Genomic DNA, 57,671 nt, shown 5'->3' on the forward strand with positions numbered 1-57,671 from the left:
GGAGAAGCGGTTCGCCAACCGGGCCGGGATGGTCGAGTCGGCCGACGGGTTCGAGTGGTTCGAGCTGTTGCGGCCGGTGGAGGGCAGCGACCGCTACCTCGTCTACACGCGGTGGCGGAGCGAGGAGGACTTCCGGCGCTGGCAGGAGAGCCGGGCGTTCCAGTCGGGGCACGCGCAGGCCGCCGCCGAGGCCGGCGCACAGGGCCACGGCCACGGGCAGGGTCATGGCCACGGGCAGGGTCATGGCCACGGGCAGGGCCCGGCCGCGACCGACTCCGAGCTGTGGTCGTTCGAGGTCGTGGAGAGCACCGGGCCCAAGCAGGACTGAGGAGGCGGCGCCTCGACCGGGCCGCACCGGACGCCGCACCGCCCGCCGGACCGGGCGCCGGTCGTACGGCAACCGGGCGCCGGTCGTACGGCAACCGGGCGGGGATCGTCCGCACCAAGATGGGATCGAGGCGGCCCCGGTCAGACGTCGAGCGGGTTCGCGGCGATCCGGCCGGCGATGCCGCCGGCGACGGAGTCGGCGGCGGCGCAGCCCGGCTTGCGCCGCGCCTGCTCCTCGAAGGCGGCGAGGAACTCCGCGCCGAAGCCGAGCCGGGGAAAGCGGGCGAGCACGGCGGCCCGGTCGTGCGCGGAGAACTCCTCGGGCCGCTGCCCCGACACGTCCCACAACGTGGCCACCTGCAGCAGGTGCGACTCGGGGTCCTCGGTCGCGGCGACCGGGTCGCGCATGTGGACCACGATGATCTTCTCGGCCCGCGCGCATCTGTCCGGCGACCACCCGGCCGCCGTGCAGAAGACCCAGGCGAGGCGTCCTCCCGCGTCCTCGAACGGCACCTCGTGGCTGTCGAAGGTCTCGGTCAGCCCGATGTCGTGGAGCAGGGAGGACACGTAGTACAGCTCGTCGTCGAAGCCGATGCCGTGCGCCCCGGCGTACCCGGCGCCCCACAGGTACGACCTGATCGAGTGGTTGAGCAGCGCGGGTGAGCAGAACCGGGTGGCGACGGCCAGCGCGGCCGCCGCGGCGGGGGTCTGCGGGAACGTCTCGGGAAACGGAGCCGGCATGGCCCCAGGCTGGCAGAGCGGGCCTGCCTGGCGCGAGCGGCCGTACGGCCACTTCCCGCACGATTCGGGCCACGGGCGGCTCCGATGGCCGGGGCAAATAGCATTCCGGCCATGACGTTCCACCGGGTGGCGGTCGTGCTGTTCGACCGGACCCCGATGTTCGAGTCCGCCGTGCCGATCTCGGTCTTCGGGGAGGACCGGCCCGGCCTGCCGCCCTTCGACGTACGGGTGGTCGGCGGGGACGGCGGCTCCGAGGTGCGGACGAACGCCGGGGTCCGCCTGGCGACGCCGCACGGGCTGGACGCGGTGGCGGGATCCGACCTGGTGATCGTGCCGACCTACCGCCGTCCGCCGGACGAGCCGCCGCCCGTTCCCGCCCTGGACGCGCTGCGGGCCGCCCACGAGCGCGGCGCGATCGTCGCGGGGCTGTGCCTGGGCACGTTCGTGCTGGCCGCCGCGGGGCTGCTGGGGAACCGGGCCGCGAGCACCCACTGGGCGTACGCCGGGCTGCTCGCCCGCCTCCACCCGGACGTGTCGGTGCGCGCGGACGACCTCTACGTGGACGAGGGCAGGATCCTCACCAGCGCGGGCAGCGCGGGCGGCATCGACCTGTGCCTGCACCTGGTGCGCAGGGAGTTCGGCGCGGACGCGGCGACCGCGATCGCCCGCCGGATGGTCGTCGCGCCTCATCGGTCGGGCGGCCAGGCCCAGTTCGTGGAACATCCCGTGCCGGGCCCCGCGGCGGGCGACCCGCTGGGCGCGGCGCTGGGCGCGACACTGGACTGGGCGGTGCGCCACCTCGACCGGCCGCTCGGCGCGGACGCGCTGGCGGCCCGCGCGCTCATGAGCCGCCGCACGTTCGACCGGCGGTTCCGTGAGGCGACCGGTACCTCCCCGGCCCGCTGGCTGCTGCACCAGAGGGTGCTGCACGCACAGCGGCTGCTGGAGACGAGCGACCTGCCGGTCGAGCAGGTCGCCCGGCGCTGCGGCTTCGCCTCCGCCGTCGCGCTGCGCCCGCACTTCCGGCGGCTGGTCGGCGTCTCCCCCGCCGCCTACCGCCAGTCGTTCGGCTGGAATCCCTCGGTGGATGGCTGAGGCCGCTCTCACACCCATACGGCCGGCCACGCCACCCTCGGATCCATGAACCGAGCGCTGATCGTCGTCGACGTCCAGAACGAGTACTTCACCGGCGCCCTGCCCATCGCCCATCCGCCCCGGGAGGAGAGCCTGGCGGCGATCCTGCGGGCGATGGACGCCGCGGAGCGGCACGGCATCCCGGTGATCGTGGTGCGGCACACCGCCCCCGCCGCCTCACCGCTGTTCGCGGAGGGCTCGCACGGCTGGGAACTGCGCGAGGAGGTCGCGGCCCGGCCGTACGCGCACCTGGTGGACAAGACCAAGGCGTCGGCCTTCCACGGGACCGGCCTGGCCGGGAGACTCGACGGGATCGACACGGTCGCGATCGCGGGCTACATGACCCAGAACTGCGACGAGTCGACCGCCAGGGACGCCTTCCACCTCGGCTTCGCGGTCGAGTTCCTGTCCGACGCCACCGGGACCGTGCCGCTGGCGAACGTCGCCGGCGCCCTGTCCGCCCGGCGGGTGCACGAGAACGTCCTGGTCGTCATGCAGTCGAACTTCGCCGCGGTGACCACCACCGGCGCGTGGATCGACGCCGTGGCGGCCGGAGTCCCGCTCGCCCGTCCGAGCATCTGGGAGAGCACCGCGCCCGCCCGCGCCTGACGGAACCGGCAGGGCCATTTGTGAGCAGTTGTGCAGTTGTGACCGAAGCAGCTTGACCAGATCGCCAGAATTCGGACAGCATGAGCCGCCCCAATTCGATCTCGGAAGGAACCGGCGTGCTCCGCCGCCTCTCAGCCCTCTCCCTGGCAGCGGTCCTCCCGCTGACCGTGCTCGCCGTGGCCACGCCCGCCCAGGCGCGGGCCCCGCACCGTACGCCGGAGTGCCAGGGGGACTGGCTGCCCGCGACCCCCACCTCCGGCGACGTCATGAGCGGCAAGCTGTCCTTCCTCGGCCTGCCCGCCGTCACGGTGGGCAAGAACGTCGACTGGCGCATGGACCCGTACAAGAACAGGTCCTGGCAGATGGTGTTCCAGTCGCTGCGGTGGATGGGCCGGCTCGTGGCCGACTACGAGTCGACCGGCGAGAAGGACTACCTCGGCCGGGCCGAGGAGATCGCCAGGGACTGGGTCGCCGACAACCCGTACGGCGGGCGTACGACCAGCCCGTACGCCTGGGCCGAGCACCCGATCGCGCTGCGCGCCCCGGCCCTGGTGTGCCTGAGCAGGTATGTGAAGGCCGGCTGGCTGAAGAACAGCCTGGCCCTGCACGCCAAGCTGCTGTCCGACCCCAAGCACTACGAGCTCGGCCACAACCACGGGCTCGACCAGGACATCGGCCTGCTGCGCATCGGCTGCCGCTACGGGAACCCGAAGTGGAAGAACCTCGCCGTGCGCCGCATGGTCAAGTCGATGAAGCTCGACATCGACGGGCAGGGCGCGCTGCGCGAGCAGGCGCCGCGCTACGCCATCTACGTGCACGACCGGCTCAGGGTGGCGGTCGACACGATCAAGGATTGCGAGATGAAGGTCCCGGCGGCGCTGGCCACCCGCTGGGAGAGCCTGCCGCGGCACATCAGCGCCGCCACCCAGCCCAACGGCTACATGGTGCCGATCGGCGACGGGCCCGCCGACGTCCAGCCGGCCGCCTTCGACCACGCCAAGTCGACCGTGCAGGTCTTCGACGCCGGGTACGTCTTCGGCCGCACGGCCTGGGACGACCCCAAGTCGGCCTACTACTCGATCCGCTTCGGGCCCGCGTTGAAGTTCCACGGCCACGAGGACCACATGGGCGTCACCTACTACGCCCAGGGCCGCTCGATCCTCACCGAGGCGGGCTTCCACTCGTACGAGAACACGCCGTACCGGCGGTGGACGCTGAGCCCGGAGGCTCACAACGTGCCGGTGATCGTGGGCAGGAAGTTCCGCGGGCACACTCCCACCGCACTGGTGGGCAAGTCCGTGCGCAAGGACCGGCAGACGTTCACCTTCACCGACAAGGCGTACGGCGTGCAACGCAAGCGGTCGGTGCTGGTCAACCACCGCGAGGACGTGCTGGCGGTGCTCGACAGCGGCGGCGGGAAGCTCCGCAACCTGTGGCACCTCGCCCCCGGGCTGAAGGTCGTGTCCAACTCGGGCGGGCGGATCGTGGTGGCCGACGGCGGGTGGAAGGCGTCGATCGTCCAGTTCGCGATGCCGTCCTGCGAGGCCGTCGGCGGCCAGCGAGTGGTGAGCGGGCAGACCTCGCCCTACCAGGGCTGGGTCTCGCCGGGCTACATGCGCAAGGAGCCGGCTCCGGCGATCGTCTCGCCCGTGGCGGGGTCGTTGCTGACCGTGGTGGTTCCGGGAACCGACCGGCCGGAGGTCACCTGCTCAGGACGCACGCTGACCGTTCACACCCCGGCCGGATCGGTCACGCTGCGCGCGAGCTCCTCCGGCACGCTGTCGTAGGTCACGACCTGGCCTCCTCCCCCGACAGGAGACCGGCGGGCGGCTATCCGTACACCGACGGCGACGAGGAGCCGCCCGCCAGCTGCTTGGCCTGCTCGGGCACGTGGCCGAGCTTGTCGACCTCATGCGCGAGCCCCTCCAGGACCGCGCGCAACTGCACCTGCGTGACGTCCGCGAACGTCCGCAGGTAGGCGATCCTGCGCTCCAGCTCCTCGGCCTCGGCGCTCTGCAGCCCGTTGCCCGAGGCACGGTAGGCGCCGACCGCCTGGTTGGCGGCCTCCTCCGCCTGCCGCTGCGCCTCCATCAGGAGTTCCTCGTACTGCTGGCGGGCCTGGCTCACGATGCGCCGCGCGTAGTCCTCCGCCTCAGCGATCTGCGCGTCGGCGGTCTGCTGGGCTCGGGACAGGATGTTGATGGCGTCGACGTTCAGGGTCTGGGACGCGGCGGCCTGTTCCGGGTTCATGCCGTGTTCCTTGTACCACTGCTTCATGCGGTCGATGTAGGCCCGCAGGTCCGCCTTCTCCTTGTCGCTGGTCGCCATGTCCTCCGCGACGCGGTAGAGGAACGTGCGCACCTCGTCCTCGCTGTAGCCGCGGCGCCCGAGCGAGGTGCGCGTGAACTCCTGCTTGCGTACCCGATCCGGGGTGAGGGGCTGACGCTCGCCCGCCGGGCTTCCCCAAGGCATCTCCGCCGTCATGACTCCCGACCTTTGTCGCTCGTGAACTCGTCGAAGTGGATCTGCTCGGTTGGCACGCCGGCGTCAAGCAGCCGTCCGACGGTCGCCTGCGCCATCTCCTCCGAGCCGCAGACGTAGACGTGCTGGCCACGCCATCCCTGCAGCGCGACGTCCACCGCGTAGCCGCGGTTGCCCCGGTAGAAGGGGTCGTGGGAGACGACCGGCACGACGTTCAGCCAGGGGTGCTCGGCGGCCATCTTGGCCATGGCCTCGTAGTCGTACAGTTCCCTGGAGTTCCGGGCGCCGACGACGAGGTCCACCCTGCGCGTCGGGCCCTCGTAGGCGATCTGCTCCACCAGCGCCTTCATCGGCGCGAGGCCGGTGCCGCCCGCGATCATGAGCAGGTCGCCCTGGACGTCCGGGGTGAGCGTCAGCCGTTCCCCCACCGCGGCGCCCACGCGCAGCATCTCGCCCCGCCGCGCGCCCATGACGAGCGCGGAGCTGAGCACGCCGCCGTCGACCATGCGGACGTGCAGGTCGATGGTGTTGTCCTGGCGCGGCGCGTTGGCGAACGAGTAGAACCGCCAGATGCGCGGGCGCACGGCGTAGGAGATCGACGCCGACTGGCCCGGCCGGAAGGGGTACTGGTAGTTCAGCCGGGCACGGATGACGGCGATGCCGAGGGTGCGCATCTCGTGGCCGACGATCTCCGCCTCCCACCAGGGCGGGGAGACCTTCGACGCGTCGTTGGCGGCGTCGACCATCACCTGGGCGACCAGGTTGTACGCCTGCGTCCAGTCGTGCGCGAGCGCGGGGGTCCACCGGTCCCCCATGAAGTGCTCGAGCGTGGCGAGCAGCGCCTGACCGACGGCGGGGTAGTGCGTCGCGGTCACCGCGAACTTGCGGTGGTCGCGGCCGAGTTGCTGCAGGACCGGGACGACCTCCTCGATCCGGTCGACGTTGCTGATGACACTCCCCAGCGCGGCCACGAGCTTGTCGCGCTGGCGCGCCATCGACACCGGGAACATGTCACGCACGTCCGGGTTCATCAGGAAGAGAACCGAGTAGAAGTACAGCGGCACCTGGTCACCCGAACGGGAGACGAGGTGCCAGCTGTCCTTGAGAGCCTGCGTATCCACTCAGTCGGCCGTTCCCGCGGGCTCGGCGACGATGGACGACTTCACCTTGCCGAGGACGAGGCCGACGTCGCGCAGGATGTCCTCGCCGACGCCGCTGTCCTGCAGGACCGCGAAGAGGTGCTCGCCCACCTTGTCGTAGTGCTCGGACGTGATGCCCATGCCGGCGTGGGCCTCGCCCAGGTCACGACCCTCGTACGGCTCCGGGCCGCCGAGGACCGAGCACAGCAGGACGACCATGTGCCGCTTCAGCCTGGGCATGTCGACGTCGACGAAGTACGGCTTGAGATCGTCGTCGCCGAGCACGCGGACGTAGAAGCGGTCGACGACATCGCGCACGACCGGTGCGCCGCCGATTTGGTCGTAATAGGACGAGGTGTTCACAGACCCTCCCATATCGGGTGCACCAGCGAGGGGGATGACTGCCGCCGGAGAATTTTCATACTCGGGGCAGTCACGCGGCTGGTCATGGTGACAGACGTGGCTCAGCTCCCACGACCCCCGGCCGCCTCCGATGGACAGATCAGAAGACGGGCGCGGGCACCGCGGGCCTACAGAGGTTGCGTGCGCAGATGCTTCTTGCCGTCACCCTCCGTTGAGCCAGAGCATTGGCGCTGAGGCTGGAACCGCGGCCGGCGTCGCCGATCGTGGCGATGACCGCCTCAGGGCTTTGCCTATCTAAGCACCAACTAGACTAAATGTCACTAAAACCACAGCATTCACCTGCGGAACGTGAGCACCGCTCACGCCATCGGACGGGAGGCCCGATCGCAGGTCAGGCGCTGTGCCCGGCCCGCAGCAGGCCGTACGTCACCGCCTGCTCCAGCGCCTGCCAGGACGCCTCGATGACGTTCTCGCCCACCCCGACGGTGGCCCACTCTCCGGTCGCGTCGCTGGAGGTGATCAGCACCCGGGTCACCGCGTCCGTGCCGTGGGTGCCCTCCAGGATGCGGACCTTGAAGTCGATCAGCTCGACCCCGGCGAGCTCGGGGTAGAGCTTCTCCAGCGCCAGCCGCACCGCCCGGTCGAGCGCGTTGACCGGGCCGTTCCCCTCGCCGGTCGCGATGATCCGCTCACCCTTCGCGTGGAGCTTGACGGTCGCCTCGCTGATCACGTCGCCACCGGGACGGCGCTCGACGATCACCCGCCACGACTCGACCGTGAAGTAGCGCCGGAGCTCGCCGTCGACCGTGTCGCGCAGCAGCAGCTCGAACGACGCGTCGGCCGCCTCGAACGTGTGCCCCTTGGCCTCCAGATCCTTGACCCGCTCGACCAGCCGCCTGGACTGCTCCCCGCTGAGCTCGTAGCCCAGCTCGCGGCCCTTCAGCTCGACCGAGGCGCGGCCCGCCATGTCGGAGACCAGCATCCGCATGTCGTTGCCGACCTCGGCGGGGTCGATGTGCTGGTAGAGGTTCGGGTCCACCTTGATCGCCGACGCGTGCAGGCCCGCCTTGTGGGCGAAGGCCGACGTGCCGACGTACGGCTGGTGCGAGTTCGGCGTGACGTTGGTGACCTCGGTGATCGCGTGGGCGATACGGGTCATGTCGCGCAGCGACTGCGGCGGCACGAGGTCGAAGCCCCGCTTGAGCTGGAGGTTCGCCACCACGGTGAACAGGTTGGCGTTGCCGGAGCGCTCGCCGTACCCGTTGGCGCAACCCTGCACGTGCGTGGCGCCGGCCTTGACCGCGGCCAGCGTGTTGGCGACCGCGCAGCCGGTGTCGTCGTGGCAGTGGATGCCGATGCGGGCTCCGGTGCCGGACGCCTCGTGCACCACGTCGGCCAGCTCGTCGGGCAGCATGCCCCCGTTGGTGTCGCACAGCGCGACCACCGACGCCCCCGCCTCCGCGGCCGTGCGCAGCACCTCCAGCGCGTACGCGGGGTTGGAGCGGTAGCCGTCGAAGAAGTGCTCGGCGTCGAGGAAGACGCGCTGGCCCTCCGCCGTCAGGTGGGAGACCGTGTCGCGGATCATCGCGAGGTTCTCCTCCAGCGTCGTGCGGAGGGCCAGTTCCACGTGGCGGTCGTGGCTCTTGGCCACGAGCGTCACGATCGGCGCGCCGGATTCGCGCAGCGCGGCCACCAGCGGGTCGTCGGCGGCCTTCACGCCCGCCCGGCGGGTCGCGCCGAACGCGGCGAGCTGCGCGTGCTTCAGGTCGAGCTCGGTCTGAGCCCGCCGGAAGAACTCGGTGTCCTTGGGGTTGGCTCCCGGCCAGCCGCCCTCGATGAAGCCGACGCCGAGGCCGTCCAGGTGACGTGCGATGGCCAGCTTGTCGGCGACGGTGAGGTTCAACCCCTCCTGCTGCGCGCCGTCGCGGAGCGTCGTGTCGTACACGTGGAAACGATCGTCGGCCATCTCTGTGTCTCCTTCGCGGGGTTGTGTCTCGCCGCGCGCTCATCGGCCTGTGGATCGGCTTGAGGCCCAAACAAAAAGACCCCTCACGGACGTGAGAGGTCTGCGCGCCGGCGATGTCCTTCAGCCGGCGCGCCTGCCGATAATGAGCAGACCGTAGTACATGGTGCTGAGCAGTTTGCCACAGCCGGTCACCCTCTGGCACATCGATCTCATAGTACGAGATGTCCGGGAGTGTTCGCGCAGGTCAGGGCGGCCACGACCACATGCGACGACCAGGAGGGACGCCACCGGACCGGCCGTCCCGGCGTACGCGGGGGCGCACCCGCCCGGCTGTGCGGCGACGGATCACGCCTGGGCGTGGCCGAATAAACCCCATATGCCAACAAATTTGGCCACCCAAAGAACGCGCAATTGTTTCCACCGGTGATGGCCTCATTCCGCAGCACGCGCCCGGCCGGGGGAAACAACGGGAAGCAACCAACCATCACCCGATTCAGAAGGCAGGTGCTGCGGGGAAAATGTGTCAGTGTCACGAGAAGGCCAGACTCACCGGCACGGCAACCGTGCGCAGGTTGACGGCCACCGCCATCGTGGTCCTGGCGGCCACCGCCGCGATGGCCGCCCAACCGGCCGCGGCCGCCAATGGCGGCGGCGGAGCGAGCAACAACGGAAACGGAAGGCGCAACGTCAGCTACAGCGCGGGCAGCGCACCCATCTACCAGAGAGGTGTCCAGAACGTCGCCGTCAACGCGAGCGGCAAGACCAACGCGCAGTTGGCGGCGTGCAAGAGGCTCTCTCAGCGGGTCTGCAACGTCAACCAGCGCATCTCGGCGCCGTCTTCTGGTTGGTGACCCCGACCGCAAACGGCCACACGACCAGATCACGTGGCCGTTTGCAGGGAGATCGCCGGAATTATTCGTCGCTCCCGGCAACGACGCCGTAATAACCTGCCATACGGATGCGAGACACACGATCAGCGCCCCTTCGGCGAGTACGCTCGCAAAGCGGTTCGTATTCGCGAACCTCTTCGCCAGGACTCGTTTTCATACAGCGGCTCTCACACAGCGGCTTTCATACAGCAGGGGGCGACGAATGACTTGTCGGCGCGGCGGCGGGGCGTTCAAAGGCAGACTCGCCGGTTTCCTTCTCCTCGGCACTTCGGCTGCGACCGCCTTGGTCACCGGCGTCGGCGCACTCGGGGCCGCCGCCGACAACGGGCACGGGCGCGGCGACCGCGCGGAGCGGAACGTGGTGGCCCCCACCGGCAAGGACCCGCGCGACCGCCCCGACACCAAGCTGTCCGTGGAGGGGTCCACGCGCAACCGCGGCTACCAGCACACGAGCGCCAACACCGCCGGCGGCTCCTCGAACGTGCAGAACGCGCTGTGCCGGCGCTCCCGGGTCTGCAACATCACCCAGCACGTGACCGTCACCGGTCCGCGCGAGACCGAGCGGCCCGCGCTCAGGCCGACCCCGGTGCCCACGGTCACCGTCACCGTGACGGCGACGCCCAGCGCACCGGCGCCCGCCGCACCGGCACCCGTCGCGACCGCGGCGCCGTCGTGCCCCGCCCGGTCCCTGATCCGGGTCGACGCCAGGGTCAGCGTGAGCGCCGGTCTGATCGGGGGACTGGTGTCGCTGTCCACCCTCGGGAAGAGCACGGCCTGCCCGGGCCTGTCCGGCTGAACCAGGCCCGCGAGTACGGCTCCGGAAGACCACACCGCCCCCCACGGTGCGCCCACGGCCTTACGGCGGGGCGCACCGCGACAAGGAGCAGCGGGACGGTGAGCGCCCTGCGGCGCCGCGACCGTCAGCAGATCTTGTGGATCCAGTGGTGGGCGTCGGGGCGGCTGCCGTACTGGATGCCCACGAGTTCCTCGCGGATTTTCATCGTGACCGGCCCGGGGGTGCCGTCGCCGACGGTCCAGCTCCGGTCGACGCCCTTGACCGAGCCGACGGGGGTGACCACGGCGGCGGTGCCGCAGGCGAAGACCTCGGTGAGGTCGCCGGACTCGCAGCCCGCCTGCCAATCCTCGATGGAGACCTTGCCCTCCTCCACCGTGTATCCCAGCTCTCCGGCCAGGCTGAGGATCGAGTCGCGGGTGATGCCGGGCAGCAGCGTCCCGGTGAGCGCCGGGGTGACGAGGCGGTCGCCGAAGACGAAGAACAGGTTCATCCCGCCCATCTCCTCGACCCACCGGTGCTCGAACGCGTCGAGCCAGACCACCTGGTCGCAGCCCTCCTCGACGGCCTGCCGCTGGGCCACGAACGCCGCCGCGTAGTTGCCGCCGCACTTGGCGAACCCCGTGCCGCCGGGCGCGGCGCGGGTGTACTCGGTGGACAGCCAGACCGAGACCGGCTTGAGGCCGCCGGTGAAGTACGACGCGGCGGGCGAGGCGATCACCATGTACTTGTAGCTCCGCGAGGGGTGGTTCACCCCGAGGGCGGGCTGTGTGGCGATCATGAAGGGCCGCAGGTAGAGGCTGTGGCCGTCGGTGGTCGGCACCCAGTCGCGGTCGGTCTGCACGAGGAGCTCGAGCGACTCGACGAACGCCTCCTCGGGGATCTCCGGCATCGCCATCCGCAGCGCCGACTGGTTGAACCGCGCCGCGTTCGCGTACGGCCGGAAGGCGACGATCGAGCCGTTCGACTGCCGGTACGCCTTGAGCCCCTCGAACAGCTCCTGCGCGTAGTGGAACACCGACGTGGCGGGGTCGAGGACGAGCGGACCGTACGGCTGGAGCTTCGCGTCGTGCCAGCCCTCCCCCTCGGTCCAGTCAATGGAGATCATGTGGTCGGTGAAGACCTGACCGAAGCCGGGGCTCGCCAGCACCTGCTCACGCTCGGCCGCACTGCGGGCCTGCGGATTGAGCTGCACGTCGAACCTGAGGTGGGTGGTCATGGCGAGGTCCTTCTCTCTTCGTCGTCGTAGTAATTGTGCGACGAGACGGCTAAGGGAAAACTAGGGCATTCGGCAGGTATGAAAAAGCGCATGGCGGCCCATACCGGGCCGCCATGCGCGTGAGGTCGGGATGAGCGGCCGGGATCAGCCGGCTACTCGGGCGGCGATGTCGTCGCCGATCTCGCGGGTGGAGCGCGCGGTCCACGCGCTCTGGCGCTCGATCAGGTCGTCGGCCACGGCCTGCTCGACGCGGGCCGACGCCTCGGCGTGGCCGAGGTGGTCGAGGAGCATGGCGACCGACAGGATCGTGGCGGTCGGGTCGGCCTTGCCCTGGCCCGCGATGTCCGGCGCGCTGCCGTGGACGGGCTCGAACATGGACGGCGCCGTGCGGGCCGGGTTGACGTTGCCGCTGGCCGCCAGGCCGATGCCGCCGGCGACCGCCGCGCCGATGTCGGTCAGGATGTCGCCGAACAGGTTGTCGGTGACGATCACGTCGAACCGCTGCGGCTGGGTGATGAAGAACATGGAGGCGGCGTCGACGTGGCAGTAGTCGGTCTCGACCTCGGGGAACTCCAGGCTGAGCCGGTCGACGGTGCGCGCCCACAGGTCGCCGGCGAACGTCAGCACGTTGGTCTTGTGGACCAGCGTCAGCTTGCGGCGCGGCCGGCTCAGGGCCTTCTCGAAGGCGTAGCGCGCGACGCGCTCGACGCCGTACGCCGTGTTGAACGACTCCTGGGTGGCGATCTCATGCGGCGTGCCGCGGCGCATCACGCCGCCGGCGCCGGCGTACGGGCCCTCGGTGCCCTCACGGACGACGATCATGTCGATGTCCTCGGGGCGGGCCTCCCCGAGCGGAGTCGTCACGCCGGGGAAGAGCTTGACCGGACGGAGGTTCACGTAGTGGTCGAGCTCGAAGCGCAGGCGCAGCAGCAGCTCGCGCTCCAGGATGCCGGGCGGCACGCTCGGGTCGCCGACGGCGCCCAGCAGGATCGCGTCGTAGCCGCGCAGCTCGTCGAGGACCTCGTCGGGAAGCGTCTGCCCTGTCGCGTGGTAACGCCTGGCCCCGAGATCGTACTCGGTGGTCTCGGACTTGACGCCCGCGGCGTTGAGGACCTTGAGGCCTTCGGCGACGACCTCGGTGCCGATACCGTCACCGGGGATCACTGCCAGGCGGATGTTGCTCGACTCCATGCGTGTACCTTACCGGTTGTCTCGGAGATCGAAACACGATCTCACCATTCGGTCCATGCCCGGGCAAATGCGCCCGTCAGGCGGGTCCCGCCGCGACGGCACGCTCGAAAACGAGGTCGCGCGCCGTCGACAGCCCGACCGCCAGCGCCCCGAGGATCACGGCGTCCGCCCCGAGCGCCGACACCTCGATCCGCGGTGGCGTGAGGGCCACCAGCGTCCGCAGCCGCTCCGCCACCGGACCGGCGAGCAGGTCGCCGGCCTGCGCGCCGATGCCGCCGCCGAGCACGACCAGCTCGGGATCGAGCACGGCGATCACCCCGGCGAGGGCGCGCGCGACGTGGTCGGCCTCGGCCGCCACCACCGCGCGCGCGACCGTGTCACCGCCGCGCGCGGCGTCGAAGACCTCCTTGGCCGTGACCGCCGTCATGCCGAGACGTGCCGCCGCCGCGACGACGCCGTCGGCGGAGGCCACCGACTCGAACATGCCACGCCGGCGGTCGAGACCGGGGACGTCCTCGCCCACCGGCAGGTACGAGATCTCGCCGGCCGCTCCCCGGGCGCCCCGGTAGAGACCGCCGTCGATGACCACGCCCATGCCGACGCCCGTCCCGATGGACACGAGGACGAAGTGGGAGATCCCCTTGCCCAGGCCGTAGGCGCCCTCTCCCACCGCCGCGAGGTCGACGTCGTTCTCCACCGTGTACGGCGAGCCCGTGACGCCGGCCAGCCCGTCCACCGCGCCGGGGCGTTCCCAGCCCGGCAGGTTCGGCGCGAGCCGCAGCGCCCCGCTCTCCTTGTCGTGGATCCCGGGGGTGCCGAAAACGGTGACGGTGACGTCACCGGGCTCCAGGCCGGCCTCCGCGACGAGCTCGGCCGCCATCCGCACCAGTTGCTCGCGCGCACTCTCGTAGGAGTGCGCCCGCGACGGCTCCTGCCTACGCGCCACAACGTCGCCCACGAGGTCGGCGAGCGCGAGCCGCACGGTGGTGCGGCCGAGGTCGGCGGCGAGCACCCAGCCCGCCTCCGGCCTGATCTCGTAGAGCAGCGCGGCACGGCCGGCGCCGCCGGTGCGCAGCCCGACCGGACGGACGAGCCTGGCACGCTCCAGGTCGGCCAGCGCCATCGAGATCGTCGGCTTGGACAGTCCCGTCACCTGGGCGAGCTCGGGGCGCGAGGCCTTACCGAGGCGGAAGATCTCGGTGAACACCGCCCGCTGGTTGATCAGCCGGAGCAGGCTGGTCGTGTTCGCGGCCCCACCGCCGATGCTCACCACGCCATCAAGATTGGCACATCACATCCGCCGGTCCCGCCGGGGTCAGCGCTGCGGAGCGCCCCCGTTGTCACGGCGGTCGAGCGCGATCTGCAGGGCCTCGGCCGCCTCGTTCTCAGCGTCTTCGGAACGACCCCATGGATACATGTCGTACATGGCGATTCTCTCTCTTGACGGAGGAATGCTGAGAGCGGACCCGCTCGCGCGGATCCGGGAACGTCGGCCGCCGGTGGAACGCGGGTCACGCGTCACGAGCGAGCCGAAGGCCGGCGGCGCGGCGCTCCGCGACGGGCCGGCCTGCCCTGATCAGGCCCCGTCGCGGCAGGTAGAAGTGCGGGGCGCCTCGTCATCGCAAGACTACCCCACAATCTCGTAGGACGACCTAGTATCTCACTTCGTGAGACGCCGTCCGTCGGCCGGGACAACACGAACGGCCCGGCGCGCGATGCGCCGGGCCGTCCGGTGAGCGGGTTCCCGGTGTCAGTCCTCCAGGTCGACCGTGCGGCCGCTGTCGGCGCCGATCTCCCCCGCGATCTGCTCGACGACGTCGGACGGGATCGCCGTGTCGACGGTCAGCGCGATGAGCGCCTTGCCGCCCTTCACGTCCCGGGAGACCTGCATGGAGGCGATGTTCACGCTGTGCTCGCCGAGCAGGCGGCCCACGATGCCGACGATGCCGGGGCGGTCGGCGTAGGTGAAGAAGGCCAGGTGCTCGGTCGGCTCGATCTCCATCGCGAAGCCGTTGACCTCGACGATCTTGGTGATCTGCCGGGGACCGGACAGGGTGCCGGAGACCGAGACCGTACGGCCGTCGGCGAGCACGCCGCGCACCGTGACGACGTTGCGCCAGTCGGGGCTCTCCGCGCTGGTGACCAGCTCGACCACGACGCCGCGGTCCTTGGCCAGCAGCGGCGCGTTGACGTAGGTCACCGCGTCCTCCACGACGTCGGTGAAGACGCCCTTGAGCGCGGCCAGCTCCAGGACCCGCACGTCCTGCGCCGAGATCTCGCCGCGGACCTCGACGACCAGGCGGGTGGCCACCTCGCCCGCGAGCGCGGTGAAGATGCGGCCCAGCTTCTCGGTGAGCGGCAGGCCCGGCTTGACGTCCTCGGCGACCGCGCCGCCCTGGACGTTCACCGCGTCGGGCACGAACTCGCCGGCGAGCGCCAGCTTGACGCTGCGGGCGACCTGGGTGCCGGCCTTCTCCTGGGCCTCATGGGTGGAGGCGCCGAGGTGCGGCGTCGCCACGACCTGGTCGAACTCGAACAGCGGGCTGTCGGTGCAGGGCTCCTTGGCGAAGACGTCGATGCCGGCGCCGGCGACGCGGCCCTCCTTGAGGGCGGAGTAGAGGGCGTTCTCGTCGATGATCCCGCCGCGGGCGACGTTGATCAGCCGCACGGTCGGCTTGACCATGTGGAGCTCGCGGTCGCCGATGAGACCGACGGTCTCCTTCGACTTCGGCAGGTGGACCGTGATGAAGTCGGCCTGCTGGAGCACCTCCTCCAGCGACGCCAGGCGCACGCCCATGGCCGCCGCGCGGGCCGGCTGCAGGTAGGGGTCGTACGCGATGAGCTCGACGCCGAACGGCTGCAGGCGCTGCGCGACGAGCTGGCCGATCTTGCCGAGGCCGAGGATGCCGACGACCTTCTCGTCGAGCTCGACGCCGGTGTACTTCGAGCGCTTCCACTCGCCGCCCTTCAGCGCGGAGTGCGCCTGGGCGACGTTGCGGGCGCTGGCGAGGATCAGCGCGACCGTGTGCTCGGCGGCGCTGGTGATGTTGGACGTCGGGGCGTTGACGACCATGACGCCGGCCTTGGTGGCGGCCTCGACGTCGACGTTGTCCAGACCCACGCCGGCGCGGGCGACGACGCGCAGCTTGGGCGCTGCGGCGATGGCCTCCGCGTCGACCTGGGTGGCGCTGCGCACGATCAGAGCGTCCACGTCGGCGAGGGCGGGCAGCAGCTGCGACCGGTCGGCGCCGTCGGTGTGCCGGACCTCGAAATCCGCGCCGAGCACGGCGAGACCCGCTTCTGAGAGCTCTTCTGCGACAAGTACGACGGGCTTGTTCACTGGGTTGAGTCCTTCGTGAAGTGCGACAGCGCGGACGACGTGAGTCTATCCGGGCCTTGTGAAAGCTCTCACGAGCGCCCGGCATACGAGATATCCAAGGTCACGGCGGTGTTGCGGCGACGCGACGACCCGGTCTCAGATCGCGCAGCGCCTCGTCGGCCTCCTCCTCGGCCCCGTACGGCCGGCGCGGCCGGCGCCCTGGGGATTCGGAGAACAACGCGGAGAGACTGCCGGGACGCGGGGGGTGCGTGAGGCTCGCTCACGTGCGGGCACAGTCGGTCGATGTACCCCGGCGACCGTGATCCCATACGGACTGTCGCCATCTTGGTATTGATCGCACCTAATCTTCGGGATTAGCCTGATTCGCCATGGTCCAGTCCCTATCGTTCAGGCTATGAGCATCGGGAACCCCTCCCTGGGCGACGTTCTCGCGCGGCATGGCAGCCCCCGGCAACTCCTGGCGGCCCTCGCGGAGTGGGGCATCCTGGTGGCGGTCCGTCCCGACCGCTCCGTGGTGCTCGGCACGACGCAGAACGGCGAGCGTGTTCTGCTGGGCTACACGGGACCGGCGACCTACGCCCGGCACCGTGGCAGCCACTCGTTGTCGGCGTGCGACGCCGACACCGTCCTCGACATCCAGCGCGTCACGGGCGTGCGCGAGATCGTGATCGACGCGGCCGGTCCCGCGGCCGCCGCCGTGCCGATCGACGACCTGCGGCGCTATCTGGAGGAGACCCGCACCGGTCCCACTCCCGCGTTGTCGGCCATGGGCACGGCCGCCCCGACGGCGTACGCCACCGGGGCGATGGCGACCGTGACCCGCGCACAGGTCGGCAGGCAGGCTCCTCCCCCGCCGCCCGCGCCCGCCCCGGTGCCGGCGGCGCCCGCCGCGCTGCCCGCGCAGTGGGTCCCCGCCCCTCGCCAGCACCTGTCGGGGGCGATGCAGGTGGTGGACCCCGGCTACCGGAGGACGCGCCATCCGATCCTGCCAGCGCTTCGGGTGGCGGTCGCCGAGCTGCTGCCCGAATACCCCCACATCCACCACGTGTGGATCTCCGAGTCGCGGACGGCGGCGGGGCTGTGGGGGATCATGCTGCACGTCAAGGTGCACACCCTCGGAGCCGACGACATCGTCAAGGACCTGCACCGGCGGGTGCGCGCCCGGCTGCCGCAACTGGCGGCCAGCGAGGCGCCGGTGCTCATGGCCCGGGTCGCCGACGCCCACACGGAACGCCGGTTGATCGAGATCGGCGCCCACGTCGTCTGTCCCGACGTGCGCGACTGATCGCCCGGTTCCTCTCCGATCTCCGCCGGCGCGTTCCGGCGGAGATCGAGGGGAGATCACGCAGCGGCCGAACCGTTGCGGGACGGTCCTTCCGAACAGGCGCTTGCTCGGCTTGAATGGCGCCATGGTCTCCACCGCGGCGACGCCCTCCCCGTCGAAGGTCCCCCTGGGGGTTCGCCTCGGGTACGCCGTCGGCTCGTTCTGCACGGCCAACTTCTCCACGATCCCCGGGCTGCTGCTGCTCTTCTACATGACGAACGTGCTCGCGGTGCCGGCCGCGTTCGCGGGCGTCGTGCTCTTCCTGCCCAAGGCCTGGGACCTGGTGGCCAACACCCTGGTCGGCCGGTGGTCGGACCGCACGGTCTCGCGCTGGGGACCACGCCGGCCCTGGCTGCTCGCGGGCGCCGTGGTGCTGCCGGTGTCGTTCGCCCTGATGTTCGCCGGGCCGCCGCTCACCGGCATGACCGCCGGCCTGTACGTGGGCGTCGCCTTCCTCGCCGCCGCTACCGGCTACGCCCTGTACGAGGTGCCGTACAAGGCGATGCCCGCGGAGATGACCACGGACTACCACGAGCGGACCTCGCTGCTGCAGTGGCGCATGGTGCTCATCGCGATCGCGATCGCGATGAGCGGCATCCTCGCGCCGACGATCGCCGGCGAGACGGCCGACGGGTACCGCACCATGGGCGTCGTCTTCGGCGTGATCCTGCTCGTCTCGATGCTGGGATCGTTCTTCGGCACCGCCCGCGCCCCTTTCACCGGCCAGCAGAGGTCCGAGGGCACGCTGCGGGAGCAGCTTTCCGCCGCCCGCACGAGCAAGCCGTTCATGTGGCTGCTCGGGCTCAGCTCCGCGCAGACGCTGGGGGCGGGCGTGATGCTGGCCGGGGCGCCCTACTTCGCCGCCTACGCGCTGGACGACACCTCCGCCACCACCACGCTCTTCGCGGCCCTCGTGGGGCCGATGCTGGTCACGATGCCGCTGTGGGTGTGGCTGGCCCGCAAGCTCGACAAGCGCGGCGCGATGCTCCTGTCCGGATCGCTGTTCACCGCGGGCGCCCTGCTGATCCTCGCGACGCCCGCGCTCGGCTCGCTGTACGCCCACCTGTGCGTGATGATCGTGGGTATCGGCTACGCGGGCCTGCAACTGCTGCAGTTCTCCATGCTCGCCGACGTCATCGCGTACGACGGCGTGGTGAGCGGCGAGCGCAGGGGCGGGGTCTTCACGGGCCTGTGGACCGCGGTGGAGAACGCGGTGTCGGCGCTCGGGGCGACCACGTACGGCTGGGTGCTGACCGCGGGAGGCTTCATCTCCTCCGATCCCGAGCACCCGGTGACCCAGCCGGACACCGCCCTCGTCGCGGTGGTGATCGGCGTGACCGCGGTGCCTGCTCTGATCACGTTCGCGGGCGTGCTGATGACCCTCAGATACAACTTGACCGCCGACCGCCTCGCCGCCGTCGGTGCGGGCGGGACCCCGAACCCGGCGGCCGCCGGGCGGCACGACGGGCAGCCCGCGGACGGCGAAGCGGTCAGGACCGAGGACTGAGCCGAGCCCGCCCCGAGCCCCGGGGCGGCCTCCGGACGACCTTAAGCGGCTCTCAAGGCGGGCCCTTCGACGATCACACCGTTGACCTGCGGATTATGCGACATCGATGGCCGTATACGGCATAAGGAATGTTTAAGAGAAGGTAGATTCTTTCGGATTTTGACCGATTTATCCCCACATGTCGGTCTGTTGCGCACCATAATGACGACTTCCCCAGCGTCTAACCCCCACTGGAGGAATGATCGTGAACAGAGCGCTCGGAGCGGTCCTGTGTCTCGGAAGCGTCGCGGCCGTCGGAATGGCGGCCGCGCCCGCTCAGGCCGAGGCCCAGCACAGGGGCTGCCGGGTCGCCGCCGCGAAGCCATACGTCGCCCTGGACGGCAAGATTCGCGCGGCCGGCTCACGGGCCGGCTGCGTCGACGACGCCCGTTTCCGCGTCCGGCTCGTGAGCAGCAGGCCCGGCCCCGACCGCGTGGTCAAGAGCGGCTCCAAAGTGGTCAGGAACGCGCGTGTCGTCGTCGCCCTGACCTGTGTGGACGGTGCGTACTACAGCGTGGTCACGGACTACCGCGGCCACGTGTCACGGTCGAGGCCGGTGCGCCTCGACTGTGACGTCCCCACTCCCGTTCCCTCGGCCACCGCTTCCCCGGCACCCACCGCCGTCCCCACGGTGAGCCCCTCCGCGGTCCCCGCCGCGAGTCCCTCCGCAGTCCCCACCACGAGCGCCCCCGCCTCCGCCACTCCCAGCGCCTCTCCCACGAGTGGCTCGGCCGTGGGCACCGCCGTCGAGAACGAGGTCGTGCGCCTCACCAACCTCGAGCGGGCCAAGGCGGGCTGCGGCCCGCTGAAGCACGACGCGCGGCTCCGCGCCGCCGCGTACGCCCACTCGGCTGACATGTCCGCGAAGAACTACTTCGACCACACCTCGAAGGACGGCCGCTCCTTCGCCGACCGCATCACGGCCGCCGGTTACACCTGGCGGGCGGCGGCGGAGAACATCGCCAAGGGGTACGGCACGGCCCAGGCGGTGGTGCAGGGCTGGATGAACAGCCCCGGGCACCGGCAGAACATCCTCAACTGCAACTACACCGACATCGGGGTCGGGTACGTGGCCTCCGGCGCGTACTGGACCCAGGACTTCGGCCGGCAGTAGAGACGCCACCGGTGCGACCGGAGCGGGGACGCCACGCCCGGCGACCCCGCTCCCGGGCCGGGATCGAAGGGGATTACGGCGGTCTTCTGGACACCTCGGACCACTGCGGCGGATACTTCCAATCATGAGCTCTCCCCCGGTTCGCGCCTCGGACGGGGACCGCGAGCGCGCGCTCAGCGAGCTCCGCGACCGGGCCGCCGAAGGACGCCTGTCCATGGAGACCTTCGTCGGCCGGGTGGACCTGGCGCTTCGTGCCCGCAACCGCAACGAGCTGGACGAACTGGTCGCCGACCTCCCGCACCGCGGGCGCTGGCGTAGAAGGATCACCGACGCCGTCGCCTCCGTGTCGGAGCTGAGCAACCGGATCGAGTCCGCCTGGCGGCGTCCCCGGCTGCCCCGGCTCGCCCTGCCCGCCGACGGCCGGGCCCGCTACCTGGTCGGCCGCGGCTCCTCCTGCGACCTCGTCCTCGCCGACCTGACCGTCTCGCGGGTCCACGCCGAGTTGCGGCGGGAGCACGACGACTCGTGGCTGCTGGTCGACCTCGGCTCGATGAACGGCACCCGGCTGAACGGCTGGCGCCTGGTCGGCCCCGCGCACGTACGGGCCGGCGACGAGGTGGCCTTCGGCGACTGCGTGTTCCTGGTCTCGCTCCCGGCCTGATCGCGCGACCTGAGACACCACCTAATACGTACATTTCCGTATTGATGCCTGGGCGTGGCTCACCGACGATCGCGGAAAGCCACTCACCCGGGAGCGGACTGTGCGGTTGTCACGACGAATCACGACCCTGCTGGCCGGAGCCGTCCTGGCCATCGGGATCACCGGCTCCGGCGCCCCCGCCGGCGCCCGGGACCCGGCCCCCGGCGTCGCGGACCTGACCCGCGACCTCGACCAGATCCTCGCCGACTCCCGGCTGGCCCCCGCGCGGGCGGGCGTCGCCGTACGCGCCGCCGCCACCGGCGAGGACCTCTACTCGCTCGACGCGGACAAGCTGTTCGCCCCCGCCTCCAACACCAAGCTGCTCACCTCGGCCGCCGCCCTCGACACGCTCGGCACCGACTTCCACTTCACGACCGACGTGCTCGCCGCGTCCCGCGTGGGCCGCACGGTCACCGGGGATCTCACGCTGCGGGGCACGGGCGACCCCACCCTGCTCGCCGCCGACTACGACGCACTCGCCGCCAAGGTCGCGGCGGCGGGCGTGAAGCTCGTCACGGGACGGCTGGTCGCCGACGACACCTGGTTCGACGACGTGCGGCTCGGCACCGACTGGGCCTGGGACGACGAGCCGTACTACTACGCGGGGCAGATCTCCGCGCTGACCGCGGCGCCCGACACCGACTACGACGCGGGCTCGGTGATCGTCTCGGTCGCGCCCGGAGACGGCCCAGGCAAGGCCGCCAAGGTGTCGACCACGCCGGCGACCGGCTACGTGAAGATCGTGAACAGGGCCGTCACCGGCGACGAGACGGACGTGCTCGTCGAGCGGCAGCACGGCACCGACACCGTCGTGGTCAGCGGCACGGTCTCCGAGCCGTACGACGAGTGGGTCGCGGTGTGGGACCCCACGCTCTACGCGGCCACGCTTTTCCGGGAGGGGCTGGCCCGTCATGGCGTGAAGGTGCTCGGGCCGACCGTGCGCGGGACCGCCCCGGCGAAGGCGGCCACGATCGCCTCACGCCGGTCGATGCCCCTCGGCGAGCTGTTCGTGCCGTTCATGAAGCTGAGCAACAACATGCACGCGGAGATCCTCACCAAGGCGATGGGACGCGAGGTGTCCGGCGCGGGAACGTGGGCGGCGGGCCTCGCCGTGACCACCGCGTTCGCGCAGGCGAACGGTGTGAAGACGCTGCGGCTGCGGGACGGCTCCGGCCTGTCCCGGGTCGACGCCCTGACGCCCGCGGGCATCACGGCCCTGCTGGCGGCGGTGCGCGGCAAGCCCTGGTTCCCCACCTGGTACGCCGCCCTGCCGATCGCCGGGGAGGCGGACCGCATGGTCGGCGGGACGCTGCGCAGCAGGATGCGCGGCACGGCGGCCGCCGGGAACGTCCACGCCAAGACCGGCTCGCTGACCGGCGTGACCGCACTGTCGGGCTACGTGACCAGCGCGGACGGGGAGCAGCTGGTCTTCTCGGTCATCAGCAACGGCTACCTGTCCGGCCCGCCGAGAGATCTGGAGGACCGGATCGCCGTCAGACTGGCCCAGTTCAGCAGGAAGGCCCCTGTGAACGAAACGGTGGACGAGACGGTGGCCGCGCGCGGCACGACTTCCGGGTCCTCGCCGCAGGAGGCCGCCCCGTCGTCCCCGCGAACGCCCGCCGGTGACCTCGAATGCTCCTGGCTCAAGCCCGTGCAGTGCTGAAGCGTCCGGCTGGTAGCCGGCGAACGCGACGCGGCGCCGCTCCCCACCTCGTCGGCGGGGCGCGGCGCCGCGGTCACGCAGGCGTTCGCGAGCGTCAGGCCTGCTCGCCCTTGAGCCAGCTCATCATCGGGCGGAGCTTGGCACCGGTCTGCTCGATCGGGTGGACCGCCAGCTCCTCGCGGTGGCGCTTGAAGTTGGTCTGGCCGGAGTCGAACTCCTCGACCAGCTCACGGGCGAAGCGGCCGTCCTGGATCTCGTCCAGGATGCGGCGCATCTCCTTCTTGGTCTCCTCGTTGACCACACGCGGGCCACGGGTGTAGCCGCCGTACTCCGCGGTGTCGGAGACCGACCAGTACATCTTGGAGACGCCGCCCTCGTACATCAGGTCCACGATGAGCTTCATCTCGTGGAGGCACTCGAAGTACGCGACCTCCGGCTGGTAGCCGGCCTCGATCAGCGTCTCGAACCCGGCCTTGATCAGCTCGGAGACGCCGCCGCACAGCACGGCCTGCTCGCCGAACAGGTCGGTCTCGGTCTCCTCGGTGAAGGTGGTCTTCAGCGCCCCGGCGCGGGTGCCGCCGATGCCCTTGGCGTACGACAGCACGAGCGGCCAGGCGCTGCCGGTGGCGTCACGCTCGACGGCGACCAGGCAGGGCACGCCACGGCCGGCGGCGTACTGACGGCGGACCAGGTGACCCGGGCCCTTCGGCGCCACCATCGCGACGTCGACGCCCGCCGGGGCCTCGATGAGGCCGTAGCGGATGTTCAGACCGTGACCGAAGAACAGCGCGTCGCCCTCGACGAGGTTCGGCGCGACGTGCTCGGCGTACAGGTGCCGCTGGATGTGGTCCGGCGCGAGGATCATCGTGAGGTCGGCCTCCTCGACGGCCTCGCCCGGCGACAGCACGCGCAGCCCGTCCGCCTCGGCCTTCTCCCGGCTCTTGGAGCCCTCGGGCAGGCCGACCCGGACGTCCACACCCGAGTCGCGCAGGCTCAGCGCGTGGGCGTGGCCCTGGCTGCCGTACCCCAGAACCGCGACGTGGCGGCCCTGGATGATCGACAGGTCGGCGTCGTCGTCGTAGAAGATCTCAGTCACTTGCTTGCCTTTCACGGGTTGTCCGTCGCGACGTGCCTGCCATAGGAGCTATGCGCTGCGGTCGAGGGCGCGAAGCGAGCGGTCGGTGATGGAACGGGCACCGCGGCCGATGGCCACCATGCCCGACTGCACGAGCTCCTTGATGCCGTACGGCTCAAGGACCCGGACGAACGCCTCCAGCTTGTCGGTCGTCCCGGTGACCTCGATCGTGACCGCGTCCGGGGCCACGTCCACGCAGCGCGCCCGGAAGAGGTTCACGAGTTCGAGGACGTGGGACCGGCTCTCGGAGTCGGTCCGCACCTTGATCAACATCAGCTCGCGCTGCACCGACTGGCTGTTGTCGAGCTCGACGATCTTGATGACGTTGACCAGCTTGTTGAGCTGCTTGGTGACCTGCTCCAGCGGGAGGTCCTCCACGTTCACGACGATGGTCATCCGCGAGATGTCGTCGTGCTCGGTGGGTCCGACGGCCAGCGAGTCGATGTTGAACCCGCGCCGGCTGAACAGGGCGGCGACCCGGGCCAGCACGCCCGGCTTGTTCTCCACCAAAACGGACAGCGTGTGGCGGCTCATGCCCTCTCCTCGCACTGCTGGTCGTTGTCGCTTCGGGCGGGGCTCATTCTCCGCCCTCCCAGTTCGGCGCCATGTCACGGGCGTACTTGATGTCGTCGTTGCTGGTGCCGGCGGCGACCATCGGCCAGACCATGGCGTCCTGGTGCACGACGAAGTCCACCACGACCGGCACGTCGTTGATCTCCATGGCCTTGCGGATGGTCTCGTCCACGTCCTCCGGACGCTCACACCGCAGGCCGACACAACCGTACGCCTCAGCGAGCTTCACGAAGTCCGGAATCCGCTTGACGCGCTGCAGGTCGGTGTTGGAGTAACGCTCGTCGTAGAACAGCGTCTGCCACTGGCGGACCATGCCGAGGTTGCCGTTGTTGATGACGGCGACCTTGATCGGCACACCCTCGATGGCGCAGGTGGCCAGCTCCTGGTTGGTCATCTGGAAACAGCCGTCGCCGTCTATCGCCCACACGACCTTGTCCGGGCAGCCCATCTTGGCGCCCATGGCGGCCGGAACCGAGAAGCCCATCGTGCCGGCCCCGCCGGAGTTGATGAACGTCCCGGGGTTCTCGTACCTGATGAACTGCGCGGCCCACATCTGGTGCTGGCCCACGCCCGCGGTGTAGATCGCATCCGGGCCCACCAGCGCGCTGAGCCGCTCGATCACGTACTGCGGGGCCAGCGACCCGTCGGCGAACTCCTCGTAGCCCAGCGGGTAGGTCTCCTTGTAGCCGTTCAGGATCCGCCACCACTCGGCGTAGTCGCCCTTGCGGCCCTCGGCCTGCTCGGTCCGCACAGCGGTGATCAGGTCGCCGATCACCTCGCGGCAGTCGCCCACGATCGGCACGTCCGCGTGCCGGTTCTTGGAGATCTCCGCCGGGTCGATGTCGGCGTGGATCACCTTGGCGTGCGGCGCGAAGCTGGACAGCTGCCCGGTGACCCGGTCGTCGAACCGGGTGCCGAGCGCGATCAGCAGGTCCGAGCGCTGCAGGGCGCCGACCGCGGACACGCTGCCGTGCATGCCGGGCATACCCATGTGCTGCGGGTGGCTGTCGGGGAAGGTGCCCCGCGCCATGAGGGTGGTGACGACCGGGATGCCGGTCAGCTCCGCCAGCTCCAGCAACTCGGCCGCGGCCCGGGCCTTGTGCACGCCGCCGCCGACGTAGAACACCGGCCGCTTCGCCTCGCTCATCAGCCGGGCGGCCTCGCGGATCTGCTTGGAGTGCGGCCGGGTGACCGGGCGGTAGCCGGGCAGCTGCATGACCGGCGGCCAGGAGAAGGTGGTCGTGGCCTGCAGGGCGTCCTTGGCGATGTCCACGAGGACCGGGCCGGGGCGGCCGGTGGCGGCGACGTGGAACGCCTCGGCGATGGTCCGCGGGATGTCCTCGGCCTTGGTGACCAGGAAGTTGTGCTTGGTGATCGGCATCGTGATGCCGGAGATGTCGGCTTCCTGGAAGGCGTCGGTCCCGATCAGCGGCGTGGCGACCTGGCCGGTGATCGCGACGATCGGCACCGAGTCCATGTAGGCGTCCGCGATCGGGGTGACCAGGTTGGTCGCCCCCGGACCGCTGGTGGCCATGCAGACACCGACCCTGCCGGTCGCCTGCGCGTAGCCCTCGGCCGCGTGGCCGGCACCCTGCTCGTGCCGTACAAGCACGTGCCGAACCTTGGTCGAGTCGTAGAGGGGATCGTAGGCGGGGAGGATGGCGCCGCCCGGGATCCCGAACACCGTGTCGACCCCGACCTGCTCCAGCGCCCGCACGAGGGCCTGGGCACCTGTCATTTTCTCGGTCATCGGCTCGTTCCTTGTGGCTGAGCTTGCTGTGGCTGGGCTGCTTGGCGTGACTCCTGGCATAAAAAATGCCCCATCCGCTGTGCGGAGCTGGGGCGCGCGCAGGACCGAGTGCTTCGTCAGGCTGCGCGCCTGCGAAGTACTACGAGAATCCCACCGCTATGCATGGCTACACGATGTCCGATGGACCGCCTCCGCGTCAAATCATCTGGGACGCCCGTCTCGCCATCCAAGACACCCACAACGGACTCCCCAGGCTATGCCACCGGCGCCCCGACGAGCGACGCGGGAAACACACCTAGGCGGTGTTCTGGAGGGTGGTGGTGGGCATCAGGGAGTCGACGCCGCGTGCGGTCATGGGACGGGCCACCAGGTAGCCCTGGCCACGCGTGCAGCCCATCTTGCGCAGCAGGTCGAGTTGCTCCGGACGCTCGATGCCCTCGGCGACGACGATCAGGCCGAGGTCGTTGCCGAGTTGCACGATCGTCTTCGTCAGCAGGGTCAGCGTGTCGTCGCGGCCGAGTCCGGAGACGAACGACGGGTCGATCTTGATCATGTCGACCGGCAGCTGGCGCAGGAACGCGAGCGACGCGTAGCCGGTGCCGAAGTCGTCTATGGCCAGCCGTACGCCGAGTGCCCTCAGCTCCGACAGCCTGCTGATCATGTCCCCGGCGTCGTCGACCAGCATCTCCTCGATGACCTCGAGGGTCAGCACGCTGGCGGGCAGTCCGCTCTCGCTCAGCGCCTCGGCCACGGTCTCCACGAAACGCGGGGCCATGATCTGCCGCGCGGACAGGTTCAGCGCCAGCCCGATGTCCCAGGACGACGCGCGCCAGGCGGCGACCTCACGGCACGCCTCGCGCAGGATCCACTCGCTGAGCGGCACGATGATCCCGGTGTCCTCGGCGGCCCCGAGGAACTGCTCCGGCGGTACGAACGTGCCGCCCCGCCACCAGCGCACCAGTGCCTCGACGGCGGTCACCTGTGACGTGGCCAGGTCGACCACGGGCTGGTACTCGATCGCGAACTGGTTCTCCAGCAGCGCCCGCTGCAGGTCGGAGGCGATCTCCAGGCGGCGCAGCACGTCGGCGTGCATGTGGGTGGCGAACACCTCCACGCGGCGCCCGCCGAGCTCCTTGGCCCGCGACATCGCCACGTCGGCGTTGCGCAGCAGGTCTCCGGGGGGCAGGTCCTCCTCGGCGAACGCCACGCCGACGCTGGCCGTCAGCGCGATGTCCCGGTCCGCCACCCGGAACGGCTCGTTGGAGACCGCGCGGACCAGCCGTTCGGCCAGGTCGATGGCGGTCTGCGCGTCGGTGCCGCCGGACGCGCCGCCCTCCAGCAGCACCGCGAACTCGTCCCCGCCCCACCGGGCGAGGGTGTCGTCGGCCCGTACGGCCGAGCGCAGGCGGCGGGCGGCCTGGCCGAGCAGGTGATCGCCGCTGGCGTGGCCCACGGAGTCGTTGACGGAGGTGAAGCCGTCGAGGTCCAGGAAGATGACCGCGGTCCCGCCGGCACCGCGGCGGGTGAGCACGTCGCGGGCGCGTTCCTCGAGGTAGGCCCGGTTGGGCAGCCCGGTGACCCCGTCGTGGAAGGTCAGGTGGGTGACCTGGTTGCGCAGGGCCACCTGGTCGCTGATGTCGCGGATCGTGACCAGGACGAGGTCGTCGTCGCGTACGTGGCGGGCGGCGACGGACTCCGTGGGCCGCCAGGTGCCGTCGGAGGCCCGGAACCGGCAGGAGATCCGGGTGCCGCCCTCCTGCTCGGGCCCGTCGTCCTCGTCCGTCATGCGGTCGAGCAGGGCCTGTACGGCCGGCAGGTCCTCGGGGTGGATGTAGTCGAAGATCGGCCGGAAGGCGAGGTCCTCGGGGCGGTAGCCGTACGTCGTCTCGAGGCCGGGGCCGACCTCCTGGACGACCCCGCCGGGGTCGCACACGAGCACGACGTCGCCGGTGTTCTCGGCGAGCCTGCGCAGTTGCTGCTCGCCGACGTCGACGAGGCGGCGCATGCCCGCGGTCTCGACGAGGAGCACGAACAGCCGGCCGAGCAGGACGAGGACGACCGAGGCGGCCACGACCGCCAGGGCGGCGTCGCGGCTGCCGCCCATCACGTACAAGGTGGCGATCACGGTGGCGGCGGCGACGAGCACCAACGGGGTGGCGGCCGTCAGCGCGGCGGGCAGCGGCCTGACCGGCCGGACCTCCTGCACCCACGGCGTGACCGCGAGGACGAGCAGCATCGCCGGGACGACGAGCCCGGCCGCGAGCGGCGGGGTGTCGCCGCCGAGACGGGCGAGGGCCGTCGCCATCTCCGCGACCGTTATCGCGGTGAGCACCCCGACGCCGGTGAGCCCGACCACCCGGTTGCCCGACCGCGACGCGACCACGGCCGGTGTCACCGCACAGGTCGCGAGCAGGCAGACCACGGGCAGCGCGAGCGCGACGAAGAACGCGCCGGTGTCCTCCGCCCTCCTGAACGCCGGGCCGAGCACGGCGACCCAGGCCACGGCGAAGACCGACGCCGCGCCCAGGTACGCGTCGGCCGCCTGGCGTATCACCCCGCGCGTGAACGCGGGTGGTTTCACCGACAGCCCACAGCCGATCGCGAGCAGCACGGAGCCGACGAGCATGAGCAGGTCGGCGAACGTGAGCACGAACGGCGTGCCGTCCGCCACGGGCCGCAGGCCGACGCCGAGGAGCCAGGTCAGCGACCCGGCGGCCATCCAGCGCCAGGCGCCGGGCTGGCGCCGGTGGGCAGGGACGACGCGAGTGGCGGCCATGATCAGCGAGGTGGCCGCGAGCAGGCCGGTGACGACCCCCGCGATCGCGGTCACGACCGGCGCCGAGCCTCCGGTGATCAGGGCCGCGACGACCGCGACCGCGCCGAGCCCGGCAGCGGTGGTGACTGGGACCCGGGGGTCACGCCTGACGTTCACGCGCGTCGCCTCTACACCTGTCGCCGCTTCACCACCGGCCGTCGTGTCCTCCGGGATTTCGGCCGAGGCCGGAGTCGTTTCAGCGTCGCCGGATCCGGTGGGGTGTGCCGTCACTGCCCCTCCCGTTCTCGACTCGGCTTTACTCTCCCTGTCACATTGCCAGTGTGCGCACAGCCGCTGATCGAGAGGGGGACAACGGGCGAGTCGTCACCGATCTGATAACCAGCCGCGCACGCTGAGCTTCAGCGTACGCACCCCAGGTCACGAGGCAGCCACGTTCCGGAATCCTTAATGGAGCGGTCAGTAATGCCCGGTGATCATGTTAGCGAGTGGACGGCCCGTCAGATGACGCACGACCTGTTCCCGCACGAGTCTCCGCATACGCCGTACGGACGCGGGCGTGCTGCCGGCGACGTGCGGGGTGATGAAGACCCCCGGAGCGGTCCAGAGCGGGTGATCGGACGGCAGCGGTTCGACGGGGGCGACGTCGAGCGCCGCCAGCAGCCTGCCCGACCGCAGCTCGGCCAGCAGCGCGTCGGTGTCCACGACCGATCCGCGGGCGGCGTTCACCAGCAGCGCGCCGTCCTTCATCCGGGCGAGGAACCGGGCGTCGACCAGCCCGGCCGTCCCGGCCGTGGCGGGCACCAGCAGCACGACCACGTCGGCGGCGGGCAGCAGCGCCGGCAACTCGTCCTCGCCGTGGACGCCGTCCCGGGCCGTGCGCGCCACCCGCACGATCTCCACCTCGAACCCGGCCAGACGCCGTTCGAGCGCCTCGCCGATCGAGCCGTAGCCGACGATCAGCACGGTGGAGTCGGCGAGGACACCGGTGTGGTGGTAGGCCCACTCGCGCCTGGCCTGCGCGGCCGCGAAGCCCGGGAACTCCCGCAGCACCGCGATCATCGCGCCCACGGCCCACTCGGCCGTGCCCGCGTCGTGGACGCCGCGGGCGTTGCACAGGACCGCCTTCGGCGGCACGTGCGGCAGGTAGGGCTCGACCCCCGCCGTCACGGTCTGCAGCAGGCGGAGGTTGGTCATGCGGCCCAGCAGGGCGGAGGTGTCCGGCACCGGGACCAGCGGAGGCACCCAGATCTCCACCTCCTCCGGCGGGCCGGGCGGCGGCGTCCTTCCGTCGTACACCGCGCAGTCGAGGGCAGGGAGCCCTTCGGGGAGCTCGGAGAGGGCGTCGGCGATGTCCTGTGAGGCGACCCAGATCTTCACGAGGAACAACCTAGGGAACCTGCGCCCCCGCCCGCGAGTATGGGTACTTGAGGAGGTCATCGGGGATGGCGGACAGGCATGGCACGGGCAGCACGCTCCTGGCGGCGGCCCTTTCGTCGGCGGCGCTTATGACGGCGGCCACGGCGTGCGCGCCGGGCGGTGCGGGCGGGGGCAGGACTCCCCCGCCGCTCCCCGCCACGAGCGGCGCCACGAGCGGCGTCACGGATGGCGGTGAGACGGACGTCACCCCGGCCCGGCCGCGCACGCTGGTCACCGGACTGGCGGTGCCCTGGGCGATCGCGTTCCTGCCCGGCGGCGACGCGCTGGTGACCGAGCGTGATTCGGCGCGGCTGCTGCGGGTCACGCCGCGCGGCGAGGTCCGCGAGGCCGGCGTGATCGAGGGGGTGTCGGCGAGCGGCGAGGGCGGCCTGCTGGGCGTGGCCGTCTCACCCCGTTACGCCACCGACCGCTTCGTCTTCGTCTACTTCACGGCGGGAGAGGACAACCGGATCGTCCGCTACCGCTACGACGGGCGGCTCTCGGACCGGAAGGTGATCGTCAGCGGGATCCCCAAGGGAGGCATCCACAACGGGGGCCGCCTCGCCTTCGGCCCCGACGGCTACCTGTACGCCTCGACCGGGGAGACCGGCGAACGCGGCATGGCCCAGGACAGGAACTCACTGGGCGGCAAGATCCTGCGGATGACGACGGACGGCGGCCCCGCCCCGGGCAACCCCTTCGGCACGCTGGTGTGGTCCTACGGTCACCGCAACGTGCAGGGCCTCGCCTGGGACGACCGGGGGCACATGTACGCCACCGAGTTCGGTCAGAACACCTACGACGAGATCAACCTCATCGAGAAGGGCCACAACTACGGGTGGCCGGAGGTCGAGGGGGTGGGCGGCCGGTCCGAGTACACCGATCCGCTGCTCACCTGGCCGACCTCCGAGGCGTCGCCGTCCGGCCTCGCGTACGCCCGGGGGGCGCTGTGGGCCGCCGCGCTGCGCGGCGAGCGGCTGTGGCGGGTCCCGGTGGACGCCTCCGGCCGCGCCGGCCGGCCCGCCGCGCTGTACTCCGGCGAGTACGGCAGGCTACGCGCGGTGGCCGCCGCTCCCGACGGCACGCTGTGGGTGAGCACCAGCAACCGGGACGGGCGGGGCTCTCCGAAGGACGGCGACGACCGGATCCTGGTGGTGCGGCCCTCGTCCTGATCAGCCGGAGCGGCAGACGACCCCGGCCTGGGGGCGGTAGGAGGCGCGGAAGGTCTGCCGGGAGACCACCTCGCCGTCCTGCCGCAGCACGCGCGTCACCATGGCGGTGAAGCCGGGCTGCCCCTGCGCCGCCACGCAGCCGGGTCCCTGACGGATCACCGGAGGCAGCGCCACCCGCTGGGCGACGACCGGGTCCTGCAGGTCCACGTCGTACCGCTTGGTGCTCCACAGCGTCACGGTCAGCGACGTGCCGTCGGCCGACGTCTGGACGAGCACGCCGTACGGCGAGTCGTTCTTCCAGCGCAGGTCGGGGCCGGGGAAGGACACCGCGGCCTCGGTGCCGACCGGCAGGTGAGAGGCGTGGACCTCGGGCGGGGTGTGCTCGATGACCCGCAGCCCGGCGCGGACCACCGCGTTCATCATGGTGGTCGCGACCTGTGTCATCCCCGTCGCGTCGGTGCCGGCCCTGCCGTGGATCAACGTGGGGCCGATGCCGTCGAATCCCGCGGCCGCGGTGCGCGGGCCGACGACCTCGTTGAACGAGAACGTCTCCCCCGGTTCCACCAGGTGGCCGTCCAGGAGCGCCGCGGCGGCGCGGATGTTGCCCGCGCTCCGGGCGCAGCAGGCATAGGAGGTGGTGAAGCCGCCGGCCTCCTCCCGGATACCCATCCGCCGCGCGGCGTCGTCGGTGACCCGCGGCGGCCCGTGCACGACCTGCACGGCGACCGTACGGCTGCCGCGGTCGAGGGCGGTGAGCACGTCGGCGGCGAGGCGGTCGGTGTCCACCCGGTCGCCCGGCCTGCCGGGCACCAGGACCGGACGCCCGCCCTTGATCGTGAAGGTGGCGTCGCGGGCCACCCGCGCGTGACCGACCAGCGCGGGCTCGACACCGGCGATCGCCGCCTCGGCGTCGAACCGCGGCCGCAGGACCACGCCTTCGGGCGCGAACGTCAGGTGCCGCGCCAGTGTGGCCGGCGACAGGCTGACGGAGGCGGTCCCGTTGGTCAGGGTCAGGGGCGCGGCCACCGCCCGGCCCGCCCAGCCCAGGGCGCGCCGCACCTCGGCACGGGTGATGTGCGGCAGATCCCGCATCGTGGGCACCACGACCACGACCTCCGGGGCGAGGTACCCCCTGACGATCTGGTCGCCCGTCGCCTTCGCGTCGACGACCCTGCCTGGTCGCGGATAGGTCGGGACCGGAGTGACCCCGTCGAACGAGACGTCGCCCTCACGCCTCGGGTTCTCCAGCGGCACGACGATGGTCCTGGCCACCGTCTCGTCGAGTTTGCGCCGGTCCACCGACACGACGGGCCGTACCTCACGGCTGCCGGTCAGCGCGCTCCACACCTCCGGCGGGCTGGGGAAGCCCGCCTGCGCGGCGCGGACCGTGGCCTCGGCGTCGAGCGTGAGACCGGCCTGCACCGGGTCGACGGTGAGGCGCCGGTTGCCCTGCCGCACGATCAGCGGAGTCCTCGTCTGGGCGTACAACCGTTCGCGCAGCGTGGCGACGGCCTCGGTCGTGCTCTGCCCGCCGATGTCGACGCCGAGCACCGTGGTGCCGGGCAGGACCTTCCCCGCCATGGAAACGGCCGGCACGAGATAGAGCGCCAGGAGCAGCGCCGCCAGGCCGATCAGCGCACGGCGGAGCGTACGACTCCGGGGAACGGGGTCGAGCAGGTCGCCGAGGTCCTGCGGCGGGACGACGACGGGGTCCTCGCGCACCGGGCGCTCCGGCACCCGCCACGGCTCGACCGGCGGAGCCGGCGGCGGGATGCTCCCGCCGCCGGACGGCTTGGCCGCGGCCGGGATGGCGGGAGCGGAGGGTTCCGCGAAAATGTCGGCCGACACACCCCGGGGAAGGGCCGAGACCCCGCGGGGCAGCGAGGCGACGCGGCGCACCGGATGTTTACGCGGAGGAGCGGACGCCGCCCCGGGCGGATCCGCAGGCGGGTCGACGGACGCCCCGGACGGATCCGCAGGCGGGTCGACGGACGCTCCGGCGTTGCGCACGCCTCGGTCTCCTCCAGCTCAAGGTCAACTCCGATCAGTTAACCCTAAAACACACTCTGCTGGATATGTCCCAAAGCAACACCTTCCGCGCGTTGCCTGGCAGCATCCGGCCTTCCCCGGCACGACAGGCAAATTCACACCCCGTCACAAACCAGGCATTCCGGTCCCCAGACCGGCCGGGGCAGCCCGACGGCCGGCCACGCGGAACCATGGCCGGCCGTCCTCACGCCCCTGCTGCGGATGGCCCCGGCGGCGCCTCGCGCGAGAGGGCGGCGCTCGCCAGGCGTTCTCCTAGCCCTGGACGCCGAGCTTCTCCAGGATCAGCTCACGGGCCCGGCCCGCGTCCGCCTTGCCCCGGCTGGCCTTCATCACGCCGCCGACCAGCGCGCCCACGGCCGCGATCTTCCCGCCGCGCACCTTCTCGGCGGCGTCGGCGTTGTCCGCCAGCACCTGGTCGATGATCGCCGACAGCTCGCCCTCGTCGCTCACGACCTGGAGCCCGCGCTTCTCCACGACCTCGTCCGGACCGCCCTCGCCGAGGAGCACGCCCTCCAGCACCTGGCGGGCCAGCTTGTCGTTCAGGGCGCCGGAGGCCACCAGCTCGGTCACCCGGGCGACCTGCGCCGGGGTGATCGGCAGGTCGGCGAGCGCCGTGGCCGACTCGTTGGCCCGCCGGGCCAGCTCGCCCATCCACCACTTGCGCGCGTCGGCGGCGGGAGCGCCCGCGGCCACCGTCGCCTCGACCAGGTCGATCGCGTCGGCGTTGTGCATGGCGGCCATGTCGAGGTCGGACACGCCCCACTCCTGCTGGAGCCGCGTGCGCCGCGCCGACGGCAGCTCGGGCAGTGCGGCCTTCAGCGACTCGACCCAGGCCGGGTCGGGCGCGATAGGCAGCAGGTCGGGCTCGGGGAAGTAGCGGTAGTCCTGCGCCTCCTCCTTCGACCGTCCGGAGGTCGTCTGCCCGGTGTCCTCGTGGAAGTGGCGGGTCTCCTGCACGATCCGCCCGCCCCCGGCGAGGATGGCCGCCTGGCGCTCGATCTCGCCCCGCACCGCCCGCTCGACGCTGCGCAGCGAGTTGACGTTCTTGGTCTCCGTACGGGTGCCCCACTCGGCCGAGCCGCGCGGCATCAGCGAGACGTTCACGTCGCAGCGCAGCGAACCCTGCTCCATCCGCACGTCGGACACGCCGAGCGAGCGCATCACCTCGCGCAGTTCGGTGACGTACGCGCGGGCGACCTCGGGGGCGAGCCGGTCGGTGCCCGCGATCGGCTTGGTCACGATCTCGACGAGCGGGATACCGGCCCGGTTGTAGTCGACGATCGAGTAGTCGGCGCCGTGGATCCGCCCGGTCGCTCCGCCGACGTGGGTGGACTTGCCGGTGTCCTCCTCCAGGTGCACCCGCTCGATCTCCACGCGGACGATCTTGCCGTCCACCTCGACGTCCAGATAGCCGTCCGTGCACAGCGGCTCGTCGTACTGGCTGATCTGGTAGTTCTTCGGCATGTCCGGATAGAAGTAGTTCTTCCGGGCGAACCGGCACCACTTCGCGATGCTGCAGTTCAGCGCGAGGCCGATCCGGATCGTCGACTCGATGGCCTTCTCGTTGGCCGTCGGCAGCGAGCCGGGCAGTGCCAGGCACACCGGGCAGACATGCGTGTTCGGCGGTGCGCCGAAGGTCGTCGGGCAGCCGCAGAACATCTTCGAGTCGGTGCCCAACTCGACGTGCGTCTCCAGCCCCAGCACCGGCTCGAAGCGCTCCAGCGCCTCGTCGTACGGCATGAGCGTCGCGGTATCAGCCATGCTGGTAACCCAGTCCTTCCAATGCTTCGATCATGTCATTCCACCATTGCTGGAAGGCGGGCACCTTCCGCAGTTCAGCGATGCCGGCGTTCTCCGCTACCGAGAGATAGAAGTTTCGGAGCGCGCCTTTCTTCTTCGGGTTCAGCCCCGCCTCGTCCCTCAGCAGCGCATCGATGACCACCTTGGGATCGGGGCATGACTCGACCTCGGATCCCGACAGGGGTTCCCGGCTGAGGCGACGCAGATTGAGCGCTCTCACCAGGGCCGCCCGATCGGCGAGCAGCCAGGCCTCCGTCTCCCTCATCGGCACGACCGCGACCAGAGGCTCCCCGAGGTCACTTGCACTGTAAGCCTGCCGGATACGTCCCAGGACGAGTTCCGACTTGGCCGGTGGAGCGCCGTCGTGATGATAGAGAACCACGTCGAAGGTGCCCCGCTCCTCCTTCAAGGTCCTGATCACCGTCTCCGGATGCTGGTTGCCCGCCTCCGGAAGGGGCCGCACCTCCTGAACCTCCCGGCAGGCCGGGAAGGACTCGACCACGAGTTCCTCCAGGGCCCTGCGCAGCAGGATCGGCAGGAACCAGTCGTCCGACGGCCCTTCTCTGATCAGGACGCAGCTCAGGCTCCGCATCAGACCGGTTCCTCCACTCCGGCCCGGAACCTGTCGAGTTCGGAATCCGTCACGCGCGGCCACCGCTCGCCGTCCACCCGCACCGGCCCGGCGTCCTCCCGCAGCCGCCGCACCCGGCTCACCCTGCTGGCGATCCCGCCCTCCAGAACGGTGGTCATGTCGAGGAACGCGATGTTCTCCCGGGGTACCACGTCGAGCACCACAGGGGAGTGACTGGTGAACAGGGCCTGCCGTTGCAGAGGCCGGTCCAGGCCGGACGTCACTGCTTCGTCGTCGTCCGTGACCAACTCCTGGGCGAGGCCGAGCAGCTGACGGAGTCTCTCCGGGAAGACGCCGTTCTCCGGCTCCTCGATGACCGCGGTTCCACCGTCGTGCAACGCGGCCAGGATCGCCAGCATGCGCAGTGTGCCATCGGAGGCGAACTCAGCGTCCAGCCCCCGGTCGTAGGGCGAGGCGAACTCGAGCCTGACGTCCCTGCGGCGCTCGTCCTCGACGATCTCGAAGTCGCTGATCTCCCTGACCAGTCCGACGAGGTGCATCTTGATTTCGCCGACCACGCCAAGTGGCCTGTTCTCCGACGCCGTCTCACGCGCCAGAAATCTCAGGTAGTTCGGAAGATTCCGGCCGGTGGAGTCCATACGACGGGGTCCGCCGAGCTCGCTCGCCTCGCGCAGGGAGCCCGCTTCCAGATGCAGGGACCTGACCTCGGTGAGCTCGTGCTTGATCCGCCGTACGATCTCCCCGTCCGGCTTGTAGTTACCGGAGAAGTCATCCAGCGCGGACCTTCCCTCCGGCACGACCCACTCGCCCTCCATGAGGGGAATGACCCGGTCCGGCGACGACAACGAGACGAGCCGCTGCGTCTCGATCGTGATCCCTTCGAGCTCGCCTTCGGGCACTGCCCATGCGAACAGCACCTCCCAACGCCAGCGACTGCTCGGCGAAGAGCGCTGCGCCGGGAGAAGGAGTTCCAGAGCGAAACGCATCCGGTCGACGCGGGTGCCGTCGCCGCGCTTGCGGAAAAGTCCTCGTGCGTCGCCGCGCACCTCCGACACCGCGGCGTCAACACCGCGGGTCCCGGCTGTCGCGACGAACGTCAGCGCATCGAGGAGGTTCGACTTGCCGCTGGCGTTGGTGCCGATGAGCACGAGGAACGGCGGCAGGTCGAGCGCGAAGTTCTCGAACGACTTGAAGCCGTCGATCTCGATGCGGGTGATCATGCCGCCGTTCCCCTCCCCTCGGCGACTAGAGCGCGGGCGCGCGGGACAGCAGCGGGCCGCCCCACCGGCTCTCGTAGGCCTTCTCCACGGCCGCGCCGACCCGGTAGCAGCGGTCGTCGGCCAGGACCGGGGCCATGACCTGCAGTCCGACCGGCAGGCCGTCCTCGTCGGCGAGGCCGCAGGGCACCGAGATCGCCGCGTTGCCGGCCAGGTTGGTCGGGATCGTGCACAGGTCGGCGAGGTACATCGCCATCGGGTCGTCGGCCCGCTCCCCGATCGGGAACGCCGTGGTCGGCGTAGTCGGCGAGACCAGCACGTCCACCTGCTGGAAGGCCGCCTCGAAGTCCCGCATGATCAGCGTGCGGACCTTCTGGGCCTGCCCGTAGTAGGCGTCGTAGTAGCCCGACGAGAGGGCGTACGTGCCGAGCATGATGCGCCGCTTGACCTCGGGCCCGAAGCCGGCCGCCCGGGTGAGCGCCATGACCTCCTCGGCGCTGCGGGTGCCGTCGTCGCCGACGCGCAGGCCGTACCGCATGGCGTCGAAACGGGCCAGGTTGGACGAGCACTCCGACGGCGCGATCAGGTAGTACGCGGGCAGCGCGTAGGAGAAGGTCGGGCAGGAGACCTCGACGACCTTGGCGCCGAGCGACTCCAGCAGGTCGACGGCCTCCTGGAACCGGGCGAGGACGCCGGGCTGGTAGCCCTCCCCACCGAACTCCTTGACCACGCCGACCCGCATGCCCGCCACGTCGGCCTGGCGCGCGGCCTCCACGACCGGCGGGACCGGCGCGTCGATCGAGGTCGAGTCGAGCGGGTCGTGGCCGGAGAACGCCTCGTGCAGCAGCGCCGCGTCGAGCACGTTGCGGGCGAACGGCCCGGGCGTGTCGAGCGAGGACGCGAACGCGATCAGCCCGTAGCGGGACGAGCCGCCGTACGTCGGCTTCATTCCGACGATGCCGGTGACCGCGGCGGGCTGGCGGATCGAGCCGCCGGTGTCGGTGCCGGTGGACAGCGGCGCCTCGTAGGCGGACACCGCGGCCGACGAGCCGCCCGACGAACCGCCCGGGATCCTGTCCAGGTCCCAGGGGTTGCGCGTCGGACCGTACGCCGAGTTCTCCGTGGACGACCCCATGGCGAACTCGTCCAGGTTGGTCTTGCCGAGGATCACCAGGCCGGCCTCGCGCAGGCGGCGGGTCACGGTCGCGTCGTACGGCGGGCGCCAGCCTTCGAGGATCTTCGAGCCGGCCGTCGTCGGCATGCCGGTCGTGGTGAACACGTCCTTGTGCGCGACCGGCACCCCGGCGAGCGGGCCGAGCTTCTCGCCCCCGGCGAGGCGCTCGTCGACCGCGCGGGCCTGTGCCAGCGCGGACTCGGCGTCGACGTGCAGGAAGGCGTTGACCTGGCCGTCGACCTCGGCGATCCGGTCGAGGTGGGCCTGGGCGACCTCGACGGCGGTGACCTCTCGGGAGGCGACCAGCGCGCCGAGCTCGGCGGCGGTCTTGCGAATCAGACTCATTCTTCCTCCCCGAGGATCCGCGGCACGCGGAAGCGGTCGTCCTCCACCGCGGGCGCGCCGGACAGGGCGCCTTCGGGCGAGAGGCCGGGCCGTACGTCGTCGGGCCGGAACACGTTGGTCAGCGGAAGCGCGTGCGAGGACGGCGGGATGTCGTCGGCCGCCACCTCCGCGACGCGGGCGACGGCGCCGACGATCTGGTCGAGCTGGGCGGCGAAGTGGTCGAGCTCGTCGTCGGCCAGTGCCAGCCGGGACAGCCGGGCGAGGTGAGCGACCTCATCGCGGGTTATGGCGGACATGAGTCGTCGAACCCGTTTCATGATGGAGATTGGACCTACCCATCCTAGGGCTCGTCGCCGAGCGCGGCCGACCCGACGACGCCGCGTCACATGGTCTTAATGCGACGACCGGGTCCCGGGGGTCAGTGCGGCGGGGGACGGGGCGCCGCCGCTCTCACGGTCCCGGAAGGCCGCACTGAGCCGGCCGCGCAGCCACGTGGTCGCCTCACCGGCCGGCATGGGCTTGGCCAGCCACCACCCCTGGCCCGCGTGGCAGCCCATGTCCCGCAGCAGCGCCGCGATCTCCGGCGACTCGACCCCCTCGGCGACCGACCTCAGCCCGAGGGACCGTACGAGGTCGATGATCGAGCGGACGATGCGCTCGTCGTCCGGGGACTCCCCGAGCCGCCGGACGAACGACGCGTCGATCTTCACTTCGGAGACCGGGAGGCGCTGGAGCCGGACGAGCGAGGAGTAACCGGTGCCGAAATCGTCCAGGGCCAGCTGGATGCCGAGGCCGGCGAGGGTGCGGATCGTGTCGGCGCTGTAGGCCTGGTCGGTCATGAGGATGCGCTCGGTGACCTCCAGCCGGATGGCCTCGGGCGGCAGCTCCAGCTTCTCCAGCCCGGACTCCAGTTGCTCGGGCAGGCTCGAGTCCAGCAGGTCGCGGGCCGACACGTTGACCGAGACCGGCACGTCGATGCCCGCGTGCCACCACCGGGCCGCCTGCCCCAGCGCGTGGCCGATGACGTGCTGGGTGAGCTCGCGCATCAGGTACGACTGCTCGGCCAGCGGGATGAACTCGGCGGGCGAGATCGGCCCGCGCACCGGATGCCACCAGCGCAGCAGCGCCTCGACGCTCTCGACCCTGCCGTCCTCGAGGCTCACCTTGGGCTGATAGTGGAGCTCCAGCTCGTCGGCGTCGATCGCGCGCCGCAGGTCGCCGAGCAGGCTCAGCCGTTCCGGCGAGTTGCGATCCTTGCCCGGCAGGTAGAACTCGACGCCGGTGCGGCCCTCCTTGGCGAGGTACATCGCCACGTCGGAACGCTGCATCAGCAGCTCGAAGTCGGGCGCGTGGTCGGGATAGAGCGCGATCCCGATCGACGCGTCGAGGTCGAAGGTCATGCCCTCGAGGCGTACCGGCTCGGTCAGCGCGACCCGCAGCCGCGAGGCGACCTCCTTGGCCGCCTGCGCGTCCCTGATCGACGGGAGCAGCACCGCGAACTCGTCGCCGCCGAGGCGGGCCACCACGTCGCCGGGCCGCACGCTGTGAGTGAGCCGGTGGGCCACGATCTGCAGCAGCCGGTCGCCGACCGGATGGCCGAGCGTGTCGTTGACCTCCTTGAAACGGTCGAGGTCGAGCAGCAGCAGTCCCACCCGCTCGTGCTCGCGCGCCTCGGCCAGGGCCTCCTCGGTACGCAGGATGAGCATCTTGCGGTTCGGCAGGCCGGTGAGCCCGTCGTGGGTCGCCTGGTGGTCGCGGCGCAGCGAGAGCGTCGCGGTGAAGTAGACGGCGGCCAGCGGCGCGACGAACAGGGGGACCAGAGCCGTGGAGTGCGCCATCACGACGACCACCAGCGGTGCGAGGCCGAGCAGCGCGCCGTAGACGAGGGCCTGCGGGCCGATGGACGCCTTCATCACCCGGGCCAGCGGCCGGCGCTCGTGCAGCGCCACCGCCTGGCAGACCAGGATCGCGCGGACCGCGAAGTACGCCGCCGCGGCCACCGCGATGGCGGGGATGTCGCCGCCGTCGGGCGTCCAGGGGGTGCCGGGAGCGGGATGCGCGCCGAACGCGGCGAAGGCCGCGGCCGCGGCCACGCAGGCCAGGGTCACCTGGGCGAGGTTGAACGACACCCGGTGCCAGGCCCTGCGGTGCACCAGACCGCTGACCACCACGGCGATCGCCTGCATCAGCGCCGCCGTCGGCAGGCCCTGGTACATCAGCACGGCGAAGGTGAACATCGTGGAGGCCGGCGTGCCCCCGACGAGCGTCGAGGAGCTGAACATCACCGGGCGCAGCTCGCCCAGCACCACCAGGACGGTCAGTATCCAGAACAGCGGGGCGCGGGCCACCTCGCCCAGCTCGCCGAAGCCGAGCCGTACCTGCGCGATCACCAGCGCGGTGACCCCGACGGCGGTGACCGCCGTGAGATAGGCCCACAAGGGCGAGCCCGGGCGCGGTCCGGTGTCCCGGGTGTCGACGGGCGTGGACAGTTCGCCCAGGTCGACGGCGGGCAGGAGGACGCGTGGCACCCCGGCGAGCGGCATGAGACCGCGTGAAAGCGTCATCGGTAAGAAACCCCCCAAGAGGTCACTATGGGAGGGTACGGCCTCTGGGCCACTTCGCGAAACCGCTTGGGCACACTGCGTCACCATGATTTCTGGAGATATCACGGCCTGGCCGGACTTGTGGTGAAAGTTTCAAGTGCTCCACAGGTCCGATCCCCCGCCCGCCTGCGCATATTAGGTTGGCCGTCCATACAAATAACGAGCGGCCCTTCTTGGACCGACCGTCGGCTCCCTACCATCCGATAGAACTGTGGGAGCGCTCCCACATTACCGGACGGAGTATTCCATGTCTCGCAGATTGACGGCGGCTGTGCTCGCAGCGGTCGCCACGGCCGCGGTGGGAGCGTCCGTGCTCGCCTCCTCCGCCGCGCAAGCCGCCGACTCCGCCTTCTACGTGGACCCGACGACCAACGCGGCCAAGTGGGTGGCCGCCAACCCCAACGACAGCAAAGCCGCCGTGATCAGGGACCGCATCGCCGCCGTCCCGCAGGGCCGGTGGTTCGCCAGCTACAACCCCTCGGCCGTGCGCAGCCAGGTCGACGCGTACGTGGGCGCCGCAGCGGCGGCCGGCAAGATCCCGATCATGGTCGTGTACGAGATGCCGAACCGCGACTGCGGCGGCGCGAGCGCGGGCGGCGCTCCCGACCACGCGTCCTACCGTGCCTGGATCGACCAGGTCGCCGCGGGCCTCGGTGGGCGTCCGGCCTACATCATCCTGGAGCCCGACGCCCTGTCGATCATGCCGAACTGCATGAACTCCTCCCAGCAGGCCGAGGTCCAGGCGTCCATGGCATACGCCGGCAAGAAGTTCAAGGCCACCTCCTCGCAGGTCAAGGTCTACTTCGACGCGGGCAACGAGGCCTGGGTGGGCGCCTCCGACATGGCCAACCGCCTGCGGGGCGCCGACATCGCCAACAGCGCGGACGGCATCGCGCTCAACGTCTCCAACTACCGGTTCACCACCGCCACAGTCTCCTACGCCAAGAACGTCATCGCGGCCACCGGCATGTCCTGGCTGAAGGCCGTGATCGACACCAGCCGCAACGGCAACGGCCCGGTCGGCAGCGAGTGGTGTGACCCGGCCGGCCGCGCCACCGGCGCCTGGAGCACGACGAACACCGGCGACTCGGCGATCGCCGCGTACCTCTGGGTCAAGCCTCCGGGCGAGTCCGACGGCTGCATCGCCCCCGCGGGCCAGTTCGTGCCGCAGCGGGCCTACGACCTGGCGATCGCCGCCCCGTACACCCCGCCGGTGTCCCCGTCCCCGTCCCCGACCCGGTCCCCGTCGCCGTCGCCGTCCCCCTCGGCTTCGCCGTCGGCGCCCCAGTCTCCCTCGCCGTCCCCGTCGGTCTCGCCGACGTTCACCGGGAACCGCGGCTGTACGGCCGTCTACAAGGTCGTCAACTCGTGGGGCGGCGGCTTCCAGGGTGAGGTCACCGTGACCAGCGCGGGCTCCTCGGCGATCAACGACTGGACCGTGAAGTGGACGATGCCCGGCGGGCAGTCCATCACCCAGGCGTGGAACGCCAACCTCACCGGCAGCAGCAGCGTCACGGCCACGAACCTGAACTGGAACGGCAACCTCGCCCCCGGCGCGAGCACCACGTTCGGCTTCCTCGGCAGCTCCAGCGGGACCCCCTCCACCCCGTCCCCCCTGGTCTGCACCACCTCCTGACCCCCGCGTAGTCCAGGCGTGCCGTACGGCTCCCAGCCGTACGGCACGCCTTCGACGCGTCAGGAAATCGAGCCCGGCGGGATCTCCATGAGCCCGGGAGCGGCCAGGCCGATGAGGTGCGTCCCGGGCCGGACTGATTCAGCTGTGCCGCGATGCCGGCCGGCGCGGTCGAAGGACCCCCTCACGCCGCGGGTCCCGGTATGTGGCGCTCGGAGTCACTGGTCTGCCGGGAAGGGACCGACGTACAGTCGGTTCATGATCTCGTGGCGGGGCCGGCTCGGGCGCGGGCCGGCCGGCGGGGCCGTGGTCGCGCTGCTTCTCGCCACGTCCGCCTCATATCCCGTCGAGATGCTGGACACGCGGTTTCTGCAGGCGGACGGCTGCCCTAACGCGGTGATGTCCGTGCGGGGAACCGCCGACAGGCCGGGGCCGCTGGTGCCCGCCGAGGGCGCCGTCTCGGTGACACTGTGCGAGCTGATCGCGCCGTTGAGGAGCGGTCCCGGGCCGATGCCGTCGCCACGGCCCGGACGAGACCGCACCCTCAGCACCCGCGTCGCCGAGATGATCGCCGTACTCAACGCGTTGCCCAGGCGAGACGAGGCGGAGGCGGCGGCACGGGCTCTCATGACCGCTCAGGGTGGTACGCCGCCCGAGGACCTGCACATGGGCGAGGCCTGCACCGCTGTGGGATACGGCGAGCAGTTGTCGTTCGCGGTGCGCTACCGCGACCGGCCACCAGCGCTGCTCCTGCTCGACCGCAACTGCGCCCTTGTCCACCACGCGGGCCGGACCCGCTTTCTGTGGGGCGATCCCGTCGACCGCTTCCTCTTCTTGTACCGGGAACAGATCGCGAGAGACCCGACGTCGGTCCCGGCGCCCACGTGCCCGGACACGGTGGCGGTGGCAGAGGTCGACAACCGGCCGGATCTGGAGTTTCCCGAGGACGGCATGGCTCGCAACCGTGGCCGCGATGACGAGTTCCTGCCCGGCCCGCTCGCCGTGGTCACCGCCTGCCGCTACCGTGCGGACGGAGCCGATCTTCAACTGCGCGCTCACCGGGTCCTACGCGAGGATCTCGAACCCATCCGGGGACTCCTCAACGCCGCGGCCACCATACGGAGCGTGACCGACAGCCAGGGCACCACCGACTTCGTCAACGGCGTGGACTGCGGCGCGCCGGACCGGACACGGGCCGCGACGCCGATCAGCCGTCTCGACGTCGTGTGGGTGACCGACACGACCGGGGCCGTCGCCGAGATACGGATCTGGCGCGCCCCCTGCCAGGCCGTGTTCAGCGGCACCGCGGCCGGGCTGAGGGCCGAACCCGCTCTGCTGAGCCGGCTCGATTCCTGGCTGGGCCGCTGACGCCTCCGCCACGATGGCGGTGCCGGGTCCCCATGCCGAGTTCGCACGGGTGGGTCGGGTCACCGCGGGCCTGACCGGCCTTCGGCCGGAACAGGCACCGCCGCGCCGGAAACCCGGACCCTGGAGTCCCCGTCTCGCAGTTCCACCCGCAGCAGACCGGGCCGTCCCATGTCGACACCCTGACGCAGGGTCAGCACGGCAGCGGGACCGGCCTCGCCGAGGTCCCGCAGATACGCCCCGAAAGCGGCTGCGGCGGCCCCGGTGGCCGGGTCCTCCACGATCCCGCCGACGGGGAACGGATCCCGCACCTGGAAGGTGTCCGCCGACTCCCGCCACACCAGGTGCACAGTGACGAGATCCCGATCGGTCATGTACCGCGCGAGCCGCGAGAAGTCGTAGTCGAGATCGGCGAGGCGCTCGCGGGTGGCAGCGGCCAGCACCAGGTGGCGCGATCCCGCGTAGGCGATCCGTGGGGGTAGTGCCGGATCGAGCTCGTCGATCCGCCACCTCAACGCGTCGAGCGCCTGCGCCACGTCGAGCTCGCCGATCGGCTTGACGTACGGCTCCACGCTGGTCAGGGTCGCCCACAGCACACCGCCTTCGTCCGCCACCACCTCGACCGGCACCGTTCCGGCCTGCGTCTCGAAGACCAGGCGCCCCGGGCCGATCCGTTCGGCGAGCGCGACCGCCGATGCCACGGTGGCGTGCCCGCAGAACGGCACCTCCGTCTTCGGGCTGAAATACCGGACGGTGAAAGTCCGGCCGGCCGGTGGCGCGGTCTCGTTCAGGAAGGCCGTCTCCGGATGACCCACCTCGGCGGCGATGGCGAGCATGGCCGCCTCATCGAGCCCGCTTGCGTCGAGCACCACCCCGGCCAGGTTGCCGCCGGCGGGATCGGTGGTGAAAGCGGCGTACTGCAGCACTTCGGGTATCGCATCGGCAGAAGTCGGCATGCTCGATGAAACAGGACTAGAGATGATCCTGTTCCGGGACAAGGCGCACGTCCGCCCACTCACGACTCCCCGCCACCAATGTAAGATCGCTTCTACGTTAGATTCGTTCTACGTTTGTCGACTACCTGCGGGAGTCGTTGGCCAATCCACTGTCAGCGCTGCTCATGGCCGGCGAGTTGTCGTTGCTGGGGGAATTCCCCGAGACCTCCCACTCTCGCGCGGTCCTGTCGGCGGTGGGGAGCGGTGCGCGCACGTTCTCCGCTATCGCCACCGAGGCGGGCGGCGCCGCTCCCCTGGCGTCCGGCACACTCTCTCCGCTGGGCTAGGGCGGACCGGGAGGACTCGGCCTCGGCTGCCCCTGATCCCACCGGCGCTGCCTCAGCGTCTCTCAGGGCGCGTCCTCACTCCTCGGGGTGACGGCGACGGCGCGTGCTCACTCCTCGGGGGTGACGGCGACGGCGCGTGCTTACTCCTCGGGGGTGACGGCGACGGCGCGGGCGGCGTCGGGGCCCTCACTCAGCAGGGTGTGGAAGCCCTCCTCGTTGAGGATCGGGACGCCGGCCTTGACCGCCTTGTCGTACTTCGAGCCGGGGTTGTCCCCCACCACCAGGAAGCTTGTCTTCTTGGACACCGAGCCGGTGACCTTGCCGCCCCTGACACCGATGGCCTCGCTCGCCTCGTCGCGGCTGAAGTCCGACAGCGTCCCGGTGACGACGAACGTCAGCCCCTCCAGCGGACGCGGCCCCTCGTCCTCGGGCGACTCGTCGGCCATCCGGACACCGGCGGCCCGCCACTTCTCGATGATCTCCCGGTGCCAGTCGACCGCGAACCACTCCTTGATGGTCGCGGCGACTCGCGGGCCGATGCCCTCCACAGCCGCGAGCTCCTCCTCCGACGCCTTGGCGATGGCGTCGATCGAGCGGAACTCCGCGGCGATCGCGCGGGCCGTGGGCGGCCCGATGTGCCGGATCGTCAGCGCCACGAGCACCCGCCACAGCGGCTGGTCCTTCTTTTTCTCCAGTTGCTGGAGGATCAGCTCGGCGTTCTTGCTCGGTTCGCCGGAGATGTTGGCGAAGAAAGAGACCACCTTCGGCTCGCCGGTCTCCGGATCGGTCTTCGGCAGGCCCGTGTCGGGGTCGCGGACCACCGACCTGATCGGCAGCAGCTTCTCGATTGTCAGGTCGAACAGGTCGGCCTCCGTGCGGACCGGCGGCTCCTGCGGCGGCAGCGGCTGGGTCAGCGCGGTCGCCGCGACGTAGCCCAGCCCGTCGATGTCGAACGCGTTGCGCCCGGCCGCGAAGTAGATCCGCTCACGCAGCTGCGCCGGGCAGGACCGGGCGTTCGGGCAGCGCAGGTCGGCGTCGCCCTCGCGCTCGTAGGCCAGTTCGGTGCCGCACTCGGGACAGTGCGTGGGCATCACGAACTCCCGCTCACCGCCCTGCCGCAGGTCGACGACGGGCCCCACGATCTCGGGGATGACGTCGCCCGCCTTGCGCAGCACCACGGTGTCGCCGATCAGCACGCCCTTGCGCGCCACCTCCGAACCGTTGTGCAGCGTCGCGCGCTCCACGGTGGACCCGGCCACCACCACCGGCTTCATCACGCCGAACGGCGTGACCCGGCCCGTCCTGCCCACACCGACCTGGATGTCGAGGAGCTTGGTGGTGACCTCCTCCGGCGGGTACTTGAACGCGATGGCCCAGCGCGGTGCGCGGCTGGTCGAGCCGAGCTGCCGCTGCACCGGGATGCGGTCGACCTTTACCACCACACCGTCGATCTCGTACTCCGGGTCGTGGCGGTGTTCGTTGTAGTGCTCGATGAACTCGCGGATCTCATCGAGGCCCTCGACCACCCTGTAGCGGTCGCTGACCGGCAGCCCGAAGTCGCGCAGCCGCTCGTAGACCGCCGAGTGGGTGGCGGGCAGCGGACCGCCGCCCTCCCACTTGCCGACGCCGTGCACGATCATCCGCAGCGGGCGCTGCGCGGTGATGCGCGGATCCTTCTGCCGCAGCGAGCCGGCGGCCGAGTTGCGCGGATTGGCGAACGGCGGCTTGCCCGCGTCCATGAGCTGCTCATTGAGCTTCTTGAAGCCCTCGACCGGCAGGAAGACCTCGCCGCGCACCTCCAGCAGATCGGGGACGCCGTCCCCGGTGAGCCGGTGCGGCACGTCGCCGAGCGTGCGGATGTTGGGCGTGATGTCGTCGCCGGTGCGCCCGTCGCCCCGGGTCGCGCCGCGCACCAGGCGGCCCTTCTCGTACACGAGCGCGACGGCCAGGCCGTCGATCTTCAGCTCACAAAGGTAGGGGCCCGGGTCGGCCTCGATCAGCCGCTCCGCCCTGGCCTGCCAGCCGGCGAGGTCGGCGTCGTTGAAGGCGTTGTCGAGGCTCTCCATGCGCTGGAGATGGGTGACGGGGGCGAACTCGGTGGAGACCGGCGCCCCCACCTTCTGGGTGGGCGAGTCAGGCGTGCGCAGATCGGGATGCGCCTCCTCCAGCGCCAGGATCTCCCGCATCCAGCCGTCGTACTCGGCGTCGCTCACCGTGGGCGAGTCGAGCACGTAGTAGCGCCAGTTGGCGTCCTCGAGCAGCTCCGTGAGCTCGGCGTGCCGCTCCCGTGCCTCGGCCGGCGCGCCCTGTGTCACCCCGGTGGCGCCCGTCACGCTTTCGACCTCGCTCGCGGCCTCCGCGTGCCCGTTCGCCGCGTCCCCGAGCGCGGCGCCGTCGAGCCCGTCAGCCTCGTCAGCCCTGTCGCTCACGTCGCCCGTCTCCCCTCGTCAGACACCCAGGGCAACCGTATCTCCGGCGACCGACAGTTCGCGAAGGACGGGGGCGGGAGCCGCGCCGAGGACGTGGGCGACTCCCGCCGGACCGCTCGGCGAGAGGGCCGCTCCAGACCGCGCGGCCCCTCGTCTCATTGAGCGATCGAGAATTACGGTAGACCGCTTGCAGCCCACTTTCATTCCTTTTTGTCCGGGTGTACTCGGGCCGGTCACCGTGGATGGAAGGGGACCGGCCCGAGGGTCATCCTCCCTGGGTCCAGACCCGCTCCCAGCGAGAGCACTTGCCGGTGACGCGGGTCGCGCTGCCCCGGCAGACCATGGCCTTGGCGAGCAGCATGTACCCGGCGTTCACCGTGAACGTCCGCGGGGTGGACTGAGAGCAGTTCCGCGAGGTCGCGGTGCGGTACTTCCCGCGGTCGGTCAGCCACTTGATCTTCACCCACGAGCAGGTCTTCGCCCCGCCCGCGTCATAAAGGTCGCCGACGATGCGCAGGCCCGACGATCCCGACCGGACGTACCCGTTCGCCCAGCCCTTGGTGTCCGAGGACGCCGTCGGTCCCCACTTCCAGGTCTCCGCCGCGGACGAGGCCGAGGCCTCCGCGGGGGCCGCGACGAGACCGGCGGCCAGAGCGGCGGTGGCAAGAGGGAGCAGAAGGCGCGCGGCGCTTCGCATGGGGTCTTCTCCTGAACGTCTGAACTTCCAGCACGTCAAGAGATACGTGACAAGGCTTGTGAATCACTTGGGGATGAGCTGGGAGGCCGCTTGGATCGCTCGCCGCGGCCCCGCTCCCGCTCTCACTCCCCGCGCCTCACTCACCGGGGTCCTCGCGCAGCACCAGGGCCGCCTCCCGGCACCGGGCCAGCGCCGCCCTGGCGTACGCCGGAGAGGCTCCGGCCAGGCCGCACGCGGGAGTGAGCACGACCTGCTCGGCGAGCCTCCCCGGCGCGAAGCCGAGCCGCCGCCACAGCTCCACCGCCGGCTTGGCCACCACGCCGACGTCGGCGAGCCGGGAGTCGGTCCCCGGCACGACGCCGAGGAACAGCGCGAGCCCCTTCTCGATCGTCTCCCCGATGGCGTCCTCGTCGCGGCGGCGCAGCAGCGCGGCGTCCACGGACACACCCCGCGCCCCCGCCGTACGGATGACCTCGTAGGGCACGCCCGGCGCGCAGCAGTGGACGACCGGGAAGGCGGGCGCCGGCGCGGAGAGCACGGTCTTCAGACGTTCCGACGCGATCGGGGGTTCGACGGCGGGCAGCCGCCCGAAGCCGGACGCGGTCGGCAACGTGCCCGCCAGCACCCGGGGCAGCCCCGGCTCGTCGATCTGGACGACGAGCTCGGCTCCCGGAATCCGGCGCCGGACCTCCGCCACGTGCTGCGCCAGTCCCTCGGCCAGCGACTCGGTCAGGTCGCGTACGGCTCCCGCGTCGGCGAGCACCTTGTCGCCGTGCCGGAGCTCGATCGCCCCGGCGAGCGTCCACGGCCCGCACGCCTGGATCTTGAACGGCCCCACGTAGCCCTGGGAGACCTCCTCCAGCCCGTCGAGGTCGCGGGTGAGATGGTCCCTGGCCCGCTTGAAATCCCGTCCCGGCCGGTCGCTGAGCCGCCAGCCGGACGGCTGCACCTCCACCGGCAGCTCCACCAGCAGGGACGCCGTGCGCCCGATCATGTCGGCGCCGACCCCCCGGGCGGGCAGCTCGGGCAGGTACGGCATGGGCAGTTCGCCGAAGGCCGTCCTGACCGCCTCCAGATGGTCCTCGCCCGGGTAGGACCCCACCCCGGTGGCCGTGGCCTCGGCCCACGGATAGTCGCTCACGGTCACTAGCTTAGGGACTATGAAACTCACCAAACTCGGTCACGCGTGCTGGCGGCTGGAGAAGGACGGGCGGACCCTCGTCATCGACCCCGGCGCGTTCAGCGGCGAAGGGCTCCTCGACGGCGCGGACGCCGTGCTGATCACGCACGAGCACTTCGACCACGTGGACGTGAATCTGTTCAAGGACGCGAGCCCGGACCTGGAGGTGTACACCTGCCAGGCCGTCGCCGACCAGCTCGGCCAGATCCCGGCGAAGCTCCAGGTCGTCACCCAGGGGGACGCATTCGACACGGCGGGGTTCCACGTGCGCGCGGTCGGCGAGTGGCACGCGCACAACCTCCCCGACGTCCTGCCGGTGCAGAACGTCGGCTTCTTCGTGGACGACGAGGTGTTCTATCCCGGTGACGCCCTCACGCCGCCGGGCGCCGAGGTCCCCACGCTGCTCGTGCCGACCAACGCGCCGTGGCTGAAGGCGGCCGAGTCGATCCTCTACCTGCGCTACGTCCGGCCCGCGCGGGCCTACTCGACGCACGACGGGATCGTGAACGACATCGGCGCGACCCTGATCGACAACTGGCTCGGCATGGAGGCCGGCAGGCAGAAGGCCGACTTCCGCCGGATCCCGGTCGGGGAGTCCGTCGAAGTTCCGTAGCTCAAACGGCCGAGGCGATCGTGGCGGAGCCGATGACGACGTCACCGTCGTACAGGACGGCGCCCTGGCCCGCCGCGACGCCTGTCGCCGGGCGGTCGAGCTGGATGTGCAGCTCATCGCCGGACACCTGGGCGCGGCAGCCGTACACCTCGCCGTGTGCCCGCAGCTGCACCGTGCAGGTGATCGGCTCGTACGGCTCCGGCTGCGGCCCGTTCCACACCGGCCGCTCACCCACGACGGAGGTCACCTCCAGGGAGGAGCGCGGCCCGACCGTGACCGTGTTGGACACCGGCTCGATCGACAGCACGTAGCGCGGCCTGCCGTCGGCGGCCGGCCGGTCGACGCGCAGGCCCTTGCGCTGCCCGACCGTGAAGCCGTACGCCCCCTGGTGGCTGCCGACCACCCGGCCGGTGAGCGCGTCGACGATCGGCCCCTCCGACGAGCCGAGGCGCTCGGCGAGGAACGCCCGGGTGTCGCCGTCGGCGATGAAGCAGATGTCGTGGCTGTCGGGCTTGTCGGCGACGGTCAGCCCGCGCCGCGCGGCCTCCTCGCGCACCTGCGCCTTGGTCGAGTCGCCGAGCGGGAAGATCGCGTGTGCGAGCTGCTCGCGGGTGAGCACCCCCAGCACGTACGACTGGTCCTTGGCCTCGTCGACGCTGCGCCGGAGCACACCGTCCTCCAGCCGCGCGTGATGGCCGGTGGCGACGGCGTCGAAGCCGAGCGCGATCGCCCGGTCGAGCACCGCCTCGAACTTGATCTTCTCGTTGCACCGCAGGCAGGGGTTCGGCGTGCGGCCGGCGGCGTACTCGCTGACGAAGTCCTCGACCACGTCGCGGTGGAACCGTTCGGCCATGTCCCAAACGTAGAAGGGGATGCCGATGACGTCGGCGGCCCGGCGGGCGTCGCGGGCGTCCTCCAGCGTGCAGCACCCGCGCGCGCCGGTGCGGTAGGACTGCGGGTTGGACGACAGCGCCAGATGGACGCCGGTCACGTCGTGCCCCGCCTCGGCGATCCGGGCGGCGGCCACCGCGGAGTCGACCCCGCCCGACATGGCGGCGAGGACGCGGAGCTTTCGTGTGGGACCCATAACACATCGAGGTTACCCCCCGCGGGAGCGCGCCCGCGTTGGCATCGGGGCGGGCGGGCTGGGAGGATGCGGGGTCATGCGACTGTTCGGGCGCAAGAGCGAGTCCACCGACCCCGCCGAGGCCATCGCGGCGTTCTGGACCTGGTGGGACCAGGCCCGTCCCCAGATCGACGCGTACGTCGAGGCGGAGGACCCCGGGGCCCTGGCCGAGATGATCGGCCCCGCCGTCACCGCGCTCCATCCGTCCCTCGTCTGGGAGATCGCTCCCGGCCGCATGGCCGTGCACGCCCTGGTGGTCAGCGCGTCGAACGACCCGGAGCTGCGGCCGCTCGCCCACCGGTGGGCCCTGGCCGCGCCGTCTGCGGACGCCATGTGGGAGTTCTACCCGTCGCGGCAGGCGAACCCGCAGGCCGCGGACCTGACGGTCGACGTCGGCGGGCGGGAGTTCGGGCTCGACCGGCTGGTGGTGGCGCTGCGCGTGCCGCCCGGCACGCCCCGCGTGGACGTCACCGCCTTCCACCCGATCTTCCCCGACGTGGACGACGACACGCGGACGGAGGCGACCTTCCTCGCGCTCGACTGGCTGCTGGGCGAGGACGAGGTGGCCCGATGGCTGGGCGAGATCGTGGCCGCGGAGTTCGAGCCGATCGACGCCCTCCCCGCGGTCCACCTGCCCGCCGTCGTCGCCGACGTCGCGGAGGGCTTCAAGGAGGAGCAGTGGGCGCTGCTCGAAGGCCACACGGCGACCGGCGGCCGGCTGACCGCCGCCGCCCGCTACCCCCTCAGGCCCGTGGACTTCCCGCTGTTCGACCAGCACATCGCCGTCACGCTGCCGTACCGCGAGGCCGACGGCGACGGGCTGCCGTCGGGGGCGTCCCTGGACGCGCTGCGCGACTTCGAGGAGCGGCTGACCGGCCGGCTGGCCGAGGCCGGCTCGGCCGTGCTGACGGCCCACATGAGCGCCGACCGCAGCCGGGTGCTGCACGTGTACGCCGATCCCGCGGCGGCCGTCCCTCCCGTGGTCGAGGAGATCGCCGCCGAGTGGAAGGAGGGGCCCGCCCGCGTCGACGTGGCCGAGGACCCCTCCTGGAGCGCGGTAGCCCCCTTCCTGACCTGAATCCGGACATTAGGCGCGTTTTTCCCCATTTGAGCACGGGCACGTCGCGATAAAGGCACCGCGCGGGCGAGCGCCCGCGTTCCGCCCGTTCCCGCAGTCTGCGGGGCCGATCCGGCGACGGGATTGGGGTCGGACATGGCTCAGCGCACACTGGACCGGTTGCTGAACGCGATCGAAGGCGACGGCCGCCTCGATCGGCCGGGGCATCGGCTCGAACAGGGTTTCGCGTTCACCGAGAACCTCCTCGGGATCACCAGGGGCCCCGCCCGCGGCTTCCTGCACGGGGTCTGGCTGGGTCATCCCCTCCATCCACTGCTGACCGACGTCCCGATCGGCTCCTGGACGATGGCGCTGGTCCTGGACCTCACCGGGCAGAAGCGGGCGGCTCGCGCAGCCGTGGGAATCGGCCTCGCCGGAGCGCTGGCCGCGGCGGTGACCGGCCTGCACGACTGGCAGTACACGCATGACAACGCCCGGCGCGTCGGGCTGGTCCACGGCACACTCAACGCGCTCGCCATCGGCATGTACGGCTGGTCGTGGTGGCAGCGGGGCCGGGGACACCACCTGCGGGGGCGGCTCGCCGCCCTGCTCGGCTACCCCGTGATCGCGGTCAGCGGCTTCCTGGGCGGCGCGCTCACCTACCGCCACCAGATCGGGGTCGATCAGGCGGACAGACAGCTCGAACCACGCCGTTTCACCCCCGTGCTGGCCGAGCGCGACCTGACCGAGAAGAGCCCGCGCCGGGTGCGGGCGGGCGACGTGGAGGTCGTCCTGGTTCGCGCGGACGGCCGCATCCACGCTCTGGAGAACGCCTGCCCGCATCTGGGCGCTCCGCTCTCCCAGGGGTGGCTCAGGGACGGCTCCCTCACCTGCCCTTGGCACGGTTCCCAGTTCGAGCTGCACAGCGGGGAGAGCCTGAACGGCCCGGCCGTCGCACCCGCGCCCTGCCTGCAGACCCGCGTACGCGACGGGTGGATCGAGGTGCGCCGGGCGCCGGCGGTGGCTACCGCTCCCCCGGGCAGCACGCTGGTCCACCAGCAGGAGGTGCAGCCATGAGGAGGAGGTCGGAGGTGCTCACCGAGGTGCGGCAGGCGCCGGCCCCCCGGGAGCGCAAGACGGCGACGCGGGTGCTCGTGGAGCACCACGAGGTGCTGCGGGGGCTCATGCGACGCACGCAGGAGACGCCGCGCTCCCAGCCCGGACGGCGGCGCACGCTCGCCGACGAGCTGTTCGACGAGCTGTGGATGCACGAGCGCATCGAGGAGAAGATCTTCTATCCCGCGACGCGCGATGTCACCCCGGGCATCGCGGCGGCCTGGTCCGAGCACCGCCAGCTCAGCGACCAGCTCGCGGCCCTGGTGCGAGCCGACCCGCGGACCGAGCGGTTCGACCGGGAGCTGAGCGTGATGCACGACGCGCTGGAGTCGCACGCCCACCTGGACGAGGAGCAGGAGATGTTCCCCGAGGTCGAGCGCTTCATGGACGAAGAACGGCTCGTCGACCTGGGCGACCGGCTCCAGGCGCGTCTGGACACGCTGCGCTCGTCGCGGCGGGTCCGCGCGGTCCTTCGCCTGCAGCGGGCGCTGTTGCGCCGTACGGCCGGACGGGCGCGGCGATGACGGCGGGAGGTCACGAGATCGGGCGAGGGCCGCTCACGACGGTCGTGATGCGGTACTCGGGGCTCGGCAGGCTGGCCACGCTCCTGGAGTATTTCGCCTTCGACCTGCCGAGGACGACGACCGCCGCCGGAGGGACGCTGATGGCCGGTCTGGCCGCCGCCCACGCTTATCTGATCGGGGGCGGCACGGCCGACCCGGCCTATCTGAACGTGTACCGGGCGCTGATCGTCACCGGATCGCTGGTGGCGATCGCGCTGATGTCGCTGCCCGGCCCGGCCAGGGCCGGATGGCGGCTCGGCTCGCTGGTCTCGGTGGTGGCGCTCGCGGTGTACCTCGCCAGCCGCACCGCCGGCCTGCCTGGCATGCCGCTGCTCGCGGGGCGGTGGGACTGCCCCCTCGGCTCGGTGACCATGGGCGTCGCGGCGCTGTTCCTCGCCCTGCACGGCAGCGTCCTCACCGGGGTCAACGTGGCCTATCCCCGGCGACGCGACTGGTACGACTGAGTGAGGCGACGGTGGACGTCTACGGCTTTCCCGCATGGCTCCGGGTCGAGCACTGGATCAACGCGCTGTTCATCACGCTGATGGTGCGCAGCGGAATCGAGATCCTGGCCACCCACCCCAAGCTGTACGGGCGCGACGACAGCAGGCCCGGCTCCGAGTGGGCGAGGTTCACCCGCAAGACCATGCCGAAGGACAAGCTGTACGACACGCTGGACGAGGAGGAGTCCTACTCCCCGATCATCTCCCTGCCGGGGCACAGGAATCTCGGCATGGGCCGGCACTGGCACTTCTTCGTCGCGATCGGCTGGGTCCTCGCCGGCGTGACCTACGTCGCGCTGCTGTTCGCCACCGGCCAGTGGCGCCGCTACATCCCGACGTCCTGGGGCATCCTCCCCCAGGCGTGGCACGACCTCCTCACCTACCTGAGCTTCCGGCTTCCCCCGCACCTGCCCGGCGAGCCGTTCGACGCGCTGCAGAAGCTGGCGTACGCGCTGGTGATCTTCGTGCTCGCGCCGGTCGCGATCCTGAGCGGGCTCGCGCAGTCACCCGCGGTCGACGCCCGCTTCCCCTGGTTCCTGCGGCTGTGGGGCGGCCGCCAGCGGGTGCGCAGCCTGCACTTCTTCGTCCTGCTCGCCTTCCTCGCCTTCACCGCCGTCCACCTGCTGATGCTCGCCGTCTGGGGCTGGGGCCGCGAGAACTCCCTCATGATCTTCGGGCACGGGGACGCGCCGGTGGGAGGTCTGTGGGTCTCGCTCGTCATCATCGCCGCGATCATCGGCGTGAACATCACGGTGACCGTGTGGTCCCTGCGGCGTCCGCGCATGGTCCAGCGCGTCCTCGGCGCGGTGGTCATGGCCCTCCGCAGGGCGCTGCTCCGCCCCGCCACCTCTCACCAGCACTATCCGAAGGCGGCGGTGGCCGCCCAGCACCGGGTGAACGGCAAACCGCCGGACAGCGACACGTACAAGATCATGGCGGTGCACGACTTCGCACCGTGGCGGCTCACTGTCGGCGGCCTGGTCGAAAACCCGGTGGTCCTCACGCTGGAGGACCTGCGGGCCCTGAACACCCGGCAGTCCCAGTGCGTGCTGCACCACTGCATCCAGGGCTGGTCGAGCGTCGGCGAGTGGACCGGCCTGCCGCTGCGCGACCTGCTCGACCTGGTCAGGCCGCTGCCGGAAGCCCGCTACATCTGCTTCCTGACCATGCAGGACACCGGGAGGGACGAGCCGAGCGCTCCCGGCGAGGGGCACTTCTACGAAATCATCGATCTGGAGCTGGCCCATCATCCGCAGACCCTGCTGGCCTACGAGATGAACGGCGAGCCGCTGCCGATCGAGCACGGCGCCCCGCTGCGGCTGCGCCTGGAGAACCAGCTCGGTTTCAAGATGGCCAAGTGGATCCACGACATCGAGTTCCTGTCCGACTACCGGCTGGTCGGCGACGGGATGGGCGGCTGGCGCGAGGACAACGTCCACTTCGACATGGAGGTGGGCATCTGATGGCGCGGCCCGAGGTCATGCCGCTCGGCGGCAGCCAGCGGGAGCGGGTGCGCGCCCGTCTGCGCTCCGAGCACACCGTATGCCGGGCCTGCGGAGGCGACCTCGTGATCGGCGACGCCCTGTTCCTCGGGTTCGTCTTCCACAGCGAGCCCACCGACGCGTACATGATCGGGCTCACCTGCGCCAACCCCTCGTGCCCGGCGAGGTATACCGGCATCAGGCTCCGGGCCCGGGAGTTCCTGGACCGTTAGGGCGTGTCCGGCACCCCAGCCCTATCGGACGAGGGGGACACGCGGGCGCGGGACGGGCAGGCGGTCCATGAGCGGCAGTGCCTCCCGCAACCGCGCCCGCAGCGCCTCGTACCGCACGCGCTCGTCCGGCGCGAGCCGGCCCCTGGCGTGGTAGTGGGCCAGCCGCTCCAGCCGGCCCGCGATCGCGATGCCCCAGCGGACGCGGAAGTCGTAGACGCGCCCGCCGTCGGGCGGCCGCTCCGGGTCCGAGGCCAGCTCGCGCAGTTCGCCGACCCGGTTGAACAGCATGTCGAGGTCGGCGTCGACGCCCGCCACCCTCGTCTTGTGCGTTTGCTGGGTCATACTCGGGCCCGTGCCCGAGCCGCCTCCGGACAAACAGGGCAAGTTACGACAACCCGGCGCGCCGGGCGCGCTCGACGACGTGCCCGATGACGTCCGCGACGCGGTCGACGTCCTCCTCCACGGACGTGTGACCGAGAGAGAAGCGCAGTGAGCCACGGGCCCGCACGCCGTCCTGGCCCATCGCCAGCAGCACGTGGGACGGCTGGGCCACCCCGGCGGAGCAGGCCGAGCCGGTGGAGCACTCCACGCCCTTGGCGTCGAGGAGCATGAGCAGGGCGTCCCCCTCACAGCCGGGGAACGAGAAGTGGGCGTTGCCCGGCAGCCGGTTCACCGGGTCGCCGTTCAGCACCACGTCGGGCACGGCCCGCCGTACGCGCTCGATCAGGTCGTCACGGAGCGCCGACAGCCGCTCGGCCATGGCGGGCTGCCGCGCGACGGCCGTCTCGACCGCCGCCGCGAATCCGGCGATGGCCGGCGCGTCGAGAGTGCCGGAGCGGATGTCACGTTCCTGCCCGCCTCCGTGCAGGACCGGAACCGGATCGACGCCGCGGGCCAGCAGCAGCGCCCCCACACCCACGGGACCGCCGACCTTGTGGCCGGAGACGGTCATGGCGTCGACGCCGGACTCGGCGAACGAGACCGGAAGCTGACCGACCGCCTGCACGGCGTCGGTGTGGAAGGGGATGCCGTACTCGTGCGCGATGGCGGCCAGCACGCGCACCGGCTGCACGGTGCCCACCTCGTTGTTGGCCCACATGACGCTCACGAGGGCCACGTCGTCCGGGTCGCGGGCGATGGCCTCGCGCAGCGTCTCCGGATGCACCCGGCCCTGCTCGTCCACCTCCAGCAGCTCGACGCGGGCGCCGTGGTTGTCGCCGAGCCAGTGGGCGGGGTCGAGGGCGGCGTGGT

Annotated in this window: 49 protein-coding genes (2 of these 49 only partly in view); 21 read left to right on the forward strand and 28 right to left on the reverse strand. The window is 71.2% G+C overall.

Annotation, left to right across the window (positions count from 1 at the left end; all coding sequences use genetic code 11):
• Window positions 1-328, forward strand: partial view of an antibiotic biosynthesis monooxygenase gene (locus HHX30_RS23900; protein WP_311922840.1) — the 3' portion only. It extends 59 nt beyond the left edge of the window; only the last 328 of its 387 coding nucleotides appear in the window; its start codon lies beyond the left edge, outside the window; its stop codon occupies window positions 326-328.
• A gap of 140 nt (window positions 329-468) precedes the next feature.
• On the opposite strand, the gene HHX30_RS23905 is transcribed toward HHX30_RS23900, so the two are convergent.
• Window positions 469-1,068, reverse strand: coding sequence for a cyanamide hydratase (locus HHX30_RS23905; RefSeq protein ID WP_169984207.1), 600 nt, complete (start codon window positions 1,066-1,068; stop codon window positions 469-471).
• Window positions 1,069-1,179: 111 nt separating this feature from the next.
• Between HHX30_RS23905 and HHX30_RS23910 the strand changes: the two genes are divergently transcribed.
• The 3 genes from HHX30_RS23910 to HHX30_RS23920 all read left to right on the forward strand — a co-directional run bounded on the left by HHX30_RS23910 (window position 1,180) and on the right by HHX30_RS23920 (window position 4,598).
• Window positions 1,180-2,163: a GlxA family transcriptional regulator gene (locus tag HHX30_RS23910; protein ID WP_169984208.1), complete on the forward strand. Its 984-nt coding sequence runs from the start codon at window positions 1,180-1,182 to the stop codon at window positions 2,161-2,163.
• Between the two features lie 45 nt (window positions 2,164-2,208).
• A complete protein-coding gene (locus tag HHX30_RS23915) occupies window positions 2,209-2,811 on the forward strand; it encodes a cysteine hydrolase family protein (RefSeq protein ID WP_169984209.1) in 603 nt (200 codons plus the stop codon).
• Window positions 2,812-2,927: 116 nt separating this feature from the next.
• The gene (locus tag HHX30_RS23920) at window positions 2,928-4,598 is read left to right on the forward strand and encodes a heparinase II/III family protein (protein WP_169984210.1); all 1,671 of its coding nucleotides are present in this window, start codon (window positions 2,928-2,930) and stop codon (window positions 4,596-4,598) included.
• Window positions 4,599-4,641: 43 nt separating this feature from the next.
• On the opposite strand, the gene HHX30_RS23925 is transcribed toward HHX30_RS23920, so the two are convergent.
• The 4 genes from HHX30_RS23925 to cimA all read right to left on the reverse strand — a co-directional run bounded on the left by HHX30_RS23925 (window position 4,642) and on the right by cimA (window position 8,760).
• Window positions 4,642-5,295, reverse strand: a complete 654-nt coding sequence (locus HHX30_RS23925; protein ID WP_169984211.1) for a DivIVA domain-containing protein — start codon at window positions 5,293-5,295, stop codon at window positions 4,642-4,644.
• On the reverse strand, window positions 5,292-6,413 hold the full coding sequence (locus HHX30_RS23930; RefSeq protein WP_169984212.1) for a globin domain-containing protein: 1,122 nt from the start codon (window positions 6,411-6,413) through the stop codon (window positions 5,292-5,294). Before HHX30_RS23930 ends, HHX30_RS23925 begins: the two co-directional genes overlap by 4 nt.
• Entirely contained in the window at window positions 6,414-6,794 is a 381-nt protein-coding gene (locus HHX30_RS23935) for a group 1 truncated hemoglobin (RefSeq protein WP_211592430.1), read from the reverse strand.
• A gap of 391 nt (window positions 6,795-7,185) precedes the next feature.
• Window positions 7,186-8,760, reverse strand: coding sequence for a citramalate synthase (cimA, locus tag HHX30_RS23940; RefSeq protein ID WP_169984214.1), 1,575 nt, complete (start codon window positions 8,758-8,760; stop codon window positions 7,186-7,188).
• 572 nt (window positions 8,761-9,332) lie between these two features.
• Between cimA and HHX30_RS23945 the strand changes: the two genes are divergently transcribed.
• Both HHX30_RS23945 and HHX30_RS23950 read left to right on the forward strand, forming a co-directional pair.
• Window positions 9,333-9,611: a hypothetical protein gene (locus HHX30_RS23945; RefSeq protein WP_169984215.1), complete on the forward strand. Its 279-nt coding sequence runs from the start codon at window positions 9,333-9,335 to the stop codon at window positions 9,609-9,611.
• Between the two features lie 322 nt (window positions 9,612-9,933).
• A complete protein-coding gene (locus HHX30_RS23950) occupies window positions 9,934-10,446 on the forward strand; it encodes a hypothetical protein (RefSeq protein ID WP_211592431.1) in 513 nt (170 codons plus the stop codon).
• 124 nt (window positions 10,447-10,570) lie between these two features.
• On the opposite strand, the gene HHX30_RS23955 is transcribed toward HHX30_RS23950, so the two are convergent.
• The 4 genes from HHX30_RS23955 to serA form a co-directional block, all read right to left on the reverse strand.
• Window positions 10,571-11,662, reverse strand: coding sequence for a branched-chain amino acid aminotransferase (locus HHX30_RS23955; RefSeq protein WP_169984216.1), 1,092 nt, complete (start codon window positions 11,660-11,662; stop codon window positions 10,571-10,573).
• Window positions 11,663-11,806: 144 nt separating this feature from the next.
• On the reverse strand, window positions 11,807-12,853 hold the full coding sequence (locus HHX30_RS23960; RefSeq protein ID WP_169984217.1) for a 3-isopropylmalate dehydrogenase: 1,047 nt from the start codon (window positions 12,851-12,853) through the stop codon (window positions 11,807-11,809).
• 76 nt (window positions 12,854-12,929) lie between these two features.
• Window positions 12,930-14,126, reverse strand: a complete 1,197-nt coding sequence (locus HHX30_RS23965) for an ROK family transcriptional regulator (protein WP_211592432.1) — start codon at window positions 14,124-14,126, stop codon at window positions 12,930-12,932.
• A gap of 477 nt (window positions 14,127-14,603) precedes the next feature.
• Window positions 14,604-16,193, reverse strand: coding sequence for a phosphoglycerate dehydrogenase (gene serA, locus HHX30_RS23970; protein ID WP_169984218.1), 1,590 nt, complete (start codon window positions 16,191-16,193; stop codon window positions 14,604-14,606).
• A gap of 394 nt (window positions 16,194-16,587) precedes the next feature.
• Here serA and HHX30_RS23975 point away from each other — a divergent pair, with 394 nt between their 5' ends.
• The 5 genes from HHX30_RS23975 (at window position 16,588) to dacB (ending at window position 22,540) form a co-directional block, all read left to right on the forward strand.
• Window positions 16,588-17,478 (forward strand): hypothetical protein, encoded by an 891-nt coding sequence (locus HHX30_RS23975; protein WP_169984219.1) that lies wholly within the window; start codon window positions 16,588-16,590, stop codon window positions 17,476-17,478.
• Window positions 17,479-17,602: 124 nt separating this feature from the next.
• Window positions 17,603-19,024: an MFS transporter gene (locus HHX30_RS23980; RefSeq protein ID WP_169984220.1), complete on the forward strand. Its 1,422-nt coding sequence runs from the start codon at window positions 17,603-17,605 to the stop codon at window positions 19,022-19,024.
• A 244-nt stretch (window positions 19,025-19,268) separates the two neighbouring features.
• Window positions 19,269-20,177, forward strand: a complete 909-nt coding sequence (locus tag HHX30_RS23985; RefSeq protein WP_169984221.1) for a CAP domain-containing protein — start codon at window positions 19,269-19,271, stop codon at window positions 20,175-20,177.
• A gap of 124 nt (window positions 20,178-20,301) precedes the next feature.
• Window positions 20,302-20,838 (forward strand): DUF1707 and FHA domain-containing protein, encoded by a 537-nt coding sequence (locus HHX30_RS23990; RefSeq protein ID WP_169984222.1) that lies wholly within the window; start codon window positions 20,302-20,304, stop codon window positions 20,836-20,838.
• Window positions 20,839-20,938: 100 nt separating this feature from the next.
• On the forward strand, window positions 20,939-22,540 hold the full coding sequence (gene dacB / locus HHX30_RS23995) for a D-alanyl-D-alanine carboxypeptidase/D-alanyl-D-alanine-endopeptidase (RefSeq protein WP_169984223.1): 1,602 nt from the start codon (window positions 20,939-20,941) through the stop codon (window positions 22,538-22,540).
• A gap of 94 nt (window positions 22,541-22,634) precedes the next feature.
• On the opposite strand, the gene ilvC is transcribed toward dacB, so the two are convergent.
• The 5 genes from ilvC to HHX30_RS24020 form a co-directional block, all read right to left on the reverse strand.
• On the reverse strand, window positions 22,635-23,627 hold the full coding sequence (gene ilvC / locus HHX30_RS24000) for a ketol-acid reductoisomerase (protein WP_169984330.1): 993 nt from the start codon (window positions 23,625-23,627) through the stop codon (window positions 22,635-22,637).
• A gap of 57 nt (window positions 23,628-23,684) precedes the next feature.
• Window positions 23,685-24,209, reverse strand: a complete 525-nt coding sequence (gene ilvN, locus HHX30_RS24005; protein WP_030506098.1) for an acetolactate synthase small subunit — start codon at window positions 24,207-24,209, stop codon at window positions 23,685-23,687.
• 43 nt (window positions 24,210-24,252) lie between these two features.
• On the reverse strand, window positions 24,253-26,058 hold the full coding sequence (locus tag HHX30_RS24010; RefSeq protein WP_169984224.1) for an acetolactate synthase large subunit: 1,806 nt from the start codon (window positions 26,056-26,058) through the stop codon (window positions 24,253-24,255).
• Window positions 26,059-26,293: 235 nt separating this feature from the next.
• Complete coding sequence (locus HHX30_RS24015) at window positions 26,294-28,930, reverse strand: EAL domain-containing protein (protein WP_311922841.1); 2,637 nt, start codon at window positions 28,928-28,930, stop codon at window positions 26,294-26,296.
• Between the two features lie 300 nt (window positions 28,931-29,230).
• Window positions 29,231-30,151: a 2-hydroxyacid dehydrogenase gene (locus HHX30_RS24020; RefSeq protein ID WP_311922842.1), complete on the reverse strand. Its 921-nt coding sequence runs from the start codon at window positions 30,149-30,151 to the stop codon at window positions 29,231-29,233.
• Between the two features lie 65 nt (window positions 30,152-30,216).
• On the opposite strand from HHX30_RS24020, the gene HHX30_RS24025 reads away from it, so the two are divergent.
• Entirely contained in the window at window positions 30,217-31,362 is a 1,146-nt protein-coding gene (locus HHX30_RS24025) for a sorbosone dehydrogenase family protein (RefSeq protein WP_249350370.1), read from the forward strand.
• Here HHX30_RS24025 and HHX30_RS43375 read toward each other — a convergent pair whose 3' ends face one another.
• From HHX30_RS43375 to HHX30_RS24060, 7 genes are all read right to left on the reverse strand, one after another.
• Window positions 31,363-33,372: a VanW family protein gene (locus HHX30_RS43375; RefSeq protein ID WP_169984227.1), complete on the reverse strand. Its 2,010-nt coding sequence runs from the start codon at window positions 33,370-33,372 to the stop codon at window positions 31,363-31,365.
• Between the two features lie 291 nt (window positions 33,373-33,663).
• Complete coding sequence (gene gatB, locus HHX30_RS24035; RefSeq protein WP_169984228.1) at window positions 33,664-35,172, reverse strand: Asp-tRNA(Asn)/Glu-tRNA(Gln) amidotransferase subunit GatB; 1,509 nt, start codon at window positions 35,170-35,172, stop codon at window positions 33,664-33,666.
• Window positions 35,165-35,803, reverse strand: coding sequence for a DUF4276 family protein (locus tag HHX30_RS24040; protein ID WP_169984229.1), 639 nt, complete (start codon window positions 35,801-35,803; stop codon window positions 35,165-35,167). The genes gatB and HHX30_RS24040 overlap by 8 nt, the downstream gene beginning before the upstream one ends.
• Window positions 35,803-37,023 carry an AAA family ATPase gene (locus tag HHX30_RS24045; RefSeq protein ID WP_169984230.1) on the reverse strand — a complete coding sequence of 407 codons (1,221 nt, stop codon included), beginning with the start codon at window positions 37,021-37,023 and terminating at the stop codon, window positions 35,803-35,805. Before HHX30_RS24045 ends, HHX30_RS24040 begins: the two co-directional genes overlap by 1 nt.
• A 25-nt stretch (window positions 37,024-37,048) precedes the next feature.
• Complete coding sequence (gatA, locus tag HHX30_RS24050) at window positions 37,049-38,539, reverse strand: Asp-tRNA(Asn)/Glu-tRNA(Gln) amidotransferase subunit GatA (protein WP_169984231.1); 1,491 nt, start codon at window positions 38,537-38,539, stop codon at window positions 37,049-37,051.
• A complete protein-coding gene (gene gatC / locus HHX30_RS24055) occupies window positions 38,536-38,835 on the reverse strand; it encodes an Asp-tRNA(Asn)/Glu-tRNA(Gln) amidotransferase subunit GatC (RefSeq protein WP_169984232.1) in 300 nt (99 codons plus the stop codon). Before gatC ends, gatA begins: the two co-directional genes overlap by 4 nt.
• A gap of 96 nt (window positions 38,836-38,931) precedes the next feature.
• Entirely contained in the window at window positions 38,932-41,028 is a 2,097-nt protein-coding gene (locus HHX30_RS24060; protein WP_396705124.1) for a putative bifunctional diguanylate cyclase/phosphodiesterase, read from the reverse strand.
• A gap of 361 nt (window positions 41,029-41,389) precedes the next feature.
• Between HHX30_RS24060 and HHX30_RS24065 the strand changes: the two genes are divergently transcribed.
• Entirely contained in the window at window positions 41,390-42,778 is a 1,389-nt protein-coding gene (locus tag HHX30_RS24065) for a glycoside hydrolase family 6 protein (protein WP_169984234.1), read from the forward strand.
• A 255-nt stretch (window positions 42,779-43,033) separates the two neighbouring features.
• Window positions 43,034-44,143, forward strand: coding sequence for a hypothetical protein (locus HHX30_RS24070; RefSeq protein WP_169984235.1), 1,110 nt, complete (start codon window positions 43,034-43,036; stop codon window positions 44,141-44,143).
• Window positions 44,144-44,202: 59 nt separating this feature from the next.
• Here the strand turns inward: HHX30_RS24070 and HHX30_RS24075 are convergent, their stop codons facing one another.
• The 4 genes from HHX30_RS24075 to HHX30_RS24090 all read right to left on the reverse strand — a co-directional run bounded on the left by HHX30_RS24075 (window position 44,203) and on the right by HHX30_RS24090 (window position 49,689).
• A complete protein-coding gene (locus HHX30_RS24075) occupies window positions 44,203-45,066 on the reverse strand; it encodes a PhzF family phenazine biosynthesis isomerase (protein ID WP_310741990.1) in 864 nt (287 codons plus the stop codon).
• A gap of 496 nt (window positions 45,067-45,562) precedes the next feature.
• Window positions 45,563-47,755 carry an NAD-dependent DNA ligase LigA gene (gene ligA, locus HHX30_RS24080; protein WP_169984333.1) on the reverse strand — a complete coding sequence of 731 codons (2,193 nt, stop codon included), beginning with the start codon at window positions 47,753-47,755 and terminating at the stop codon, window positions 45,563-45,565.
• Window positions 47,756-48,116: 361 nt separating this feature from the next.
• Window positions 48,117-48,548, reverse strand: a complete 432-nt coding sequence (locus HHX30_RS24085) for a hypothetical protein (protein ID WP_169984236.1) — start codon at window positions 48,546-48,548, stop codon at window positions 48,117-48,119.
• 136 nt (window positions 48,549-48,684) lie between these two features.
• Entirely contained in the window at window positions 48,685-49,689 is a 1,005-nt protein-coding gene (locus HHX30_RS24090) for a methionine synthase (protein WP_169984237.1), read from the reverse strand.
• A 19-nt stretch (window positions 49,690-49,708) separates the two neighbouring features.
• Between HHX30_RS24090 and HHX30_RS24095 the strand changes: the two genes are divergently transcribed.
• The gene (locus tag HHX30_RS24095; RefSeq protein WP_169984238.1) at window positions 49,709-50,341 is read left to right on the forward strand and encodes an MBL fold metallo-hydrolase; all 633 of its coding nucleotides are present in this window, start codon (window positions 49,709-49,711) and stop codon (window positions 50,339-50,341) included.
• Window position 50,342: 1 nt separating this feature from the next.
• Here HHX30_RS24095 and mnmA read toward each other — a convergent pair whose 3' ends face one another.
• On the reverse strand, window positions 50,343-51,428 hold the full coding sequence (gene mnmA, locus HHX30_RS24100; RefSeq protein ID WP_169984239.1) for a tRNA 2-thiouridine(34) synthase MnmA: 1,086 nt from the start codon (window positions 51,426-51,428) through the stop codon (window positions 50,343-50,345).
• Window positions 51,429-51,504: 76 nt separating this feature from the next.
• On the opposite strand from mnmA, the gene HHX30_RS24105 reads away from it, so the two are divergent.
• From HHX30_RS24105 to HHX30_RS24130, 6 genes are all read left to right on the forward strand, one after another.
• Window positions 51,505-52,545 (forward strand): DUF695 domain-containing protein, encoded by a 1,041-nt coding sequence (locus HHX30_RS24105; RefSeq protein ID WP_169984240.1) that lies wholly within the window; start codon window positions 51,505-51,507, stop codon window positions 52,543-52,545.
• 135 nt (window positions 52,546-52,680) lie between these two features.
• Entirely contained in the window at window positions 52,681-53,601 is a 921-nt protein-coding gene (locus HHX30_RS24110) for a Rieske 2Fe-2S domain-containing protein (RefSeq protein WP_169984241.1), read from the forward strand.
• Window positions 53,598-54,164 carry a hemerythrin domain-containing protein gene (locus HHX30_RS24115; RefSeq protein ID WP_169984242.1) on the forward strand — a complete coding sequence of 189 codons (567 nt, stop codon included), beginning with the start codon at window positions 53,598-53,600 and terminating at the stop codon, window positions 54,162-54,164. The genes HHX30_RS24110 and HHX30_RS24115 overlap by 4 nt, the downstream gene beginning before the upstream one ends.
• Complete coding sequence (locus tag HHX30_RS24120) at window positions 54,161-54,667, forward strand: oxidoreductase (protein WP_169984243.1); 507 nt, start codon at window positions 54,161-54,163, stop codon at window positions 54,665-54,667. The genes HHX30_RS24115 and HHX30_RS24120 overlap by 4 nt, the downstream gene beginning before the upstream one ends.
• An 11-nt stretch (window positions 54,668-54,678) precedes the next feature.
• Complete coding sequence (locus HHX30_RS24125) at window positions 54,679-56,169, forward strand: molybdopterin-dependent oxidoreductase (protein WP_169984244.1); 1,491 nt, start codon at window positions 54,679-54,681, stop codon at window positions 56,167-56,169.
• Window positions 56,169-56,420, forward strand: coding sequence for a hypothetical protein (locus tag HHX30_RS24130; protein WP_169984245.1), 252 nt, complete (start codon window positions 56,169-56,171; stop codon window positions 56,418-56,420). The genes HHX30_RS24125 and HHX30_RS24130 overlap by 1 nt, the downstream gene beginning before the upstream one ends.
• Before the next feature lie 21 nt (window positions 56,421-56,441).
• Here the strand turns inward: HHX30_RS24130 and HHX30_RS24135 are convergent, their stop codons facing one another.
• Window positions 56,442-56,762: a hypothetical protein gene (locus HHX30_RS24135; protein ID WP_169984246.1), complete on the reverse strand. Its 321-nt coding sequence runs from the start codon at window positions 56,760-56,762 to the stop codon at window positions 56,442-56,444.
• Window positions 56,763-56,805: 43 nt separating this feature from the next.
• Window positions 56,806-57,671, reverse strand: the 3' portion of a protein-coding gene (locus HHX30_RS24140; protein ID WP_310741989.1) for a cysteine desulfurase family protein. Its footprint extends 289 nt past the window's final position; only the last 866 of its 1,155 coding nucleotides appear in the window; its start codon lies off the right edge, out of view — the gene reads right to left on this strand; its stop codon occupies window positions 56,806-56,808.

The sequence above is a fragment of the Microbispora sp. H10836 genome, assembly GCF_012999525.1.
Classification (GTDB): Bacteria; Actinomycetota; Actinomycetes; order Streptosporangiales; family Streptosporangiaceae; genus Microbispora.

What these genes read in the sequence shown, in the direction of transcription:
- cimA (WP_169984214.1), bottom strand. Translation starts at nt 8,760, where the DNA reads ATGGCCGACGATCGTTTCCACGTGTACGACACGACGCTCCGCGACGGC.
- HHX30_RS24130 (WP_169984245.1), top strand. Translation starts at nt 56,169, where the DNA reads ATGGCGCGGCCCGAGGTCATGCCGCTCGGCGGCAGCCAGCGGGAGCGG.
- HHX30_RS23975 (WP_169984219.1), top strand. Translation starts at nt 16,588, where the DNA reads ATGAGCATCGGGAACCCCTCCCTGGGCGACGTTCTCGCGCGGCATGGC.
- HHX30_RS24010 (WP_169984224.1), bottom strand. Translation starts at nt 26,058, where the DNA reads ATGCCAGGAGTCACGCCAAGCAGCCCAGCCACAGCAAGCTCAGCCACA.
- HHX30_RS23990 (WP_169984222.1), top strand. Translation starts at nt 20,302, where the DNA reads ATGAGCTCTCCCCCGGTTCGCGCCTCGGACGGGGACCGCGAGCGCGCG.
- HHX30_RS24025 (WP_249350370.1), top strand. Translation starts at nt 30,217, where the DNA reads ATGGCGGACAGGCATGGCACGGGCAGCACGCTCCTGGCGGCGGCCCTT.
- HHX30_RS23915 (WP_169984209.1), top strand. Translation starts at nt 2,209, where the DNA reads ATGAACCGAGCGCTGATCGTCGTCGACGTCCAGAACGAGTACTTCACC.
- HHX30_RS24115 (WP_169984242.1), top strand. Translation starts at nt 53,598, where the DNA reads ATGAGGAGGAGGTCGGAGGTGCTCACCGAGGTGCGGCAGGCGCCGGCC.
- HHX30_RS24070 (WP_169984235.1), top strand. Translation starts at nt 43,034, where the DNA reads ATGATCTCGTGGCGGGGCCGGCTCGGGCGCGGGCCGGCCGGCGGGGCC.
- HHX30_RS23955 (WP_169984216.1), bottom strand. Translation starts at nt 11,662, where the DNA reads ATGACCACCCACCTCAGGTTCGACGTGCAGCTCAATCCGCAGGCCCGC.
- HHX30_RS24045 (WP_169984230.1), bottom strand. Translation starts at nt 37,023, where the DNA reads ATGATCACCCGCATCGAGATCGACGGCTTCAAGTCGTTCGAGAACTTC.
- HHX30_RS24095 (WP_169984238.1), top strand. Translation starts at nt 49,709, where the DNA reads ATGAAACTCACCAAACTCGGTCACGCGTGCTGGCGGCTGGAGAAGGAC.
- HHX30_RS24105 (WP_169984240.1), top strand. Translation starts at nt 51,505, where the DNA reads ATGCGACTGTTCGGGCGCAAGAGCGAGTCCACCGACCCCGCCGAGGCC.
- HHX30_RS24110 (WP_169984241.1), top strand. Translation starts at nt 52,681, where the DNA reads ATGGCTCAGCGCACACTGGACCGGTTGCTGAACGCGATCGAAGGCGAC.
- HHX30_RS24040 (WP_169984229.1), bottom strand. Translation starts at nt 35,803, where the DNA reads ATGCGGAGCCTGAGCTGCGTCCTGATCAGAGAAGGGCCGTCGGACGAC.
- ilvN (WP_030506098.1), bottom strand. Translation starts at nt 24,209, where the DNA reads ATGAGCCGCCACACGCTGTCCGTTTTGGTGGAGAACAAGCCGGGCGTG.
- HHX30_RS24135 (WP_169984246.1), bottom strand. Translation starts at nt 56,762, where the DNA reads ATGACCCAGCAAACGCACAAGACGAGGGTGGCGGGCGTCGACGCCGAC.
- HHX30_RS23960 (WP_169984217.1), bottom strand. Translation starts at nt 12,853, where the DNA reads ATGGAGTCGAGCAACATCCGCCTGGCAGTGATCCCCGGTGACGGTATC.
- HHX30_RS24085 (WP_169984236.1), bottom strand. Translation starts at nt 48,548, where the DNA reads ATGCGAAGCGCCGCGCGCCTTCTGCTCCCTCTTGCCACCGCCGCTCTG.
- HHX30_RS24120 (WP_169984243.1), top strand. Translation starts at nt 54,161, where the DNA reads ATGACGGCGGGAGGTCACGAGATCGGGCGAGGGCCGCTCACGACGGTC.
- HHX30_RS23925 (WP_169984211.1), bottom strand. Translation starts at nt 5,295, where the DNA reads ATGACGGCGGAGATGCCTTGGGGAAGCCCGGCGGGCGAGCGTCAGCCC.
- HHX30_RS23980 (WP_169984220.1), top strand. Translation starts at nt 17,603, where the DNA reads ATGGTCTCCACCGCGGCGACGCCCTCCCCGTCGAAGGTCCCCCTGGGG.
- gatC (WP_169984232.1), bottom strand. Translation starts at nt 38,835, where the DNA reads ATGTCCGCCATAACCCGCGATGAGGTCGCTCACCTCGCCCGGCTGTCC.
- HHX30_RS23910 (WP_169984208.1), top strand. Translation starts at nt 1,180, where the DNA reads ATGACGTTCCACCGGGTGGCGGTCGTGCTGTTCGACCGGACCCCGATG.
- gatB (WP_169984228.1), bottom strand. Translation starts at nt 35,172, where the DNA reads ATGGCTGATACCGCGACGCTCATGCCGTACGACGAGGCGCTGGAGCGC.
- HHX30_RS24065 (WP_169984234.1), top strand. Translation starts at nt 41,390, where the DNA reads ATGTCTCGCAGATTGACGGCGGCTGTGCTCGCAGCGGTCGCCACGGCC.
- mnmA (WP_169984239.1), bottom strand. Translation starts at nt 51,428, where the DNA reads ATGGGTCCCACACGAAAGCTCCGCGTCCTCGCCGCCATGTCGGGCGGG.
- HHX30_RS23905 (WP_169984207.1), bottom strand. Translation starts at nt 1,068, where the DNA reads ATGCCGGCTCCGTTTCCCGAGACGTTCCCGCAGACCCCCGCCGCGGCG.
- gatA (WP_169984231.1), bottom strand. Translation starts at nt 38,539, where the DNA reads ATGAGTCTGATTCGCAAGACCGCCGCCGAGCTCGGCGCGCTGGTCGCC.